This is a genomic window from Streptomyces sp. NPDC059080, assembly GCF_042739975.1.
GTDB lineage: Bacteria > Actinomycetota > Actinomycetes > Streptomycetales > Streptomycetaceae > Streptomyces > Streptomyces benahoarensis.
Window position 1 is genome coordinate 1 of record NZ_JBHYGX010000008.1, and the last position, 57671, is coordinate 57671.

The 57671-nt window shown below is 70.4% G+C and carries 47 protein-coding genes and 7 pseudogenes (1 of these 54 running past the window's edge); 14 read left to right on the plus strand and 40 right to left on the minus strand.

Annotated elements, in window-relative coordinates; translation table 11 throughout:
- Positions 1-585: 585 nt before the first annotated feature.
- The 3 genes from ACFWWQ_RS08530 to ACFWWQ_RS08540 all read left to right on the plus strand — a co-directional run bounded on the left by ACFWWQ_RS08530 (position 586) and on the right by ACFWWQ_RS08540 (position 5128).
- The gene (locus tag ACFWWQ_RS08530) at positions 586-1416 is read left to right on the plus strand and encodes a hypothetical protein (protein WP_384592231.1); all 831 of its coding nucleotides are present in this window, start codon (positions 586-588) and stop codon (positions 1414-1416) included.
- Complete coding sequence (locus ACFWWQ_RS08535; RefSeq protein WP_384592234.1) at positions 1413-1961, plus strand: hypothetical protein; 549 nt, start codon at positions 1413-1415, stop codon at positions 1959-1961. Before ACFWWQ_RS08530 ends, ACFWWQ_RS08535 begins: the two co-directional genes overlap by 4 nt.
- Before the next feature lie 74 nt (positions 1962-2035).
- A complete protein-coding gene (locus ACFWWQ_RS08540; RefSeq protein ID WP_384592807.1) occupies positions 2036-5128 on the plus strand; it encodes a Helicase associated domain protein in 3093 nt (1030 codons plus the stop codon).
- Positions 5129-5402: 274 nt separating this feature from the next.
- Here the strand turns inward: ACFWWQ_RS08540 and ACFWWQ_RS08545 are convergent, their stop codons facing one another.
- The 7 genes from ACFWWQ_RS08545 to ACFWWQ_RS08575 all read right to left on the minus strand — a co-directional run bounded on the left by ACFWWQ_RS08545 (position 5403) and on the right by ACFWWQ_RS08575 (position 12421).
- On the minus strand, positions 5403-5996 hold the full coding sequence (locus tag ACFWWQ_RS08545) for a transcriptional regulator (protein WP_384592237.1): 594 nt from the start codon (positions 5994-5996) through the stop codon (positions 5403-5405).
- Positions 5996-7696, minus strand: coding sequence for a multiprotein-bridging factor 1 family protein (locus tag ACFWWQ_RS08550; RefSeq protein WP_384592240.1), 1701 nt, complete (start codon positions 7694-7696; stop codon positions 5996-5998). Before ACFWWQ_RS08550 ends, ACFWWQ_RS08545 begins: the two co-directional genes overlap by 1 nt.
- 11 nt (positions 7697-7707) lie before the next feature.
- A complete protein-coding gene (locus ACFWWQ_RS08555) occupies positions 7708-8097 on the minus strand; it encodes a hypothetical protein (RefSeq protein ID WP_384592243.1) in 390 nt (129 codons plus the stop codon).
- A gap of 109 nt (positions 8098-8206) precedes the next feature.
- Positions 8207-8668, minus strand: coding sequence for a hypothetical protein (locus ACFWWQ_RS08560; RefSeq protein WP_384592246.1), 462 nt, complete (start codon positions 8666-8668; stop codon positions 8207-8209).
- 203 nt (positions 8669-8871) lie between these two features.
- Complete coding sequence (locus ACFWWQ_RS08565) at positions 8872-9624, minus strand: AAA family ATPase (RefSeq protein WP_384592249.1); 753 nt, start codon at positions 9622-9624, stop codon at positions 8872-8874.
- Positions 9621-11237, minus strand: a complete 1617-nt coding sequence (locus ACFWWQ_RS08570; protein ID WP_384592810.1) for a Mu transposase C-terminal domain-containing protein — start codon at positions 11235-11237, stop codon at positions 9621-9623. Before ACFWWQ_RS08570 ends, ACFWWQ_RS08565 begins: the two co-directional genes overlap by 4 nt.
- A gap of 113 nt (positions 11238-11350) precedes the next feature.
- Positions 11351-12421 (minus strand): AAA family ATPase, encoded by a 1071-nt coding sequence (locus ACFWWQ_RS08575; protein WP_384592252.1) that lies wholly within the window; start codon positions 12419-12421, stop codon positions 11351-11353.
- Positions 12422-12936: 515 nt separating this feature from the next.
- Here ACFWWQ_RS08575 and ACFWWQ_RS08580 point away from each other — a divergent pair.
- On the plus strand, positions 12937-13377 hold the full coding sequence (locus tag ACFWWQ_RS08580; protein WP_384592255.1) for a hypothetical protein: 441 nt from the start codon (positions 12937-12939) through the stop codon (positions 13375-13377).
- 4 nt (positions 13378-13381) lie between these two features.
- Here ACFWWQ_RS08580 and ACFWWQ_RS08585 read toward each other — a convergent pair.
- The 6 genes and pseudogenes from ACFWWQ_RS08585 to ACFWWQ_RS08610 all read right to left on the minus strand — a co-directional run.
- Positions 13382-13579 (minus strand): annotated as a pseudogene (locus ACFWWQ_RS08585) (IS982 family transposase); the annotation flags it as partial.
- A gap of 471 nt (positions 13580-14050) precedes the next feature.
- Positions 14051-15790, minus strand: a pseudogene (locus ACFWWQ_RS08590) (BTAD domain-containing putative transcriptional regulator); the annotation flags it as partial.
- A 423-nt stretch (positions 15791-16213) separates the two neighbouring features.
- Positions 16214-16501: pseudogene (locus ACFWWQ_RS08595) on the minus strand (helix-turn-helix domain-containing protein); the annotation flags it as partial.
- Positions 16435-16698 carry a hypothetical protein gene (locus ACFWWQ_RS08600; protein WP_384592258.1) on the minus strand — a complete coding sequence of 88 codons (264 nt, stop codon included), beginning with the start codon at positions 16696-16698 and terminating at the stop codon, positions 16435-16437. The pseudogene ACFWWQ_RS08595 and the gene ACFWWQ_RS08600, both read right to left, overlap by 67 nt.
- Positions 16699-17521: 823 nt before the next feature.
- Positions 17522-17653, minus strand: a complete 132-nt coding sequence (locus ACFWWQ_RS08605) for a hypothetical protein (protein ID WP_384592260.1) — start codon at positions 17651-17653, stop codon at positions 17522-17524.
- 594 nt (positions 17654-18247) lie between these two features.
- Positions 18248-18559, minus strand: a complete 312-nt coding sequence (locus ACFWWQ_RS08610) for a hypothetical protein (RefSeq protein ID WP_384592263.1) — start codon at positions 18557-18559, stop codon at positions 18248-18250.
- A gap of 211 nt (positions 18560-18770) precedes the next feature.
- Between ACFWWQ_RS08610 and ACFWWQ_RS08615 the strand changes: the two genes are divergently transcribed.
- A complete protein-coding gene (locus ACFWWQ_RS08615) occupies positions 18771-18896 on the plus strand; it encodes a hypothetical protein (protein WP_384592266.1) in 126 nt (41 codons plus the stop codon).
- Positions 18897-19017: 121 nt separating this feature from the next.
- Here ACFWWQ_RS08615 and ACFWWQ_RS08620 read toward each other — a convergent pair whose 3' ends face one another.
- The 5 genes and pseudogenes from ACFWWQ_RS08620 to ACFWWQ_RS08640 all read right to left on the minus strand — a co-directional run bounded on the left by ACFWWQ_RS08620 (position 19018) and on the right by ACFWWQ_RS08640 (position 23984).
- Positions 19018-19449, minus strand: a complete 432-nt coding sequence (locus ACFWWQ_RS08620) for a hypothetical protein (RefSeq protein ID WP_384592269.1) — start codon at positions 19447-19449, stop codon at positions 19018-19020.
- A complete protein-coding gene (locus tag ACFWWQ_RS08625; RefSeq protein WP_384592272.1) occupies positions 19400-21019 on the minus strand; it encodes a hypothetical protein in 1620 nt (539 codons plus the stop codon). The genes ACFWWQ_RS08620 and ACFWWQ_RS08625 overlap by 50 nt, the downstream gene beginning before the upstream one ends.
- A 21-nt stretch (positions 21020-21040) precedes the next feature.
- Positions 21041-22840 carry a septum formation family protein gene (locus ACFWWQ_RS08630; RefSeq protein WP_384592275.1) on the minus strand — a complete coding sequence of 600 codons (1800 nt, stop codon included), beginning with the start codon at positions 22838-22840 and terminating at the stop codon, positions 21041-21043.
- A gap of 348 nt (positions 22841-23188) precedes the next feature.
- Positions 23189-23715 (minus strand): annotated as a pseudogene (locus ACFWWQ_RS08635) (MBL fold metallo-hydrolase); the annotation flags it as partial.
- Positions 23694-23984 (minus strand): hypothetical protein, encoded by a 291-nt coding sequence (locus ACFWWQ_RS08640; protein WP_384592278.1) that lies wholly within the window; start codon positions 23982-23984, stop codon positions 23694-23696. The gene ACFWWQ_RS08640 and the pseudogene ACFWWQ_RS08635, both read right to left, overlap by 22 nt.
- Positions 23985-24182: 198 nt before the next feature.
- Here ACFWWQ_RS08640 and ACFWWQ_RS08645 point away from each other — a divergent pair, with 198 nt between their 5' ends.
- Entirely contained in the window at positions 24183-24506 is a 324-nt protein-coding gene (locus ACFWWQ_RS08645; RefSeq protein ID WP_384592281.1) for a hypothetical protein, read from the plus strand.
- An 865-nt stretch (positions 24507-25371) separates the two neighbouring features.
- On the opposite strand, the gene ACFWWQ_RS08650 is transcribed toward ACFWWQ_RS08645, so the two are convergent.
- From ACFWWQ_RS08650 to ACFWWQ_RS08685, 8 genes and pseudogenes are all read right to left on the minus strand, one after another.
- The gene (locus tag ACFWWQ_RS08650; RefSeq protein WP_384592284.1) at positions 25372-25782 is read right to left on the minus strand and encodes a RidA family protein; all 411 of its coding nucleotides are present in this window, start codon (positions 25780-25782) and stop codon (positions 25372-25374) included.
- A 484-nt stretch (positions 25783-26266) separates the two neighbouring features.
- Positions 26267-28324: a phosphocholine-specific phospholipase C gene (locus ACFWWQ_RS08655; protein ID WP_384592287.1), complete on the minus strand. Its 2058-nt coding sequence runs from the start codon at positions 28322-28324 to the stop codon at positions 26267-26269.
- Between the two features lie 242 nt (positions 28325-28566).
- Positions 28567-29001, minus strand: coding sequence for an SDR family oxidoreductase (locus ACFWWQ_RS08660; protein WP_384592290.1), 435 nt, complete (start codon positions 28999-29001; stop codon positions 28567-28569).
- Positions 29002-29230: 229 nt separating this feature from the next.
- Positions 29231-29539 (minus strand): annotated as a pseudogene (locus ACFWWQ_RS08665) (SDR family NAD(P)-dependent oxidoreductase); the annotation flags it as partial.
- Between the two features lie 118 nt (positions 29540-29657).
- Positions 29658-30374 (minus strand): TetR/AcrR family transcriptional regulator C-terminal domain-containing protein, encoded by a 717-nt coding sequence (locus ACFWWQ_RS08670; protein WP_384592294.1) that lies wholly within the window; start codon positions 30372-30374, stop codon positions 29658-29660.
- Between the two features lie 346 nt (positions 30375-30720).
- A complete protein-coding gene (locus tag ACFWWQ_RS08675; protein ID WP_384592828.1) occupies positions 30721-30876 on the minus strand; it encodes a hypothetical protein in 156 nt (51 codons plus the stop codon).
- 59 nt (positions 30877-30935) lie between these two features.
- Positions 30936-31070, minus strand: a pseudogene (locus tag ACFWWQ_RS08680) (transposase); the annotation flags it as partial.
- A 210-nt stretch (positions 31071-31280) separates the two neighbouring features.
- Positions 31281-32441, minus strand: a complete 1161-nt coding sequence (locus ACFWWQ_RS08685) for an iron-containing alcohol dehydrogenase (RefSeq protein WP_384592297.1) — start codon at positions 32439-32441, stop codon at positions 31281-31283.
- Positions 32442-32571: 130 nt separating this feature from the next.
- On the opposite strand from ACFWWQ_RS08685, the gene ACFWWQ_RS08690 reads away from it, so the two are divergent.
- Positions 32572-33540 carry a LysR family transcriptional regulator gene (locus ACFWWQ_RS08690; RefSeq protein ID WP_384592301.1) on the plus strand — a complete coding sequence of 323 codons (969 nt, stop codon included), beginning with the start codon at positions 32572-32574 and terminating at the stop codon, positions 33538-33540.
- Between the two features lie 274 nt (positions 33541-33814).
- On the opposite strand, the gene ACFWWQ_RS08695 is transcribed toward ACFWWQ_RS08690, so the two are convergent.
- The 7 genes from ACFWWQ_RS08695 to ACFWWQ_RS08725 all read right to left on the minus strand — a co-directional run bounded on the left by ACFWWQ_RS08695 (position 33815) and on the right by ACFWWQ_RS08725 (position 41097).
- Positions 33815-33943: a hypothetical protein gene (locus ACFWWQ_RS08695; protein WP_384592304.1), complete on the minus strand. Its 129-nt coding sequence runs from the start codon at positions 33941-33943 to the stop codon at positions 33815-33817.
- A 469-nt stretch (positions 33944-34412) separates the two neighbouring features.
- A complete protein-coding gene (locus ACFWWQ_RS08700; protein WP_384592308.1) occupies positions 34413-36302 on the minus strand; it encodes a phosphocholine-specific phospholipase C in 1890 nt (629 codons plus the stop codon).
- 4 nt (positions 36303-36306) lie between these two features.
- Positions 36307-36996 carry an HAD family hydrolase gene (locus ACFWWQ_RS08705; protein WP_384592311.1) on the minus strand — a complete coding sequence of 230 codons (690 nt, stop codon included), beginning with the start codon at positions 36994-36996 and terminating at the stop codon, positions 36307-36309.
- A gap of 117 nt (positions 36997-37113) precedes the next feature.
- Positions 37114-38250 (minus strand): ABC transporter ATP-binding protein, encoded by a 1137-nt coding sequence (locus ACFWWQ_RS08710; protein ID WP_384592314.1) that lies wholly within the window; start codon positions 38248-38250, stop codon positions 37114-37116.
- Complete coding sequence (locus ACFWWQ_RS08715) at positions 38247-39077, minus strand: ABC transporter permease (RefSeq protein ID WP_384592318.1); 831 nt, start codon at positions 39075-39077, stop codon at positions 38247-38249. Before ACFWWQ_RS08715 ends, ACFWWQ_RS08710 begins: the two co-directional genes overlap by 4 nt.
- Positions 39065-39991 carry an ABC transporter permease gene (locus ACFWWQ_RS08720; protein WP_384592321.1) on the minus strand — a complete coding sequence of 309 codons (927 nt, stop codon included), beginning with the start codon at positions 39989-39991 and terminating at the stop codon, positions 39065-39067. Before ACFWWQ_RS08720 ends, ACFWWQ_RS08715 begins: the two co-directional genes overlap by 13 nt.
- On the minus strand, positions 39988-41097 hold the full coding sequence (locus ACFWWQ_RS08725) for an ABC transporter substrate-binding protein (RefSeq protein WP_384592813.1): 1110 nt from the start codon (positions 41095-41097) through the stop codon (positions 39988-39990). The genes ACFWWQ_RS08720 and ACFWWQ_RS08725 overlap by 4 nt, the downstream gene beginning before the upstream one ends.
- Before the next feature lie 267 nt (positions 41098-41364).
- Here ACFWWQ_RS08725 and ACFWWQ_RS08730 point away from each other — a divergent pair, with 267 nt between their 5' ends.
- The 6 genes and pseudogenes from ACFWWQ_RS08730 to ACFWWQ_RS08755 all read left to right on the plus strand — a co-directional run.
- Complete coding sequence (locus ACFWWQ_RS08730; RefSeq protein WP_384592324.1) at positions 41365-42123, plus strand: GntR family transcriptional regulator; 759 nt, start codon at positions 41365-41367, stop codon at positions 42121-42123.
- 57 nt (positions 42124-42180) lie between these two features.
- Positions 42181-42597: a hypothetical protein gene (locus ACFWWQ_RS08735; RefSeq protein ID WP_384592816.1), complete on the plus strand. Its 417-nt coding sequence runs from the start codon at positions 42181-42183 to the stop codon at positions 42595-42597.
- Positions 42598-42749: 152 nt separating this feature from the next.
- On the plus strand, positions 42750-44120 hold the full coding sequence (locus tag ACFWWQ_RS08740) for a glutamate decarboxylase (protein WP_384592327.1): 1371 nt from the start codon (positions 42750-42752) through the stop codon (positions 44118-44120).
- Positions 44121-44401: 281 nt separating this feature from the next.
- The gene (locus ACFWWQ_RS08745; RefSeq protein WP_384592330.1) at positions 44402-44995 is read left to right on the plus strand and encodes a snapalysin family zinc-dependent metalloprotease; all 594 of its coding nucleotides are present in this window, start codon (positions 44402-44404) and stop codon (positions 44993-44995) included.
- A 429-nt stretch (positions 44996-45424) separates the two neighbouring features.
- Positions 45425-47107: a CocE/NonD family hydrolase gene (locus tag ACFWWQ_RS08750; protein ID WP_384592333.1), complete on the plus strand. Its 1683-nt coding sequence runs from the start codon at positions 45425-45427 to the stop codon at positions 47105-47107.
- Positions 47108-47165: 58 nt separating this feature from the next.
- A pseudogene (locus ACFWWQ_RS08755) lies at positions 47166-47990 on the plus strand (ATP-binding cassette domain-containing protein); the annotation flags it as partial.
- A 369-nt stretch (positions 47991-48359) separates the two neighbouring features.
- Here the strand turns inward: ACFWWQ_RS08755 and ACFWWQ_RS08760 are convergent.
- Positions 48360-48896, minus strand: coding sequence for a hypothetical protein (locus tag ACFWWQ_RS08760; protein ID WP_384592336.1), 537 nt, complete (start codon positions 48894-48896; stop codon positions 48360-48362).
- Between the two features lie 170 nt (positions 48897-49066).
- On the opposite strand from ACFWWQ_RS08760, the gene ACFWWQ_RS08765 reads away from it, so the two are divergent.
- Positions 49067-49234, plus strand: coding sequence for a hypothetical protein (locus ACFWWQ_RS08765; protein ID WP_384592339.1), 168 nt, complete (start codon positions 49067-49069; stop codon positions 49232-49234).
- A 48-nt stretch (positions 49235-49282) separates the two neighbouring features.
- On the opposite strand, the gene ACFWWQ_RS08770 is transcribed toward ACFWWQ_RS08765, so the two are convergent.
- From ACFWWQ_RS08770 to ACFWWQ_RS08795, 6 genes are all read right to left on the minus strand, one after another.
- Positions 49283-50350 (minus strand): DUF5954 family protein, encoded by a 1068-nt coding sequence (locus ACFWWQ_RS08770; RefSeq protein ID WP_384592342.1) that lies wholly within the window; start codon positions 50348-50350, stop codon positions 49283-49285.
- A gap of 200 nt (positions 50351-50550) precedes the next feature.
- Positions 50551-51537, minus strand: coding sequence for a 2,3-diaminopropionate biosynthesis protein SbnA (sbnA, locus tag ACFWWQ_RS08775; RefSeq protein ID WP_384592345.1), 987 nt, complete (start codon positions 51535-51537; stop codon positions 50551-50553).
- Between the two features lie 36 nt (positions 51538-51573).
- Positions 51574-52617: a 2,3-diaminopropionate biosynthesis protein SbnB gene (sbnB, locus tag ACFWWQ_RS08780; RefSeq protein ID WP_384592347.1), complete on the minus strand. Its 1044-nt coding sequence runs from the start codon at positions 52615-52617 to the stop codon at positions 51574-51576.
- Positions 52614-53618 (minus strand): TauD/TfdA family dioxygenase, encoded by a 1005-nt coding sequence (locus ACFWWQ_RS08785; RefSeq protein WP_384592350.1) that lies wholly within the window; start codon positions 53616-53618, stop codon positions 52614-52616. The genes sbnB and ACFWWQ_RS08785 overlap by 4 nt, the downstream gene beginning before the upstream one ends.
- A gap of 127 nt (positions 53619-53745) precedes the next feature.
- Positions 53746-57177 (minus strand): amino acid adenylation domain-containing protein, encoded by a 3432-nt coding sequence (locus tag ACFWWQ_RS08790; RefSeq protein ID WP_384592353.1) that lies wholly within the window; start codon positions 57175-57177, stop codon positions 53746-53748.
- Positions 57178-57260: 83 nt separating this feature from the next.
- Positions 57261-57671 carry the final stretch of a Pls/PosA family non-ribosomal peptide synthetase gene (locus ACFWWQ_RS08795; protein WP_384592356.1) on the minus strand. It continues 2367 nt past the right edge of the window, so 411 of the gene's 2778 nt are visible here — the last part of the coding sequence; its start codon lies off the right edge, out of view; its stop codon occupies positions 57261-57263.

Genomic DNA, 57671 nt, shown 5'->3' on the forward strand with positions numbered 1-57671 from the left:
CCTCTTTCCACGCACAAGACGGGATACGAGATGATTGGATGTCTGGTGGGCTCGGAGTTGTTTATAAGAGACAGCTCCTCCGGAGGAACGACGCACGACCCTACGGGTCGTAAAGATGCTAACCCCCTCCGGGGGTTAGGCAATTCCTCCGGAATTGCCTTGTGAATTCCTCCGGAATTCATGCGCGTTCGCATTTCAGGAATTGGGGCGAGTTTAGCGAGTTCGGGTAAGTGTTGACGGAGCTTCAAGCGGGCTGGCTACAGGGAGGTGAGGGTGTGTCTGTTTCTGACGGCGACTGGGGCCGAGGTGACGACCTGCCAGGCTCTGAACCTTCCATCACCAGACCTCCAGGGTACCGGCTTGCCGTGGTCTTGCACGCCAGATCCTACCAGGAACCACCCTTCTGGGTCCACTTCAGCCAACCTGCTGCATCACTCCGTGATGCAGGGGTAGAGTTCGTGGAACTACGGCACTACCCCCAGGGGCGGGAAGCCCCCGGAATTTCTCACAGGGAAAGGCTAACCGATGCCGGACGAGAAAGGCGCCGAATCCCCCTCTCAGTCATCCCGAGGCTTGAGCTTCGAAATGCGCTTTGAAGCGCGGGAGGAAATCCACCGTGAGGTTTTCGGGACGACGGCGGAGCAGATCCATGAGCGGATGGTGGCCGCGGGTGGACTGGAGACCGGCGAGGACTCAGTGCGGCCGCTCAGCACGGAGGAGCGGCTGGCGGCGCTCCGGCGGGATGAGCTGCGGCGCATCTGGAGCCTGATGCTCGACGCGGAGTGGCTGACCTACTCCCCCGATGGTGACCCGGCGGTGCACCGCTGGCACCAGGAGCGGCTGGAGCATTGGGCGCGGGAGACCGGTGAAGCGGGGCCGGCCCCGGATCTGATCCGCTACCGGATCGTGGGGCAGCGGACCGATCCGGCGCACCCTGGCGCTGCTGTGACGACCAACTACGCCTACGGGCGGTCGGTCGAGGATGCCGTTGCCAAGGCCCGGCGGGTGCTGGAGCGGCCGAATGGCCTGTACGGGGACCGCGGCATGTACCGGGTGGTGCAGGTGACCGAGGAGAGCCTGTCGGTCGAGATGCGGCAGCAGGAGGACGCTCGCCGGCGGTACCTCACCACCATCCTGGAGGCCGCCATCTCCACCGTGCGCGGCCGCGAGGTCGACGACCCGGACGGGGAACTGCTCGGCAGTCTGGACGACTTCTTCACCCGTGCCGTCGTCTTCCCCGACCCGCACAACGGCGGCGTACGGCCCCGGCCCCACCAGGCCACCTTTGGCTGGACCAGCGAACCGCCCGGGATTCAGCACGCCAGCAACCCCGGCCGGGCCCTGGCCCTGTTCCTCCTGGCCTACCTCGACCACCACGGCCTGGCGGTCACGAACCCGGAGGAGGTCGGCCGGTGATCTGGAGCAGCGAGGACGTCGCCCGGGATGCGGTGCGGCGTCAGGGTGCGGGGATGCCGGCGGCGCGGGTGGCCGAGGCGGTTGCCCAGGCAACGGTGCGGGAGCGAGAGACGGCCGAGGAGTTGCGCTCTCCGGGGCCGGTGGAGCCCGGCGGGCTGGTGGCCTCGCCGGATCCGGCGGAGCTCGCCGAGATGTGGGCGGCGCGGCATGCGGAGTGGCGGCGGGTGCAGGCCCTGATGGAGGCGTCGGACTGGTCGACGTACGGGCCGGAGGGGGACAGCGTCGGCTCGGCGTGGGCGGCGGAGCGAACGGTCCGGCGGGAGCAGGCCCTCGCCGCGCACGCCGCGCACCTGGAGCGGCGCAGGGAGGCCGCGGAGGAGGTGCGGGGCGAGGTGTGGGTGGGCGCCGGGGCGGGTCGGCTGTTGCGGCAGGCCGCGTCCCGGGCGGGGCTGACGCCGCAGGAGGTGCTGGCGCAGCTGGTGGGCCGGGTGGTGGTCGGTGAGGACGGTGCCATGTCCGTCGCGCCGTTTATTCCGTCGCGCTGATTTTTTCGCCGGAATTGCGGATTCGTTGAATTGCTGGATTGTGGAAATGGAGGGGTCAGGGAATGGGAAATAAGATGGGTGAGATTCCGCTTTTCGCGCATCAGGTGGAGTTTGTTGATGCGGTTATCCGGGGTCTTTCGGGGCCGCTGGGCGGGGTGATGCCTGCCCGGGGGCTGCGCGGGACGGTGGTGTCGGCGACAGGTACGGGCAAGACGATCTCTGCGGCGACGGCGGCGTTGCGGATGGTGCCCCGGGGGCTGGTGGGGGTGTTGGTGCCGACGCTTGATCTGCTGACGCAGACGGTGGAGGCGTGGCGGGCGGTGGGGCACAAGGGTCCTGCGGTGGCGGTGTGTTCGTTGGGGGCTGATCCGCTGCTGGAGGCGTTGGATGTGCGGTGCACGACCAATCCGACGCAGTTGGCGCTGTGGGCCGAGAGCGGGCCGATGCTGGTGTTCGCCACCTATGCGTCGCTGGTGTCGCAGGGTCTGGAGGACGACCAGGACGGCGACGGCGAGGGCACGGCCGACGAGGAGCGTGCGGCGGCGCCGGGGGCCCTGGAGCAGGCGCTGCGCGGTTCGTACGGCCAGCGGATGGGCCCGTTCGACTTGCTGGTGGTTGATGAGGCGCACCGGACAAGTGGGGCAATTGGTAAGGCGTGGGCGGCTGTTCACGATCAGGAGCGGATCCCGGCGGCGCGGCGGCTGTATATGACGGCCACCCCGCGGCTGTGGGCCCCCGCGGTGGGCGCCGGGGCGTCGGGCCCGGAGGGCGCTGAGAGCGGCTCTGAGGGCGATTCAGGGGCGTTGGGCGGGCGGTTGGTGGCGTCGATGGATGACGTCGAATTGTACGGGCCCGTGCTGTACGAGCTCGGGCTGATGGAGGCTGTGGAGCGGGGCATCCTTGCTTCGTTCGAGGTGGATGTGCTGGAGATCCGCGATCCCGAGGCCCCGGGCGAGGACGCTGGTCCCGAGGAGGTGCGCGGTCGGCGGCTTGCTGCCCTGCAGGCGGCGTTGCTCAAGCATGCGGATACCACCGGGGCGCGGAATTTGATGACGTTCCACTGGCGCACGATCGAGGCGATGGCGTTCGCGCGGGCGCTGCCGGAGACGGCCGCGGAGCTGCACGAGACGGATGCGGCGGTGTACCCGAAGCGGGTGGGGGCGGAGTGGCTGTGCGGGGAGCACTCGGCAGCCCACCGGCGGGTGGTGCTGGACCGGTACGCGAACGGGCTGGATGCCGAAGGCTGGGTGACCGACCTGGGCATTCTGGCGTCGTGCCAGGTGCTGGGTGAGGGCGTCGACATCCGCGGTAAGCGAGGTGTCGATGGTGTGGTGTTCGCGGACACCCGTAGTTCGCCGGTGCAGATCGTGCAGATCACCGGCCGAGGGCTGCGTCAGGTGCCGGGTGAGGGGAAGGTGGCGCGGTTGGTCGTGCCGGTCTTCCTGCAGGCCGGGGAGGACCCCGAGGACATGATGGCCTCGGCCTCGTACCGGCCCCTTGTGGCGGTGTTGCAGGGGCTTCGGGCCCATGACTCCCGGCTCATCGAGCGCATGGTCCTGCGTACCGCGAGCTCCCGTGGCAAGGCCACCTCGGTGGTGGCCCTCGATCCCGGGCGCGAGGAGGACGAGCACGACGAGGGCAGGGAAGGGCAGTCCGAGGAGGAGCAGCCGGCCTCCGACGGCGGCGCCGGGCAGGGCACGGAGCAGGATGGCCGGGAGCAGGGCGCGGTGGCCGAGGCCGCCGTCGGCGGCGGGGACGAGGGCCAGGAGGACGAGGACGACGGCCGCGGGGGTGTGCCGTTGCTGCGGTTCTCCCTGCCCCGCAACCCCGACGTCATCGCCGCATTCCTGCGCACCCGGGTGCTGCGGCCGGACAGTGAGCTGTGGCTGTCCGGGCTCAACGCCCTGCGCAAATGGGTCGCCTCGCAGGGACATGCCCAGGTGCCGATGGACACCGTCGTGCCGATCGGGGCGACCGAGAGCAACGGCGACGACGGCAACGGCGGAACCTATGCGCTGGGGGCGTGGGTGAGCGAGCAGCGGCGGGCGTTTCGTGCGGGGACGTTGAAGGCGTGGCGGGCTCAGTTGCTGGACGAGTTGGGCATGGTGTGGTCGGTCGCCGATGCCCGCTTCTACAAGAACCTCGCCGCCGCCCGGGAGTACTTCGCCGTGCATCGCACGCTCGCTGCGCCCAAGGAGGCGTCCCTCGACGGGGTGGCGGTCGGCCAATGGCTGGCCAACTGCCGCAAGGCGGGTGGGTTGGGCAAGGACGAGGAACGTGCAGCAGAGCGGCGGCAGGCGCTGGAGCGGATCGACCGGTGCTGGAATCCGCCGTGGCCGCTCCAGTGGCAGCAGCGCTACGCGGAGCTCGCCGCGGTGCTCGCCGACGGGGCCACCCTCGCCGAGATCCTGCCCGGTGTCACCGTAGGCGGTCAAGACATCGGTGCCTGGTTGCACGCGCAGCAGGAGGGGTGGGAGCAGCTGAGCGAGGAGCAGCGCGAACGCCTGGTCGAACTCGGTGTCGGACCGTTGCCGGCCGCCGAGGCGCAGGTTCTGGCCAAGGCGGCGAAGGGTTCGGGTGGCTCTGCGGCCTTCGATCGGGGGGTTGCGGCCTTGGCGCAGTACAAGGCTCGTACGGGCTCTGTGACGGTGCCCAGGGCCCATGTGGAGACCGTTGTGGTCGACGGCCAGGAGCACGCGGTGAAGCTGGGGGTGTTCTTGTCGAACAGCAAAAGCCGCCGCGCGAAACTGCATGCGGACCGGCTCGCCACCCTCGCCGCCCTCGGGCTGGAGTGGGCCGGACCACCACCGAGCTCACCCGGCAGCACGGAGGCGGCCGGCGACAGGCCCGGCCCGCCCGCGCCGTCGGACGCTCGGGTGCCGGCGACCGACGGAGACGGCCGAGGCGGCGCCGGGGCCGAGGAAGAGCCCAGGGCTCGGGCGGCGCAGAGCAACACGCGGGCGCAACGCATGTACGAGCTCATGCGCAAACACACCAAGGCCGAACTGCTGCGCATGGCCTACGCGGGCGGCCTGATGCCCTACAACAACCCCGAGAAGTGGCGCAAGGACGAAATCGCCTCCACCCTCGTAGACCTCGAAACCCGCGCCCTGCACGTTGAGAACCCTGCACCGCTGGCCGAAGACCTCGCCCCCGACAACACCTGACCCCCATGGCTGCGCCGGCCCTGAGGGGACGCCCTGGGGCCGGCAACCTGCCATGACGGGCGTCCCGTCCGGCGCCGCGGCGGGTGATCGCGGTGGCCCACTCCGGCGTCCCGGGACCTGGGCAACGGCCGTAGGTCCCGCCAGCGCCGAATCAAGCCCCGCGTCGCTCCGAGCAGTACCTCGTTGGACAAGCGTGGGCGGGTGTGGGTTTACGGTGGCGGCGAAGGGCCCGGAGTCAATTGGAGTGACTCCGGGCCCTTCGTTCGTGTGTGGGTTAGGCCGCCCAGCCGACGGAGGAGACGTGGGTGTAGGCGTCCCAGTCGGTGCCGAGGCTGGTGCTGATGATCTCGTCCCAGATGGCGTCCAGTTCGTCGGTGTTGCCGTCGATCCAGGCGTCGACGGCGCGGTCCCACACACCGCCGCGGACGTTGATGGAGCGGGTTTGAAGGTCGCGCTGGTGGCGGCGTTCGACCTGGGACTGGTCGACGGGGTCGATCTCGATGCGGGTGCCGCGGCCGCGGTTGTGGAGTCGGCGCTTGAGGTCGGCGACGACGTTGCGGCGGCGCAGTTCCCAGTAGGCGGTGTCCAGGCGGGCGAGGTTGGCTTTGCTGGGGGTTTGCTCTTGGGCGAGCCAGGCGATCAGGGTGCGGGGGCGGACGTGGATGCCCGCGCGGTCCATGGCCTCGTAGCCGGCGTCGGAGGCGGTCAGGTAGCGCAGGCGGGCGGTCAGGCCGCGTTCGGTGTCGACGGGTGACTCGATGCCGGTGACCATGCGGTCGAGGCCCTCGGCCAGGGCGACCCAGCCGGGCAGGCCGCGGGCCCGGTAGGCGCCTAGGTTCCTCCAACGGCCCTCTTCGGTGCCGGCCATCAGCGGGGTGCCTTGCCGAGGGTGTACTCGCCGGAGGCTTTGGCGTCGCTGTGTTTGATCTTCATCTGGGTGACGCCGCGGCCTTCGGTGAAGACCTGGCGCCAGTCGCCGGTGACGTGCAGTTCGTCGGTGCCCATCATGGCGATGATTTCGAGGCCGGCCTGGTGGGCTTTGTATGCCTTGCCCCACAGGTTGGCGTATGCCTGGCTGTGGATGTTGTGCATCCAGTCCGGGCGGATGATGTCGCGGTTGTGGATCGACTCGCCCATGGTGGAAACGAACTTCGAATACATCGCTTTGATGTACTCGGTGGTGATCGTGTCGTCTTCCTCGATCGCTTTTTCTCGTGCGGCGGTGAGGATTTTGCGGAGGGCGTCGAGGAAATTCTCTGTTGCGCCGGACGTCCATGATTCGTGGATTTCGGGTGCGTCGGTAAGGCCGTATTTCGGTCCGGCCAGGCGCGATAGCAGCCTGAGAGTGGCGTCGGTGATCCACAGTGCCCCGTCGGTGTCGCGGTCGCCGAGGGGGTTGGGCAGGTGCGGGTGGTGCCATGGGGCGGGGGTGATCAGGTGGACTCCGGAGCGCTTGGGGTCCACTCCGTCGGCGCCGGTGGTGTGCTCCAGTTTGCCGATGGGGAGCCAGCATTTGAGGGCGGAGAGGTAGGCGGCGTTGGCGTCGAGGGCGGTGACCTGGACGCTGCCGGGGAGCTTGAGGGAGAAGTCGGGGTGGTGGAAGGCGGGGCGGGCCTCCCAGATCTGGTCTGGCTCGCGCTTCGAGGGCTTTTTGAGGATGTCGGGCAGCGCCGGGTAGGCGGTGAACTGGTAGCGGGCGGTGGCCCGGGTCTCTTCGAACATCGTCATGACGTCCGGGATGGCGCGCTTGATCAGCGCTTTCAGTGCGGCCTCGGTGTCGCCTTCGGTGCGTTGCAGTTCCTCGTCGACGGCGTGGGTGATCAGGGTGTGGGTCTCGGCCTGGGCGCGTGCCGCGGACTTCGCGCGGCGTTGCGGCCGCGACGGCACCGGAGCGGGAGTCGGCGACGGCTGTGCAGGCGCGGTCGTCGCCTGCGGGGCCGCGGCAGTGATGCGTGCCGGAGGCGCAGCCGCGTCCGGAGTCAAGGCCAGGGTCGCGTCCGGGGCTGGGGGGGTGGCGTACTGCGGAGGTGTTGTGGGGGGTGTGGCGGTGCGGGGTTGGCACATGGCGCCCGGGTGGAGCGAGCGGCCGTCGGTGGCCTTGAACGGGGTCACCATGCCGCAGCGGATGCAGGGTTGGTGATCGCCTTGTACCACCAGGCCGTCGGGGAGGAATGCGGTCTGTGGCAGCTCGGCGGCTGAGGGCAACTGCTGTGGAGCGACGGGCTCGGGGGCGTTCTGGGTCGGTTCGGGGGCGGCGTCCGGCTGCTGGGGTTTGCCTGCCGGCGTCGCGCTGGAGGTGTCGGCAGGGGCTGGGAAGCGGTGGGTGAGGCCGTCGAGCAGCTTGCGGTACGCCTCCAGTCTCTGCCCCTTGGGCTCAGCGCGCCCTGCCTCCCATGCTTGGATGCTCTGCGTCCGAACCCCCAGGGCCTGGGCTACGGCGGCCTCGGTCAGACCGGCGGCCTCCCGCAGGCGGACCCGTTCGGCCGGGGCGGGCAGCAGCGTGTTGTTGTCGACGGCATCGAGGAGGGAGTCGATGGCGTCGAACAATCCCTGCGACGGGTCAGTCATCTGCTTCTTCCTTACCGGATGCCTTGACGGATCTCTTCGAGGCGGGTTGTCAGCCGCTGGTAGCGCTGGGAGGCGGCCTGGGAGGAGCGGAAACCCTGGTGCTGGGAGATCTGCTTCCAGTCCATCTCGCAACGCCGGGCCTCCACGACCACCCGCGTCTCCAGCTGGTCCAACGCGAGACGCATCTGATCGAACAAGCTCAGCCCCGCGGCCACTTCATCCGCCAAGTCCTCGCATTGGCCGCCGTCTTGTCGACGGCTGGCTGCGGCTGCGGCCGTCAGGAGGCGCCCCAACAGGGCGGCGTCCTTTTCCAAGTGGCGGGCGGGAGTGCATTCGGCGGCGGAATCGTCGGGCAATGCGGCCAGTCGCCGGCGAGCCGCTTCCAAAGAGTCTTCTGCCATACGCCTACCCTACCGCAAAACCCCAACGAAACAACAGAATGTTGTTTCGTTTCACGCGCAGCCGGCCGGATCATCGCGTGCCGGAAGAGCATCACTGACACTCGCCCGGTCAGGAATTCGCAGACGCCGCTGCGGGCGGGTGCAGCTTCTCCATCCCGGCGAAGGTGTCGATGATGCGGTGATCGCAGTGGCGCAGGAGATGCGCGAGGTCGTCCGGTAGTTCGGCGTGGTGGACCAGGACCAGGTTCGCGTGTGTGGTGCGGTGCAGGTGGACCAGGTCCGCCCACAGGCCACTCCCGATCCGGTGGGCTCGCAGGACCGTCAACTGGCATGCAGGAACAGCCTGCAGGGCGGCATGGACCGCACGCTCCTGTTCTTCCCGGGGCGCGCGGGGCGCCCTCGGCCGCGTGGCGGTGCCGCCGAGTGCGTGGAGGATGTCGCGCCACAGATAGCGGCCGGTGGAGGCGAGGGAGGCGACCGTGGGGTGCACCACGACGCGTCCGGCCGCCGGATCATGCGAGGCCAGAGCGGCCCGGGTGAACCGCACATCGTCACCGCGGTCCAGGACCACGGTGCACGGCGGACGCCCCTCGGTGCGCAACGTCTGTGGAGCCGGCAGCCGGGAACAGACGGCCCCGACGCCGCACACCAGGACATCGACACCGATCTCACCGAGGGGATTGATCGGGCCGAACGAACCGATGGTCCCTCACCTCCCCTTACGTCGCGCGGCATGTACGGGGCAGATCCCACGCAGTGCCTGGTGCCGGCCGATCACGCTGCGGTTCCCAGCCGACTGAAGGCCCACCGCAGCACCTCGGTGTCGACCCGGGGCCGGCCTGTGCGGGCCAGGCCGATGCGGACGTGGGCGGTCAGCCGTGCCCAGTTACGGAAGTTGCCGTGCGCGGCGCGGCTGTCGGCGAACGCGATGTCAGCGGGGTCGGCGTCGGCCCAGATCGGATGGAACAGGGGGACGACCTCCAAGACCTCGCTGGGAGTGAGGCGAGTGAAGTGCTGCCAGATGAAGATGCGGGAGGACAGCATCGGTTCACGACGCAGCACGGTGTGGCAGCCTTCGCCGCCGACGAAGACGATCGCGAGGCGGGTTGCGGGGTCGTCCCACAGGTAACGGAAGTACTCGAACGCCTCCCCGTTGAGCCACTGGGCCTCGTCGACGACCAGGGTGCGCGGTTTCTCGGCGAGGGCGGCCTTCAGGAGCCGGTCGAACTCACTGGGGCGCCGGGGCGGTGCACCGGGCAGGCCCAGCGCGGCGAACAGCTCGTAGCGCACCGCGCGGGCGGTAGGCCGGGCCCGGAAGGTGACCCGGCGGACGTCCTCGCCGGGTTCGAGTTCGCGCAGGCAGGTGTTGACAGCGAGGGTCTTGCCGAAGCCGGCGCCACCGTGGATGCACATCATGGCGCGCGCGGCAACGGTGTCGGTGATGTTCTCCCGGGCCCTCAGCAGGGCGCGGGTGGTGACCACGGACGCGTCGGGCAGGTCGACGTACTGGTAGGTGGCCGCGGTCACGGGGCGTCTCCGTCTTCGTCGGTGGTGGGAGGTGCGGCCCGCCCGTCGCGGACGTCCAGGGCGGAAGCGTCATCACGGCCGGACGGGTACGGGACGGGCGGGCCTGGCGTGGTCAGCGCGGCCAGGGAAGCAGGGGTGCGCCAGTCGGCCGGGGGTGCGGCGGGCGGGATGAGGTCCGGCATCGCGAGTTGCGCGAGGTCGGTGTCGGCGGTCTGGGCGAGTTCGGCCTCGGCCTGCGCGGTGGTCAGCGCGCCGAGCCGCTGAGGTGCCTCAGGCTGGTTCACGGCGGCGTAGCGCTCGCGCTGGGAGGCCTCCAGGTCCTTCTTCAGGCGGCGGGCACGGGTGGCCCGCGCCCTTCGTACGGCGCTGATCTGTTCGTCGGTGGCCTGATCGGCCAGGTCCGCGGGACCCAGGTATCGGCCGGTGGCAGCGTGGTAGACCTCGATGCGGTGGTCGTGGTGGGGCATGAAACGGACCCGGACCTGGATCCCGGCCTGACCGGTCATCCACGGGCCCACGTAGTCGCGCCGTTTGAAGCGGATGCCGCGGGTGGTCAGCGTGCGGGTGCCAGCGTCCTCCAGAGTGAACGTCCACAGGTCCGCGGCCGTAACGTCCCGTAGCGGAGTGGGATCGTCCTGCCACGCCTGAAGCGGAGTCTTGCCCCGCAAGGGCGCGGGGCGGTGTTCGGTGTTCCACCACAGCGTCCAATCCAGCAACCGGACGGTGAAGTCCTCGAAACCGAGCAACACCTCGTCCTTCGGGCGGGAGGCGCGTTTGCCGGGGCGCGGCTGGCGGGCATAGCCCGGCAGCGCGGCCAGAAACATGCTCTCCACCGCACGGTTCAGGCCCTCCACGGTGCCCTTGAGGTGAGGGGTGTAGGCGGGCAGGTCCTGAACCGTCACGTCCAGGAGGTCGAACGCTGCGGTGACCGTTCGGGACAGGAAGTCCTTGCCTCGGTCCACCCGCACCTTCTCCGGCAGACCGCCGAACGGACCGTAGGGTTCCTCGCGCAGTGCCGCGGAGCGCAGCGCGGCCAGCACCGACTCCCGCGACGGATGGCCCGGGGTGACGGCAACACCGGTGATCGCGTTGGTGGCACAGTCGGTGAACCAGGTGATCCACGGCCTGCGGGCCGTGCCGTCGACGTCGACCAGCACCGGGGCCTGCATGTGGTCGGTCTCCCAGACCTGGTTGCGCCAGCCGCGCGGCCGGGCCAGGAACACATCGTGTTTCCGTGCGGCCCGTTCCCCTCCCGCGAGCCCGGCCCGCTCCCCCGGCGTCAGATCCCGCTGGATCGCCCGGTGCAAGGTGGGCAGCGACGGCGGCGGAGCCGCGGGCGGGGACTGCCGGGCAGCGCGGGCCGTCAGCTCACGATGCACCGCCGCGACGTTGCCCTTCCACAACGCGAGCAGGCGGCGCACTTCCGGGGTGACAGTGAAGCGGTCCCGACTCTGGGCCCGGGAACCTGGAGCGGCGGCCGCGGTAGCGTCGCGCTCGGCCGCGGCCAGCCACCGCCACACCGTGCGCTCGGTCACTTCCAGGGACTGCGCGATCAGTTGCACATGCCGGGTCGTCAGTTTTCCTTCCTGCCGCAAGGCGAGTAGCCGGCGCACGGCAGGGCCACGCAGCGCCGACAGGGAGGAAGAAGGCAGGCCCCCACGCACGTCCGGCTCATTCCCGTACTCACCGGAGCGGGCACCGTCCACTCCCGTCCCGGCGTCGCTGGTCACAGCGGCCCCATGAGCCGTGCGCAGGCCCGCTCCAGCATCCAGCGGTCCACCACCGCCCGGCTCTTGCCATAGGTCTCGGCGGTCAGGTGCGAGGTCAGCTTTGCCCAGGTCCTGAAATTGCCGTGCCCCACATGCTCGTCCACCCACGCGACATCAGCCTCGGTCGCGCCCTCCCACAGCGGGTGGAAGGCAGCCATCACGGTGGCCACCTCGCGCGGGCCAAGGCGCGGCACCAACTCCCAGGTCAGCACCCGAGAGGCCAGCGCAGGTACCCGGCGCAGCACCCGTTCACTGCCCGCCCCCGCCAGCACGAGTGCCATGTCCGTGTCCGGGTGGTCCCACAGCCCGCGCAGAAACTCCAGCGCCGGCCCCGGCAGGCACTGTGCCTCGTCCAGTACCAGCACGCGGGGCTGTCGTAGCGCGTTCACCAGCATCAGGTCGGCCTCCCCCGCCCCGCGCGGCAGACGCCGACCCAGCTCAAGAGCGTCCGCGAGCACCCGGCGCAGTCCGGGCACCGTCGGATGCACACCGACATGAACCCGTCGGACCCGGGCCGGGTGCGGCACCTGGGACAGGGCGTACTGCAGCGCGACGGTCTTGCCCTGCCCCGCATCGCCGTACAGACACACCACCGCCCCCACCCCGGCCGCGTGCGCGACCGTCCGCAGCACCGACTGCACAGCGGGCGTGTGCACCACCTGCGCGCCCGGGACCAGGACCGGGACCTGCGCTAGATGCTTCTGCTCCCGCAAAAACACCTGCCCGCCCGTGCTTTGGCCGGCCACGACGTTCAAGCCCAGCTCGCTGAGCGGATCGGGCCTGCGTGGCCCGGCCACCACGGGCTCCCGCTCGGCCAACAACGCCTGGCCCGCCCGGCGGTCCCTGCGGATCACCCGGTGCAGTGTCGACGCCGACGGCACCGACGCACCACCAGCCACGGCCAGCCGGCGTCTCAGCTCAGCGACATTCCCTCCGACCTCGCCAAGCAGCGCCCACACCTCGCCTGACACCGCATACCCCTGCCGGACCGGCGCCTCTACCTGCCCGGCCGTCTTGGCCTGCTCCAACCAGCGCCACACCGTACGCTCGGAGACACCCACTGTCTCAGCGACCGCTCGCACATGCCGGGTCGACAGCTCCCCCGCCCGCTGCCGCTCCAGCAGACGACGCACCACCAAACCCCTGGGCAGCACTGCACCCCGGCCGGTCCTTACCTCTTGACCCACCCCACGATCACACCGGCCGGGCCAACCTCAGCACATAAGAACTCTCGAACCTGAGACAACAACAGCCGCCATGCGATAAAGCCCCACGACAGCGATCCCGCCCATCAATCTCTCACTTCATGACAGCGGCCTACCCACTCACAAACAACCGCTGACCAGCCCCGCAACGCCCCACCCAGAACACCACCACTGACTCTCACCACCACCGACACCAAACCGAGAAGCCGCACCCTGTATTGCATCGCTGTTGCACGTAGAACAGCGGCGGGCGCCGATGCGGCATGGCGACGTTGCGGAACTCCGGCCAGCTGTCAGGCTGGGCGAGCCCGGCCCGCAGGGTGATTGGGGGCTCCACCGTGTCCGTCGCGTTCCGCATCAGGTGCTGCCTGTGCCGCAAGAACATCCCGCTCGCCGGGGACGCCATCGCCCTCGATGGCGAGTGGCAGCGCCGCTACCCGGACATGCTCGGCACGCTCGCGTGCGAGCGGTGCGTCATCGATCGCGGCTGGAATTGCTGCACCACAACCCAGGGCGGCTTCGTCGACGGGCACGTCGCCGCGCCCGAGGATCAGGTCGATGTCGACTCCTGGAGTCACCACCTGGAGCGCGGCATCCACCGCGCCATGGTGGTGGCCTACCCTCACTCGGGCCTGCTCCAGGGAGCGGAGCCGTATCTGCGCTGGCTTGCCGGGGACAGGTACACCCTGCCCGAGGTCGCCGCCCGCCTGGGCGCGGCGCTGGGCGAGTTCGATGCCCAGCACAGCGGCACCCGGACTCCGCAGCCGGCCACCGCCTGATCCGGCTCCTCATGACCGGCTGCCCAGTGCGGTTGTTGTGCCAGATCGCGGCGGTTAGCGCGAGGATCCGCTGAAGGGCGCGGGCCATCACGCCGTCGGGTGTGCGGCCTCGGTGTCGTTAGAGGTCGAGCTGCCCCTTGAACGTCTCGTTGATCGACTCGATGACCTGCCGCAGCGGCTTGATCAGTGCCGATCCGGCACGCCCGTCTCGTCAGGCTTCTCCCCGACGAACTCGGCATGGCCTGGCCAGCCCGAGCTCGGCGGCCATGCCTGAGAGTTGAACCCGTCCACGACCATGATCTGGGCAGCCGCAGCCACGCCCACACAATGGCGCGGAGAAGAGTGCACGCCATTTGACTCCCGCCGCCTGACGCCTGATGACGCGGAAAGTCATCCGTGTCATTGGGGGTTTGTTTTGCATAGCGTTGAAGAGCTGGTGCAGCTTCTGCACATGAATGAGGCGCAGCAGCAGGGACTGCGTAACGTGCACGCGGAACTCACACGGCAGCTCGTCAGGAAGGCGGGCGGTGTCCAACAGGCCGCGGAGCACGGACTCCGAAACGGGCCGGACGATGCACTACGCAGGTCTGAGCGGAGCATGCGGCGCGGATGTGGAAGAACTTGTCGCACCGGTTCATGTATGGACACAGTGCCGCCCCTACAAGATGGCTGTCCTGGCGTAGAGCCACGCGAGGTCGTGCAGTCGGTAGCGTCCGGGCGCCGGTGAGGTGAGCAGCCCGGCGTCCACCAGGTCTTCCAGGAGTTCCTCCGCTTCATCGGTACCGCAGCCGAACATGCTGCCTGCGGCGTCCAGGGAGATGAACGGGCTGGTGTGCGCGCCGAGCATGCGGAAGGTGCGGGCCTGTTCCGGCTTCAGCTGGCGGTAGCTCAGGTCGAGGGTGGCTCGCACGGCCAGGTCTCCGGCTTGGAGCTCGTCTAACCGGCTTCGTTCGTCGGCGAGTTTGGCGGCCAAGGCCGCCACCGTCCAGGTGCGCCGGGCGGCGAGGCGGGACGCCGCGATGCGGATCGCCAGGGGCAGGAAACCGCACGCCTCGACCACGTCGAAGGCCTGGACCCACTCCCCCGCCACCCGCTCCTCCCCCACGATGCGTGTGAAGAGCTGCAGGGCTTCCTCCGGTGACATCACATCCAGGTCCACCGAGTGCGCTCCGGCCAGGTCCGGCATCCGGACCCGGCTCGTCACCAGGGCCGCGCAGTCCTCCGTCCCGGGCAGCAGTGGGCGGACCTGCGCCGCGTCTCTCGCGTTGTCCAGCAGAACCAGCAGACGGCTTCCGCGGAGCGCCGATCGGTACAGCGCCGCCCGTTCGTCCACCGTGTCGGGGATCGCCGAGTCGCTCGTACCCAAGGCGCGCAGGAACGTGCCCAGGACCGCCTTCGGTTCTGCCGACCGGGCCGCCGTGCCTTGCAGGTCGGCGTACAACTGGCCGTCGGGGTAGCGGGCGTGGGCCAGGTGCGCCATCTGCACCGCGAGCGTCGTCTTGCCCACGCCGCCGATACCGGCGAGCAGGCAGACGGCCATCACCCGGCCCTCGGCTGCGGATAGGGTCGCGCCGAGCTCCTCGACGTGGGACGCGCGGCCGGTGAAATCGGCTACCGCTGACGGGAGCTGGAAGGGGCGCACCGGTGTCGGGAGCCCGGGCTTTACGGGGGGCGGTTCCGTCAGGGCCGGGTCCGCCCGCAGGATGCGCTGCTGGAGTTGTGACAGGCCGGGGCGCGGGTCCACGCCCAGTTCCTCTGCGAGCAACCTCCGTGTATCCGCGTATACGGCAAGTGCTTCCGCTTGGCGTCCCGAGCGGTACAGCGCCACCATCAGGAGTTCGCGCAGGCGTTCGCGCAGGGGGTGCGTCGCGGTCAATGTGGTGAGTTCCGAGACGACCTCCGCGTGGCAGCCCCGCTCCAGATCCATGTGCAGGCGGGACTCGATCATCTGGAGGCGCCACTCCTCCAGACGGGTGCGCTGGTTCTCCGCGTACGGGCCCGGGATGCCCGCCAGAGGCTCGCCGTCCCAGAGGTCGAGCGCTTCGTTGATCAGGGCTCGGGCCCTGTCGAGGTCGTCGGCGTGGTGGGCCTTCTCGGCAGTCGCGTACAGTTCTTCGGCGACCTTCGCGTCCAGGGACCCCGGCGACAGGTTCATCGTGTAGCCGCCTGATCCGCTGTCGAGGACGCCGGGGCCGAGGATCTTGCGGAGCCGGGACGCATACGTGCGCATCGCCGCGAGCGCCGCCGTCGGGGGTTGTTCGCCCCAGATCGCGTCGACCAACTCGGCTGTCGTCACGGTGCGGCCCGCGCGCAGCAGGAGGGCTGCGAGCAGTGCGCGCTGTTGCGGGGAGCCGGTGTTCAGCGGCTCCCCGTCGCGCCAGGCGCGCACGGGGCCGAGCACGCTGAAGTGCAGGTTCGATGACTGGTCCCGGGCCGGGGGCTCCGGGGGCTCGGCTTGCTCGACGGGGGGCGTCGCCTCTTGCGGAGCGTGCCCGCTGACGCGTCTCCATGCGTCAGCCCATAGGAAGTGTTCCGATTCGGCGACCCCGCAGGCGATGAGGAATCCCTTCAGCTGACGCTGGTCGCGCGGCGTCGTCCGGCCCTGCACGATGCGGTGAGCGGTGCTGTGTGGCAGCCTTCCCCAGTCGCCCGCCCGCCGCTCCATCTCCCGCACCGGAGGCCGGCCGGCCTTCGCGTAGAGCATTTGCAAGGCGGCCTTGAACTTGCCGATTCCGTCGACATAGATCGGACTCGATGCCGGCCGGGTGTCAGCCGTCCCGTAGTGCTCGCCGCTGCGCGCCTTTCTCCACAGGTCCATCGCCACGTCCGCCGAGGCGTCGCAGGCCCGTGCATATGCCTGGACGGTCCGCGCACTGGGCACGCTGTTGCCCGACGCCGCGCGTTGCAGCGTGGTGGCATGGCATCCGGCGCGATCCGCCAGCTGGGCGTACGACCATGCCCCGGCCGCGCGCTGGGCGCGCAGCCAGCGGGCCAACTTGGCCAGCGCCTCGTTGGACGTGATGATCGGTTTCTCCCTGCGCCCCACGGCCGGAGAACCTACGACGCGGGGATCGCGTGCGCGACACGCATGAGCAGTGACACCAGGCGGTGCCCGTCGCCGCACAGGACGCGCAGTGTGCCTGCCGCAACCAGACCGGCAGCGCCCAGCACCGCCAGGATCGACGGCGCTTCCAGGCCACGGCCCGACAGCACACAGGCCAGGACCGTGATGACGACGATGACCACGGCATCGGGTGCCGAGGCCCTGTTGCGGGGTGCGCCGGGTACGACGCACCCCATCGTGCGAGCGGTGTGGAGCATGTTCTGTCTCCTGATGTCGACGCCCGCGCGCAGGGCGCGCCGGCGTGTTGCGGGCTCCGGAAATGTCACCAACTGGCGTTTGCCGACGCCGAGATGGGGTGTGCATCGTGGCATCGCCACCTCGTGCCGGGCGAGCCCTCGGCAATTATTGATGCGCTGGTGTCCACCGTGGCCCGCAGTGGCATCAATCGCGGGTGAGGGCGGCCATGGCCGTGATCTGGCGCTCCGCTTCGCAGCGTCCCGTGGCGCCGCCTCTGTCAGGTGATAGATGCGGTGCCATCCCAATCGGACTCCGCCGGCTCTCACCGCCACTGTGTATCGGCTCCGGGCCCGATACGGGGACCACCATGGCACTGACCTGGTGTTTCGTACCGTGCAGGGTTCGTTGTCGGCAGGAGAGGTGGCGGCGGGTTCGCAGGTTCATCGAATGTTTGCGGCGTCACGAGAAGCTCACTGCGTCGGAATTCTCCGACCGCTCCTGAGAGTTGCGGGCTCCACCCATGCGATCAGGAACCCAGCGGATTCACGTTGCCGCGTGAACCGCCCAAGGTCGGCGCTCTGCACCCGGAGCGCCGGCCTTGCATGCCATCTGCTTCCCCGCGCACCCGGCCGTACCCAACGCGATCCGTCAAGCGGCCCGTTACGGCACCGGGCGCGGCGGAGCCGCTCGCGAAGGCGCCCGATCGGCAACGGCCGGGCACTCCACTCATGGCAGAGCGTTCGGAGGCGAATCTGATGGGTGCGGGCCGAGGTGTTGGCTCCGCCGGCTGTTCGGTGTTGGGGTGGGCGGCGGTTTGGCAGGTATTTCGCCGCGGAGTTCCTGTCAGTCCATGCTCTGCTCGGCCGGGTCGGGTACGCAGCGATTTTGGTTGTGGCCGAGAGAGTGAGGACGTTGCTGGGGCTCGGCGTCATCCTGGTTGTGGTGGGTGTGGGTGATGCCTTCGGTGACCCTCACGGCGAGATCGAGATACGCCTTGCGTACCTTGGGTCACATTCTGTCGAGATGAGGGTCGCCCCCGGTTGTCATCCGCAGTCTGTATGCGATGCCGCCCTCCTGTGTCCGGCGAGGCAGAGACCGCTTTGCCCGGGCGCAGGGGCATCTCGACGTGGGCATCCGCACAGCTCGGTGGCTGATGTCTCGTGAACGCAGGCTGCGCCGGCCCTGCGGGCGGCTTTCACCGTTGGCGGGCGGACCTGACGGATATCTTGGCATGTCAGGCGTGAGCAACCTGGACAGAAGGCGAGCATGCGAGCAAGGCGTGACGGTGCGCCCGGCCGAAGGCCCGCCCCCTATTCAACGCCCCGCATCGGACCGGTTCCGGTCGCGTGGCAGTCAATGACATATACACGACACTATCCACACATCCGCCACCGCCACCGCCAATGATTTACCGACGAAGATGCAACATCTCCCATGAGGACTAACGCATACCAGCTCAGAAGCATGATCAAGATAGAGACAACTACATAGCCCCAGTTCAGAGACCCTCTCGATTCCCACCCATAGATCTGCAGCACACCTGGTCAGAAACTCGCAGATGTTGCAACTTCACAGGTAACTGACAGCGTGGGCTGCGGCAGGCAGGGTGCCGACCCCGCGCAACGCCGTGCGGATCTGCTCCTGCGAGATGTGCGTGTTTCCCTTTCCGAGGTACTTGAGGACGTAGACCGCGAGGTAGTCCAGGTCCCCGGCGCGGCCCTCGCCGGTGAGGATGAGCTGGAGCCGGTAGGCGAACTTGCTTCCGATGCTGTGCGGGCCGGTGCCCCAGAAGGAGGTCGCCTCCGGGCCCCTCAACATGTCGAGCAGGTCGACGAGGTGGGCGAGGTCGGGGTCGTCGGCGAGGGTGATGGGTTCGGTCACGGGCAGCTGCCTCCCGAAGTTGCGAATTGGGCCAGACCGGCGCGCCGATTCTCACGTTGCTGGGTCAGGAATCCAGGCTACGTTGCACCGTTGGGCGACCGACGATCCTGATCGCCGGTTTGATGATCTTCACAACCTCGTCTCCGACCCCGCCTTCCCTCTGGTGGCATGGGATCGGGTGCGGCATAACAAGGGTGCGAAGACGGCTGGGGTGGATGGGCACAGCGCCTACTCCGTCGAGGCCAATCCGGGGGTCGAGGTGTTCCTCGACCAGCTGCGATCTGAAGTGACCGTGCTCACCGCAGGGGCCGCCCTCTCCGCCCTGAGCGGCGGCTGAGGCAGGACCGGCCCGGAGCCGGTGCCCCGGACACCGCCGTCACCTGCGCGGACGTCCGGGAGCCGGCCCTTCGGGGAGCGCGCGGGGCCGTCCCGGGAAAGCGCCGCTCCCCCGGCTCGGTTCAGCTCAGGAGGCCGACGACCGTCTGGGCCAGCGTGGCCAGCGACGCCCCTCCGGCGCCGGCGGTGGCGACCAGTTCGAGGCGCTCCCGCAGGAGTTGGCGCCGGGTGGGGGCGAGCGTGCCGGAGCTGCGGATCTCCTCCTGGGCGCTCGCGACATCGGCACCGAGCACCACGGCGCCGATGTCGGAGCCCGCGGTGTCCGGCTGGAGGGCGGCGCGCAGCGCGGTCAGCGCCGGCAGTAGCCGTTCCAGGTCGAGCGGTTGCGGCGCCCGGTAGTCGATCCGGGCGTCCGCGCCGGTGCTGAGCACCCCGCCGGAGACGGACCCTCCGACGCTGATGTCACCGCCCCGCCGACCCTGCGGACCCGCGGCCCCGGCGTTGTCATCGGGGCTGTGGTGGTGCGGTTCGCCGTTCGCCGCTGTGTGTGCCATGGCGGTTTCCGTCTCCCGATGTGTAGTGGATCTCCGTACGTTCTCCGGTGGCGGCGACACCGCCGCTCATCCGGCCGACGTAGATCGCGCCCCGGCCGATGTTGACGGTCTGCTGCTCGAACTCCTGGGTGTCGTACCCCTTCGCCCGCAGCGCCTCCAGCACACCGTTCTTGACCCGGTCCTGCACGGTCTTCACATAGCGGCTGATGTCCATCTCCTGGAAGAACGTCACCTGCTCCGCGGCGGCCCCCAGCTCCCGTACCGCGAGCTGGGGGCCGCCGGGCCGGGAGCTGGGCGAGTGGCGCAGCCAGGTCCGGGACACGGCGACGGCCGTACGCAGCAGTGAGACGACGGCCGCGGTGGAGGCGGCCGGACTGGCGAAAAGCGCCCGCAGGGTGTTGCGCAGCATCAGCCGGTCGTGCTCGGACGCCACGTCGGCGGCCACCGCGAAGTCGTCACGGACCGGCGGCAGGACGTGCGGGGACACCTCCAGCACCAGCATTCCGCCCTGGGTGTGCACCCGGACCAGGACGGTCACCACCAACTGCCCGCCCCAGGCGGTGATCCGCACCCGCAGGAAGTGCCGGCTCTGCTCACCGTCGCCGTCCACGGCCTCCCGCAGGCTCTCCCGCAGCCGGTCCGTCGCGTAGGGCAGTTCCCGGCGCGGTCCGTCCACCGGACGGCAGACACACTCGTCGACCTTCAGCTGCCGGAGCCGGTCGCGGGCGGTGCCCTGGCCGGACAGCCGCAGCGACGCGACCTGCGGGCGGATCAGGTCGAGGACGTCGCGGTTGGTCAGCCGGCCACCGCCCGCCGCGACGTCCGCCACCGGCCGCAGCTCCAGCGCGAACGACCAGGCGTCGTAGGGCATTCCGAAGCCGATCAGCGGCCGGACGGGCGGGTACGGGGCGAGGGGGGAGAACTGCTCGCGGGTGATTGCCTCGCCGATGCGGCGGTAGCGGCCGGAGCCCGGCGGCCGCAGCGGCGGCCCGGCCGCGAAGCCCTCCCGGCTCAGTTCCCGCCGCATCAGCACCACCTGCCGCGTCCGGTGCACCCATACGGGCACGGCCAGCAGTAGTGGGAAGAGCACCCAGTGCCAGACCGGCATACGGTCCAGCCCCGCCCAGTGCACGAGGAAGTGGACGATGGCGCCGAGCGCGCCCGTGAGGAACAGCGCCCCGAACGCGATGGCCTGCAGGGGAAGTTCCTTGCTCTCCGCCCGTACGGGGTCGAAGACGTTCGGTGTGCGGCGGTTCCACAGCAGGCGCGCGCCCCACAGCAGCACCCACGCCGCTGCGAACGGCACCGCTTCCAGGCCGCCGACCACCGCGAAGGCCGTCCACACCAGCAGTACGGCCACCCCGGTGACGGCCTCCCAGCGGCGGGCCCGCAGTGCGTGCGCCAGGACCGGCAGCACATCGCAGCCGAGCGAGGGCGCCACCGGCCGCTCGTCGTGTTCCACCAGTTCCTCGATGACCCGGCGCCGGAACTGGTAGTCCGCGTACACCCCGGCGCACAGCAGCCGGGTCGCCTCCTGGTCGCCGGGTTCCGCCGTGGCGCGTCCGCTCATGTCCGCTCCTTCCGCGTGCCGTCAGGAGCCCTGGGAGGGCTGGTGGTCGGTGGTGACGGGTGTGCCGTCGCTCGGCCCGATCGTGCAGATCACTTTCCGGAAGCCTTTGTTCCAGGCATCTTCCCCGGTGGCGTAGCCGAACATCGCCGTATCGTCATCGGACACCCAGACACGGCCGAACGTGTTCTCGCACAGTTTGTCGCCCTGGTCCTGAGCTGTGCCGGAACTCATGCCCGGCGGCGCGGTCACGAAGCCCACCACCTGGTCGGTGTGCGACTCGGCGCACGAGGAGACCAGCAACGCCTTGTACGCCCCCGCCGTGTCCTCGTACGTCCAGCAGTCCCCGATCGCCATCTGCTGGAGGTTGAGGTCGATACCGGTCTCGCGGAAGTCGCCCACCTCACCGTCGAAGGAGATGTGCCGCGAGACGACCAGGCACGCCGCGCGCCGGCCCGCCTTGGCGAAGCCCTCGGCCGTGGGCACCAGGGCGTAGGTCCCGGCGTCCGCCATCCCTTCCGCGGTCTTCCCGGCCTGCCGCGCGCACCGCCCGGCGGCCTGGGCACGCGCCGCCTTGATGTCAGGGAAGTCCATGACCGCGACGGTCTGCGCGTCGGTGCCGTCCCCGCAGTCGATCACGCCGAGATTCGGGGTGCCCCGCAGCGGCTGTCGCGGCCAGACCGCCTGTACGCAATCGCCCGCGTCGAGGGGCTTGGTGAGTCCGGCCAGTTGTCCGTAGGGGAAGCGTGTGCTGTGGCCAGGCGCGGTGTTCCCCTTGCCCTTCGCGTCCTCCGACGTGTTCCCGCCGGTGGTCAGCATCAGAGTGGCGCCGACGGCCACCGCCGCCGCGAGGGCCATGGCCGCGGTCGCCTTCAGGGGCTCCCGCCACCGGAACTCCCCGCGGCGCGGCGCCTCGTCCGGCCGGCTGGTCCCGTCCGGTGGTACGGCGCCGCCGTCGCCCCGCCCGTCCGGCTCCTCCTGCCGTTCGTCCTCCCGGGCCACCCGCTCCAGGGCCGCGCGCACCGTGTCGGCCGACGGCCGCTCGCCCGGCGGCCCGGACAGCATCCCCAAGATGATCTCCGTCAGCTCCCCGGCGCGCTCCGGGGCGGCGGGCCGTACCGGCCGTTCACCGGCGGTGAACGGCGCGCGGCCCTCGACCGCCGCGTACAGCGTCGCGCCCAGTGCGTAGAGGTCGGCCGCCGGTGTCGCGGGGGCGCCCGGATCCTGTGCCTGCTCCGGCGCGAGGTACTCCGCCGCCGTGGGGACGCCGGATTCGCCGAGTCCGTAGTCGCTCAGCAGCACCCGGGGCGGCGCGGCGGCGTCCCCTTCCTCCGGCTCCTCCGGCACCAGCAGGATGGCGGACGGGGAGACCCTGCCGTGCGTCACACCCAGGAAGTGGCCGGCGGTGAGCGTGTCGAGCACGGCGAGTCCGATGCCCGCCGCCTCGCTCACGGGGACCGGGGCGCCCGCCGCGACGCGGGAGGCGAGGACGGTCGCCTCCGGGTGGTACCCGGAGACGATCCAGGGGTTGCCCGCGTGCTCCACCACGTCGTACACGCCGACCGTCCGTGCACGCGGGCCCAGTTGCCGCACCCCCTCGACGCGCTCGCGCACCCGGCGGAGCCGGGCCGCCGCGTCCTCGCCGGGCACCAGCGGCAGCTCTGTGAGGACGACGTCCGCCCCCAGATCCTCGTCCTGGGCGAGCCAGCGCGCACTGCCCGATGTCTCCTGCCCCGTCCGCCGGACCAGCCGGTACCGGCCGCCGACCATCTCCCGCTCGCTCAGCCTGAACACCCCCGTACGCCGCATTTGCCGTCCAGGCATCAACTCGCCACAGTAACGCGGGAGTTGTCTGCCCGTCGTAGGTACCGGAACCTTACTGTGCCCGCCGGGAAGGCATTGCCCCTCCCGCCGGCCGGTGCGCCGGGACCGGCCACCCGGGCCCTGGCACCCGCTCCCCTCATGCCCCGGGTCCGGACCGCCGAACTTCCCTCCCTCGTAAGGGAGTCCGACAGGGGCGGGGAGAACTCTCGGCGGCCGGAGGCGGAATCCACGGTGCGCGCCGCCGGGAAGGCGGGGACGCCGGGTGTGCACTCCAAGGGGGGGGAACCCCGCACGCTCCGGCGCGCCCGTGAACGGCCCCGCGGCCGCTCCGCGCCGGAACGGCCGGTGTCAGCGCTCGCCCGCGACGTCCAGATCACCGTGGCGGGCCCGGGAGCGGCGCCACGGGCGGTCCACCGGCTGGGACACCGCCCGCCACCACGGCTCCTCGGGAAGCTTCCCCCGGCTCGAACGGCTCGCCGGGACGCGGGAACGCGACCGTCTGACCGGCCTCCTCCGCCCCGTCCTTCGTCCACTCCGCCGGCTCGGCCCACGGGTGCGGAGCGAGGTTGAAGCTGCCCCAGTGGATCTGCAGCAGCACACCGTACGAGGCATCACCCGCTGGAGATCACGGTGGGCCCGGACGCCCTCCTCGGGCGTCATGTGGATGTCCGGCCAGAACTCGCTGTATGCACCGATCTGGATCATGGTCACGTTAAACGGACCGTGGCGCTCGCCGATCTCTGCGAAGCCGGGGAAGTAGCCGGTGTCGCCGCTGTGGTGGATACGGTGCTCCGGCCCGGCGACGACCAGGAGGCCCACAGGGTGTGCTGGGGCCCGCGCAGCCCCAGGACTGCTAGAGGTCGATCTGGATGTGCTCGATGTCGGTGAACTCGACGCCCAGGCCGTGCGCGCGGGTGTTGTTCGCGCGGAAGTACATCTGCGCGAGGCCCTCGGCCGCGACCTGCTGGAATGCCGCACCTGCCGCGAGCGGCGGACCCTGCCGCCCCGCTACCAGGCTCCTCTCATCCTCCGGCATCTGGCGAAGACCGAGCGGCACGATGCGTGCCACCGACGCCCGGGCGCCCGGGAAGTCGAGACGGGCGAGGACGCGGCTCGGTACGAGCTGGCATGCAGCGCGCGGCACGCACCCGTCACCTGGATCAGGCCCCTCACCGCCGCCGAAAAGGCCGCCGTGGTGGCGGCCTTCGTCGCTTGGGCTCTCGCCGGTGCCCGGTGACGGGGATCGCCTTCGCGGCAGCATGGCGGCGGGAGCGCCTCCAAGGAGCCGGATGGCCCGGCCGCTGGCCACGGGCGGGACGTCCGCTCCCCTATCGTGGGCGGCATGACATCACGGCTCGACGATGTCCTCGGCGCGCTCTCGCGGGAGGAACGGTTGGAGCTCGTCCGGCGGGTCCGGGTCGGCTTCCTGACCCTGCGGGACGGCGACCGCGTGCGGGCCGAGTTGCGCCTGGCCGAGGGCGATGTCGTCCGCACCGACGAGCAGCCCTCCGAGTACGAGCGCGAGCAGGACGAGACGCTCTGGCACATCCCGGACGGCGAGATCCTGCGGAGCCGCTGCGGCCGGTGGATCGACCGGGTCGGCCGGCCCTGCCCGCAGCTCTCGAACCACGAGGAACCGTGCGGCCTCCCGCAGCGGCGACGATGAGACCGTGACTTCCGACATGCTGGTCGAAGTGGTCCCACACCCGGTCCAGCAGGGAGGTGGAGCAGCCGATCGTCGTCGGAGTGAAGCTCGTACCGCCCAGGTGTTCGCGAAAGCCTGCGTGCGACCAGTCTGGAAAGCCCACACATCCGGCGCCCGTCCGACATCAAGAGCCGGGCCGGTGAGCCCACCCTCGACCAGCCGCAGAAACGGTCTCTGCCCCTACCGACACCGTCATCTCGTCACGACCCTGTCAGGCAGCCTGGACAAGGCGAGCGCTACCGGAGTCATCGACGAGACGTGAAGAGAAGCAACTCCCGCCTTACGAGCAACCCCGCAACCACACGGGTGCCGGGCGGCCGCCTGACGGCAGCGGGACGCAATCAGCTCGGCCCATTCCCCACAGTGTCCGAACGGCCGGGGGCTTCGTGCGTCTGGAGGAGTTCGCCGTGCCTGCGTACGAGGCCCTGCCCGCTTCAGCGCCGACCACCATCGCCTCACCCCGAACGGCGCCGCCGCTTCCGCCGAGCCGTCACCGCCTTCGTCGACGACCTGCGCGCCGGGACGTTCCGCGCCGGGACTTTCCGCGCCGGCCAGTCACACGCGTGCAGCGTGCCACGGGCATCCACGAGCTCACCTGGTCCATGGGAGCCGGGCCCGCAGGACGTGTCACATGGTCGTACGGGCCCGGGCAACACTCCGGCGAACAGCACACCATCTGGCGCCGCATCGGCACCCCCACACCATCCTCACCGGCCCGTGAACCGCTACGCCTGGTGAACAAGGGCAGCCGGGTACCGAGTGTCCGCTGTCATCGAACCCAGTCGGCGCTGATCCTTGCCATCCCACACCCAGCGTGTCAGTGGGCTCAAGAATCGAGCACGGCGGCGACGGCCTCGATCTCGACGAGCTGGTCCTTGTAGCCGAGCACGGTGACGCCCATCAAGGTGCTGGGGACGTCATGGTCAGCGAACGAGTCCCGGACTACTTCCCAGGCAGCCACCAGGTCCTCTCGCCGTGCCGACGCGACGAGAACCCTTGTACTGATGACGTCCTGGAGCGACGCGCCTGAGGCGGCGAGGGCAGCCTTCATGTTCTCGACGGTCTTCATGGCCTGACCCGCGTAGTCACCGATCGCTGCCGTGGAGCCGTCCTCGTTCAGTGGACACGCCCCGGCGAGGAAGATCAGGCGTGACTCGGCGGGCGCCGTGGCCGCGTAGGCATACTCGGCGACGCCGGACAGGGAGGCAGAGCGGATCAAAGTGATGGCACGCGCCATAGCCGTCGGGTCCTTTCCCCTCGGGTGTTGAGCTTGGACATCCTGCCAACGCCCCGTCGGTTCCGCCTTCCATTTCTTCGCCGCCCCCACGCACAGCGCCGTCGCTTCTGCTCGATGATCACGAGCTGAGTGATCACCGACTGACTCCGGAACAGTCGGCAAACGCTGTTCGCAGAGATCGACGAAGCCACGGTGGGCGACGGCCGAGCGGGCGATGGGTGGTGGGTGGGGAGGAGGCCCACCAGGCGGCGGGCACCGTCACGGAGCGCCGGACGTCGTCCATCGCCTCGCGCAGCCCGGCCGTCATCTCCCGGGCCTGCTCCGCCCCCCTGCGGTGCCGGTGACACAACCGGGGTGGAGCCTGCTCAATCGGGTGAGATGCCGCGGGAGGGGGCGGGCGCGGACGTGGTCGGTCCGGGCGCTGTGCACGGCTCAGCTCCGGGACGGTCTTTGGTCCCGTCCGCGGCGCCCCGCTCCCCGCCGGTCAAGCGGTGGTGATCGCCGGATCGCTGACGCCTGGCTCGCCGTTTTCCACATGGCCGGCGAGGCGGCGCAGGAACGAGGTGTCGGAGTCGGAGACGAGGGACAGGTCGTACCAGCGCTTTCCGGCGCGCAGGTCCGCCGTGTGCTGGACGCTGCCGCCGGCGGGGACCGTGAGGGTTGCGGTGGTGTCGTCGTAGGCGTTGGTGAGGGTGAGGTGGCAGTCGGTGCTGCCGGGGTTGGTGAGGGTCAGAATGAGGTTCCCGGTGGACGCGTCGTGCCGGGCGGTGACTTCGGGTCCGGTGGCGGCGGCGGAGCCCTTGAAGGTGCGCAGGAAGCCGTTGGGGCCGAAGACCGAGAGGTCGTAGACGCCGTGGGAGTAGGCGGTGTTCCAGGTGTCGGAGAGTTGCTTGCCGGCGTGGGCGGTGTAGGTCCACGGCCCGTCGGTGCGGTTGCCCGCGGTGACGGTGAAGCACGCTCCGGCGTGGTCACCGGCGCTGAACGTGAGGGTGTACTTGCCGGTGTCGGGAGCGGCGGCGCCGTCCACCAGCGGGGCGTAGGGCAGCGGACGGGCCGGGCGGGAGCCGGGCTCCTGCTTGGGGAGGGCGGGGGTGGCGGGCGGGCGGGGGACGTAGCTGTCGTGACGGTCCTTGTCCGGCGGCTCGTACGCGCCGGTGCCGGGCAGGGCGGCGGGGGCGGTGTCCTGGAGGGTGAAGTCGAAGGCGGAGGTCAGGTCGCCGCAGATGGCGCGCCGCCAAGGTGAGATGTTCGGTTCCTCGACGCCGAAGCGGCGTTCCATGAAGCGGATGACGGAGGTGTGGTCGAAGACCTCGGAGCAGACGTAACCCCCTGTGCTCCAAGGGGAGATGACGAGCATGGGGACACGCTGGCCCAGACCGTAGGGGCCGGCGGCGTAGGCAATGTTGCCGGGGAAGTGGTCGAGGGCGGTGTCGACGGTCGAGTTGCCCTGGTCGGCGGAGGCCGGCGGGAAGGGCGGCAGGACGTGGTCGAAGTAGCCGTCGTTCTCGTCGTAGGTCAGGAACAGTGCTGTTCTGCTCCACACCTCGGGGTTGGAGGTGAGGGCGTCGAGGACCTGCGAGACGTACCAGGCGCCGTAGTTGGCGGGCCAGTTGGGGTGTTCGCAGAACGCTTCGGGGGCGGCGATCCAGGAGACCTGCGGCAGCGTTCCGGCCTGGACGTCGGCCTTGAGGTGGTCGAAGTAGCCGTCGCCGTGCTGGGCGTTCGTGCCGGTGCGGGCCTTGTCGTGGAGTGGGTCGCCCGGCTGGGCGTTGCGGTATTGGGTGAAGTAGAGGAGGGAGTTGTCGCCGTAGTTGCCGCGGTAGGCGTCGTCGGTCCAGCCCCATCCGCCGTCGGTGTTCAGGCCGTCGCCGATGTCCTGGTAGACCTTCCAGGAGATTCCGGCCTGCTCCAGGCGCTCCGGGTAGGTCGTCCAGCCGTATCCGGCTTCCTCGTTGCCGAGGACCGGGCCGCCGCCCTTGCCGTCGTTTCCGGCGTGGCCGGAGAAGAGGTAGTAGCGGTTGGGGTCGGTGGCTCCGATCATCGAGCAGTGGTAGGAGTCGCAGATGGTGAAGGCGTCGGCGAGGGCGTAGTGGAAGGGGATGTCCTTCCGGGTGAGGTGGGCCATCGTTCCGGTGCCCTTGGCGGCGATCCACCGGTCGTACCTGCCGTCGTGCCAGGCATGGTGGCCGCCCGCCCAGTCGTGGTTGAGGCCCTCGATGAATTGCATCCCGAGGTTCTCGGCGTCCGGGTGGTAGGGCAGCAGGTCGGTGGTGCCGTCGGGCTGGTGCCAGACGGGCTTGCCGCTGGGCAGCGTCACCGGGCGCGGATCGCCGAAGCCGCGTACGCCCTTCAGTGCGCCGAAGTAGTGGTCGAAGGACCTGTTCTCCTGCATCAGCACGACGATGTGCTCGACGTCCTTGAGGGTGCCGGTGCTGCGGCGGGCCGGTAGGGAAGCGGCGTGGGCGATGCTTTTCGACAGGGCGGACAGTGCCGCGGTCGCGCCGGCTATCTGAAGGAACCTGCGGCGGTTGAGTTCTGGCATGGGCCTGTACCTCTTGGTGTGTGGGGTGCCGTGGTCAGGCGGCGTGGTGGCAGGCGGTGCGGGTGGGGCGGAGAGTGGAGTGTTCCAAGTGGAACGGGTATCGGGAAGAGGGCGGATGCCCGCGCGGCGCCCAGGGCGGCAGGTCCGAGGGCGGGGTCCGGAAGCCGGCCGTCGATGCCTGGCCGTAACGTCGTCCCTACGGCGCGGCGCTGGCCGGGGTGAACGGCCCCGGTCCGGTGACCTCAGTCCCCGTCCTGGACGGTGACCTCAGTCCCCGTCCTGGACGGTGGGACGCAGTGGGCGTCAGAAGCCGGTGTGGAGATGTCCGCGGATCCCGCGTCGCCGCGTGGCGTGAGGCGGAAGTCGAAGGCGAGCGTTCCAGGGTCGAGGACCGCCGCCCCGCCGTCGACGGTGAGCACCGCGCCATTGACGAAGGACGCCGCCGGAGAAAGCAGCCGGCACATCGCTTCCGCGACTTCGCCCGGCTCGCCCGGCCGTCCCATGGGAAGGGTCCTGGTCGCCTCGTCGTACGCCGACTCAATGCTGTGGTCGGCGAGTTCCGCCTCTGCGGCGAAGCGGGTCATGCGCCGGTCGGCCATCTCGGTCCGTACCCCACTGGGGCAGACCGTGTTGGCGCGCAGCCCCTGGCCTTCGTAGTCGACGGTGAGGGACGGCACAGCTGGAGCAGGGCCGCCTTGGAGGGGCGTACACCGCGTCGCCCGGGCCGTTGCGGAGTGCAGACACCGACGCCACGGCGACCACCGCTCCGCGCGCCCGCAGCAGGTGCGGGATCGCGGCGCGCAGGAGGTGCGGGATCGCGGCGCGCAGGAGGTGCGGGAGCGCGGCGCGCAGGAGGTGCGGGATCGCGGCGCGCAGGAGCAGGAAGGGGCCGGTGACGTTCGTTCGCATCACCTCGTCCCGGTCCTCGGGTGGCAGGTCCCCGACTGCCCCGCTCCGCCCGATACCTGCGTTGAGTACGACTGCGTCGAGTCGTTTGTAAGCGGCCGGCGCGGCGTGGACCAGGCGTCGGCGACTTCCGGGTCGCCCGCTCGGAGGGATGCGCCGGCGCACCGGTCTCCTGTTCCAGGCGGCGGAGGGTTCGCCACGCCGTCCCGAGATGACCACGTGATGTCTCTCGGCTCGGAGCAACCGGGTGGTGGCCGCGCCGATGCCCGTCTCCCCGCCCGTCACGATGACCACTCGTCTCTGCGTCATTCCCTTTCCCCCTTCTGCTCCTGCGGCCGCCGGCGCCCGAGCGTAGAGGGGCCCACGAGCTCGGCAGTGCGTCGGCGGCGATGTGGAGACAGCGGACGATCCCGGCGAACGGGTCGGATCAGCCGGCGTCCAGCCCGTCGAGCAGACGTCCCAGGAACCGGCTGAACGTGGCTTCGGCGTCAAGGGGGCGCCCCGGGGTGGACAGTGCTTCGGCGAGTTCCGGGTGGTGGCCGTCGGCGGCGACGGCGGCGAGGTAACGGGACTCGGCCGCGGCCCGGTCCGGGGAGTGCGAGAGGGCTGCCTGGGCGATCTCGTAGGTGACGTGGCCGGCCACGAATGCGGTGAGCTGCGCAAAAACCTCCAGCTTCGCCGCGCCGTCCAGGCCGGTCGGCCGTAGGGCTGTGAGTGCGTGTTCCAGGAAGACCAGGGTGTGGGGGCCCGGGGTTCGGCGGGTGGTCAGGGTGGCGGGCAGCCAGGGGTGGCGGAGCATGTGGGTGCGTTGCAGGTGGGCGAGGGTTCTCAGGTCGGCGCGCCAGTCGCCGGTGGGCGGGGCCGTGACGGTGAGTTCGCCGGCGGCGTGGTCGACCATCAGCTCCAGCAGCGTCTCCTTGTCGGGGGCGTAGCTGTAGAGCGACATGACGCCCGCTCCGACCTCGGCGGCCACCCGGCGCATCGTGACCGCATCCAGCCCCTCCGCGTCCGCCAGGGCCACGGCCGCCGCGGTGATCGTCTCCCGGCTGAAGGAGGGCCTGCGGCCGCGGCGGGGTTCGGCGGGGCGTAGCCAGAGCTGTTCGGGGTCGGTGCCCGCGGGGCCGGGCGGTGCGCCGTGGGGCACGGTGTCGTCTTCCTTGCCTGGTGGTCCGAGGTGGCTCTTGTGGACGCCATCCAAACATCCCCCATTCTCGTACAACGTACGGAATGAAGAATGAACGGAGGGGAGACGATGTCGTCACGCATGCACGGCGCCGTGGACGGAACGGCCGGGCTGCCGCCTGCCGGGAAGCCTCCACTGTCGCCCAGCACATGGCCGGGCCGCGCCCGGGGCCGGCCGACACCGATCCGGGGCGCCCGGATCGCCTCCATCACGGTGGTGAACTGCGTGCAGTCGTTGGTGTTCTGGCCCGTGACGGTGAAGGCAAGCGGCCGCCCGACAGCATCGCAGGCCAGATGGATCTGGCTGGTCAACCCACCCCGGGAGCGTCCGAGACCGGGGTTGCACAGCCCCCTTTTCGGGCTCCGGCGGCGTGCTGGTGGACGCGGACGACGGTGGAGTCGACCGAGACCAGCCAGTCGATGTCGCCGACCGCGTCCGCCTTCGCCTGCGCGGCCTTGAGCATCCACTCGAACGTGCCGTCCAGAGCCCAGCGACAAAAGCGAGTGTGCAGTGTCTGCCACGGGCCGAACCGCTCGGGACATCACGCCAGGCAGTACCCGTGCGGAACTTCCACACGATCCCGTTGAGCACCCTTCGATCATCCAACCGCTTCCGCCCCGCAACGAAGCGGGCAGCAGCGGCCGGACGAACTCCCACTCCGCATCGGACAGTTCATGACGACGTATCACCCGACCGTGATCCACCACTCAAGAACAATGGAAGACACCCCTAGCGGGGCCCGAACATCGGAATCCGCCGTAGCTCATCGGCTGCACTCGCCGACTGGATTGCGTACGACGCCGGGTTCGCGTGCCTCGGCGGCACGCCTCCCGGTGTGGAGAATCCTGCAACTGTGCTGGCGGGAAGTCAGCCGTAGATCTGGAGGTAGAGGTCCTGGATCTGGTCTGTGGTGGGCACGACGGGGTTGTGGGCCGGGGAGCCGGAGGCGAGGGCCTGCTCGGCCATCAAAGGCGTCAGGCGGGCCCAGGCGTCCTGGTCGATGCCGTAGGCGCGGGGTGTGGGAACTTCCAGGTCACGGCACAGGCAGCACAATGCGTCGACGAGCTTGCCGGCAGCCGCCGCGTCGGTGTCCGAGAGGGGCGCGGCGCCCAGGGCGCGGGCGCAGTCGGCGTAGCGACCGGGCGCCGCATGCACGGAGAAAGCGGTCACAGCGGGGAACAACATGGCGTTCGACAGGCCGTGGGCGACGCGGAAGTGGGCCCCGATGGGGCGGCTCATGCCGTGCACGAGGGCCACGCTGGAGTTCGAGAACGCGATGCCGGCCTGGGTCGCGGCGAGCATCATCGCCTCGCGGGCCGGTGCGTCCGCGCCATCGGCGTACGCGCGGCGCAGATGGCGGCCGATGGTGGTGATCGCGGTGAGGGCGAGGCTGTCGGAGAAGGGGTTGGCCTTGCGGCTCACGTACGCCTCGACGGCGTGGGTGAGGGCGTCGAGGCCGGTGTCGGCGGTCAGCCGGGGCGGCATCGACATGGTCAGTTCGACGTCGATGACGGCGGCGAGCGGCAGGAACGCCGGGCCCAGGCAGAGCATCTTCTCGTCCGTGACGCTGTCGGTGATGACAGTGAACTGGGTGGCTTCCGATCCGCTGCCGGCGGTGGTGGGGACGGCGATCACCGGGAGCGCGGGGCCGAGGTTGACGCGCGGAGCCTTGTAGTCGCGCATGTGGCCGCCCTGGACGCCGAGGAGCCCGAGGGCCTTGGCCGTGTCCATCGGGCTGCCGCCGCCGAAGCCGATCACCGCATCCGCCTCGTGAGCGCGCAACGCTGTCAGGCCCGGTGCCAGGGAATCGGTCGTCGGGTCGGGCACGGTGTCGGAGAACAGCCGCGGGTGCAGCCCGGCGCCCTTCAACCCGGCCAGCAGGCGTTCCGCCGCACCCGAGCCGGCCAGGAACCCATCTGTCACCAGGAGGGGACGGCTCAGCCCCAGTTGGGTGAGGACCGCGCCCAACTCGTCGGCTGCGCCGCGGCCGACGCGCATGATCCGTGGCAGGGACAGACTGGCAACCATGGAGAACCTCTCAACTGTCCAGGGGATGAGTGCTCCGGCCGGGGCAGTTCGACTGTGCCGCCCGCGCGCGTGTGCATTCAAGCGCCAATGACGCAGATCCGGTCTGCACAAATGCAGATAGGGTCACTTCGTGCATCCAGGACCCCGCCCAGCAACCGAGCATCTGGCCCCGCTCGTGGAGAACAGCCGCGGCACGGTCGATCCACGTCGGCTTCGCGCGGACGACCTGCGCTTTCTGCTCGCGGTCGCGCGTACGGGCCGGCTGGTGGCCGCGGCCGATGCCCTCGGCGTCGACCACACCACCGTGTCCCGCCGTATCGCCGCTCTGGAGAAGGGCCTCGGCACCCGGCTGATCGAACGCGGCTCAGAGGGCTGGGCCCTGACGGACGCCGGAAAGGCCGTCTCGCAGAACGCCCGCACGATCGAGGACGCCTTGGCCCGCGCCGTCGAAGCCGTGGCCGGCCAGGGCTCGCCCTCCCTGCACGGCACCGTGCGGGTGAGCGCCCCCGACGGGTTCGGTACCGTCTTCGCCACACCCGCACTGGCCCGGGTACGCCGTCAGCATCCCCGGCTCCAAGCCGAACTCGTCACGGCGACCCGACAGCTGACCCTGCACGCCTCAGGTTTCGATCTCGCCCTGGCCATCGGCAGGCCGACGGGACACCGGCTGGTGACCGAACACCTCACCGACTACGCGCTGGGGCTGTACGCCAGTGACGAGTACCTCGCCCGGTGTGGGTCCCCCGAGGCACTCACCGACCTGCGAGAGCACGCACTGGTCTTCTACATCGAGTCGATGCTCCAGGTCGGCGACCTCGACATCGAACGTCATCTGCCGAGCACCACCCCCGCGTTCTCCTCCACGAACGTCTTCGCCCAGGTCGAAGCCACCTGCCTGGGGGCCGGGATCGGCGTACTACCGACCTTCTTGGCCCACCGGGCCCAGCTGCGACGGCTGCTGGCCGACCAAGTCGACATCAGGCTGCCGATCACCCTGGCGGTCCGGCGAGAAGCGGTCACACACCCTGCCGTACGGGCCGTACGCGACGCCCTGCACCACGAGGTCGCCGAACGCACCGCCGAACTGCTCCCGGAATAAATCTGCTCTCGCTCAAGATGAACCGTCGTCCCGCGGGATACAGAACGCGCGCGCTGGACGGGCACGGCTTCTGGGCAGCGACAGTGGGCACCCCAGACATCCGAGCCCACAGCCCGGAGCCGTCGCCCGCGGAGGTGAACACGGACGCAGGCAGCAGCCGCTTCAGCATCACGCCGCATCACCGTCGACGGCGTCACCTCTCGACGGCGTCACCTCTCGACGGAGAGCCCGAGGCGACCGACTGACGACCAGGGCTGGTCCGGAGTCCACTGGCCTACGCCGTCGAGCAGGCCGAGATGCCAGGCACCACCCCGCTGATCACCGCCCTGGTGGTCACCACCCTGGTGATCACCACCAGCCAGAGTTGCTGCCGGATGGCGGCGCCGATCGGGATTCCGACCATATCAAGGAGTGCTGACAGGCGGTTGGGGGGCCGAGCAGTTCGCCCAGGGCGAGGCGAGCCCGGTGATCGCCAGAGACCTGCGCACCCGTGTCCGCTCAGTGCAGCGAAGCCGACAGGCACGGGAGGAAGCCGGTCCTCAGCAACCAGGATCAGGGGACGCACGTTCCTCCCTCAGCCCCGGGGCCGAGATCGTACCTGCCAACGGCTCGGGCAGCCACCGGGCACGGCCCACCGGCACACCCCGGTCAGCCTCCGCCGGTACTGCCGCGCGCAGGAGTTTTTCGAGACCTTGCCGTCCGGCGGAAGCCCTGATCAAGACCGGTCTGTGGCCGGCTTCTGCCGTCACCAGTGCGGCGATGTCCAGCGGTGTGCCGACGGGAAGGCCCCTGTCGGCACACCGTCTACCTCAGTCGCCGCAGGAAAGCAGCAGGAAAGCGGACAAAGGCGACCGCCGCCTGAGCCCAGCGGCTCAGGTGGCAGTGGCCGCACTCGCGTCCGGTGCCGCGTGTACTGTCCCCGCGTATCGCCGGGCGAAGCCCGTGTCGCCGTCAGCGGTGATGGTGATGTCGTACCGCCCGTCATCCGTGGGCCACGTCAAGGTGACCTGCTCGCGCGGGCCGACCAGCTGAGTGCGTGCCGTACCGCCGAAGTCGTTCGGGGCGAGCGTGAAGCACACGGCGGTCCCGCCGTCATTGCCCAGTCGCAACCTGAGCGACGCGTTGTCCCGGTCGCGGCTCTCCAAGACCGCCGCCACCCGAGGGACGGCGGTGTCGTCCTGGTCGGCCCTCGCCACTGTCCCCGCGAAGCGGCAGACGAATCCGTCGGCGCCGTGGACGGTGAAGTCGTAGCGTCCGCCGGTGCGTACGGCGTCCCATACGTAGGCGGCGGTACTGTGCTGTGCGACGGTGAACGGCGTTCCGGCGAACGGCCGGGCAATGTTCGGGAACACCGTGAAGTGGAAGGCCGCCGTTCCCTCGTTGGCGAGGGTGCAGGTGACCTTGCCAGTGGCACGGTCCACGGCAACGTCGGCCCAGGGGCGGTACGGCAGCGGCCGGTGCGGGCGCGTGCCCCCCGGCTCCTGGGTGGGCATGACCTGTGCGCCCGGCGCCGGGAGCGCCACCGCCGGCAGCTCCCTCGCCGCATCGGCGTGCTCCACCAGTTCTCGGGTGTCCGGCAGCACGGGGATCGAGAAGTCGGGCCGGGTGAAGTCGAAGCAGCTCGTCAGGTCACCGCAGACGGCCCTGCGCCACTGCGAGATGTTGGGCTCCCGCACGCCGGTGACACGTTCCAGGAACCGCAGCACGGAGGTGTGGTCAAAGACCTGGGAGTTGACCCAGCCGCCGCGCGACCACGGCGATATCACCCACAGCGGGACGCGGTTGCCCAGCCCGATCGGCTGCCCGTCCACGAACTCCTCAGGGGTCCCCGCGGACGGGAACGGCGGCACCACATGGTCGAAGTAGCCGTCGTTCTCGTCGTACATCACGAGGAACACCGTGTGCCGCCACACCTCCGGGTTCGCGAACAGCGACTGAAGAGCGGTGTTCACCCACTGCGCGCCATAGGCGGGACTGGCGGCCGGATGCTCGCAGAACAGGTAGGGCGAGACCAGCCAGGACACCGTCGGCAAGGTGCCGTCCTTGCAGTGCGCGTCGAACGCCGACAGGTCCCACTTCGTCATCGCGTTGACGAAACGCGGGTCGTCCTTGTCGAAGGTATGGAACTGGCCGAAGTACTCAAGGGCGTTGTCCTCATAGTTGCCATGACGCTCGTCCAGACCAGGCGTGTGGTAGACACGCCAGCTGACGTCAGCGGCCGACAAGCGCTCTGCGTAGGTGGTCCAGTCGCAGACCGGGCTTTCGGGCAGCGGGGTGTTGTCGATCCACGGGCCCGTCGTACCGTCGCGGCCCGGGCCGGCCGTGCCGGTCCACAAGTAGAGGCGGTTGGGGCTGGTGGGCCCGGCCAGTGAGCAGAAGTACGCGTCGCACAGCGTGAAGGCGTCAGCCAGCGCGTACTGGTAGGGAATGTCGTCACGGGTGAGGTAGCCCATGCTCTGCTCGCCCTTGGCAGACGTCCAACGGTTCATCGCACCGTTGTTGATGGCCTCGTGACCGCTCTCCCAGTCGTGCGGCAGGCCGTCGGCGTTTTGCGCGTCGAACTTCGTGGAGTCCATACGGTAAGGCAGCAGATAACCGCCGTCGGGCCGGGCCAGGGCAGGCTGGCGAAAGACACTGTCGCCGTTCGGAAACGTCAGGGCCTGGCGGTCGTCGAAACCGCGCACGCCGTTCAGCGTGCCGAAGTAGTGATCGAAGCTGCGGTTCTCCTGCATCAGGATCACGACGTGCCGGATGTCGTCCATGGCGTTAGTTCCTTTCCGCTGGCGTGAGGAGGGAGGCGAGCAGGGCCAGGTCGGCACGTTCCAGGGAGTCGAGGACGGTCCGGTTGGCCGCAGGCTGGATCGGTACGGTGGAGGGCACAGCCAGCACCACGCACCCGGCGGCCTCGGCCGCGGCGACCCCCGTGGGCGTGTCCTCGACGACCACGCACGCATGCGGTTCGACGCCCAGGGCGGCGGCCGCGGCGAGGTAGGGGTCGGGCGCGGGCTTCGTGCGGGCGGTGTCCTCAACTGCGACAGTCAGAGCAAACCGGCCTTCACCCAGCGCCGTACGTACCAGATCGACGACATGGCGCGGCGAAGCGGAAACGATCGCCGCGGACACGCCTGCCACGGCCAGTTCGTTCAGCAGGCGCAGAACGCCCGGGCGCGGGACGATCTCGCGGGCGACACGGGCGGCGAAGACCGCATCCAGCTCGGCGGCGAGCGAGGCGAGGCCAGGGGTCGCCGGGCCGCCGGTGCGGTGCAGGTAGGCGGCGGTGTACGCGGCCGGGCGGCCCAACACATGAGGCATGTCCGCGTCAGTCAACGACCGCCCAATCCCATCCGCGACCTGTTCGACTGCGGCCCACCACAGCCGTTCGGTGTCGACGAGCGTGCCGTCCATGTCGAACAGGACAGCAGCGGGAAGGCTGGGCGCTGCGATGCGAGGGTTCACGTGAATTTCTCCGGTGTGTAGCGAACGGGCAAGGCACGGGCTCTGCGTGTCGGCTGCCGGGCATCAGGGGGTCGGTCCGAATCGACGGCGTCGCTGGCCGGACGCCGACGGCAACCGTCATCTCCCGTCACGGCCACTGTCTCCTCGACGGTGGCGGTCCACGAGCACGGGGCGGTCCGGCAGCGTCAGCGTCACCGCCGCACCGACCGGGAGCGTGGCCACGGCGTAGGCCGGCACATCGGCCATCACCTCACCGCCACCGGTCAGCCGCACGGTCAGCCGCGTCGTCGCACCCAGGAACGCCGCCCCCACGATGCGGGACGTGCCCGTGCCGTCCGCCGCGACCTCGATAGCCTCCGGCCGTACCAGGACGTCCACTTCACCCGTTCCACCCACGGCCTCGGCAGCGGCCGGGAGCCTCCCGTGGACGGGCAGCGTGCGACCGAGCACCTCCACGGTCCCCTCGTCCGCCCCGGCCCGGGCCGGGATCCGGCTCATCACCCCCACGAACTCGGCAACGAACGCAGTCGCAGGACGTTCGTACAGTTCCGCCGGAGGTGCGCACTGCTCCAGCCTTCCGGCACGCATCACCGCGACCCGATCGGCCATGGACAACGCCTCCTCCTGATCATGTGTCACGAACAGGGTGGTGATGCCCAGTTTCTGCTGGAGACGGCGGATCTCCTCACGGAGCGTCAGACGCACCTGTGCATCGAGCGCCGACAACGGCTCGTCGAGCAGCAGCACCCGTGGCCGCAACGCCAGAGCCCGCGCCAGAGCAATCCGCTGCTGCTGACCTCCCGACAGTTGATGCGGGAAGCGACCGGCGCACTGCGGCAGACCGACCAGCTCCAGAAGTTCAGCTGAGCGAGCCCGCCGCACGGCTTTGCCCACACCACTCATCCGCAACCCGAAAGCGACGTTGTCCATGGCAGTCAGATGCGGAAAGAGACTGTAGGACTGGAACACCATCCCCACGTCACGGCGGTGGGCAGGGACACCCGAAATGTCCTCGCCGTCCACGAACAACATGCCCGAGTCGGGCCGCTCGAATCCGGCGAGGGCCCGCAGTGCAGTGGTCTTGCCGCAACCGGACGGGCCCAGCAGTGCCACCAACTCGCCCGGCTCGACCCTCAGGTCCAGACCGTCCAACGCCGTCGTGGCACCAAATGAGCGTTCCAGCCCACAGAACTCGACGGTCGCACCGGTCCGCGTCCCACTGATGGTTCGGAGATCGTTTGTCAGGTCAGTCATGAAGTCTCCTTGAGACGGCGAGCACGTCCGGCTGAGGCGACGACCAGCAGCAGCAGCATCCAGGTGACGAGCAGACCCATCACCGACACAGCCACCGACATCTGAGCCTGCGAACCACTGATAGCGAGGATCCACACAGCGAAAGGCTGGTAGCCGAGGATCGCGGCGACGGTGTACTCGCCGAGCACCAGTGCCAGGGTCAGGAACGCCGTGTTGAGCAGCGCCCCGCGCAGGTTGGGCAGTACCACATGCAGGAGGGTGCGCGGCCACGGCGCCCGGCAGGCCCGGGCGGCCTCGACGAGCATGCGCAGGTCGATGGCTGCGAGCCCGGTGTCGAGCGTGCGGTACGCCAACGGCAGCGCCATCAGTGTGTACGCGAGAACCAGGACGAGGGGGAAGTTCGGATTCTGGAGCGCGACCAGAGCTTGGAAGAGCGGCGTACCGGCGGCATGGTCCGATCCCCAGCTCAGCACCGCGCTGAATCCGGCGACCAGGGCGACAGCGGGTACGACCAGCGGCAGCAGGCACGCGATCTCGACGAGTGTGCGCAGGCGTGGCGCGGCCAGCCGTACCGTGACCAGAGCGGGCACGAGCAGAGCCAGGACGAGCACGATGGTGGCGGTGGCCAGCTTCAGAGTCAGAGCGAGACTGTCGGTGAAGCCGTTGGCGGCGAAGATGCCGGTGTATGCCTCGAAACCGATGTGCTGGCCTGGGACGCCGACGCCGGTGCTGAAGGCGACGGAGCATACGAGCGGAACGAGGAAGTACGCACCGGTGAGCAACAACACGGCGGTGCGCCCGTATCGGAGCGTGGTCAGGCGAGCCATCGCGCGCTCCTACGTTGCAGCGGCAGCTGAATGGCCACGATGAGCCCGGCGACCAGCACCATGTCGACACCGAGCGCGAGTGCGACGTTGCCCTGGCCGACCAGGACGTTCCCGGACAGCGCGTCCGCGATCTGCATGGTGACCAGCGGTACCGAGCTGCCGACCATCGCTGCGGCGGTCGCGTAGGCGCTGAACGCGCTGCCGAACAGCAGCACATAGCCGCCGAGCAGCGAGGGCATGAGGATCGGCAGCGCGACATGCATCCAGTACTGGAAGGCGTTCGCGCCGTTGTTGCGGGCGGCTTCCCGCCACTGCCGCCGCAACCCCTCCAGAGCCGGGGTGAGCGTGAGCACCATGAGCGGAATCAGGAAGTAAAGGTAGACCAAGGTCAAACCCCAGAAGCTGTAGAGGTTCCAGCCGTGGCCGAGCAGGTGGAATCGGCTCGTCAGAACGCCGGCGTTGCCGAGCGTGGCCACGAAGGCGAACGCGAGCGGCACACCGCCGAAGTTCGCCAGTACGCCCGATGCGGACAGGACCGCCTCGCGCAGGGTTCGGAAGCGCGAGGTCACGACCACGTGAGCGATCGGCAGACCGACCACGGTGGCGATCAACGCGGAGATGGCGGAGAGCTTGACGCTGCCGATCAACGCGGTCAGGTAGGGGCCGTGCAGCGAGGCGCTCATGTTCGCGCCGGTGAGGCGGGCCCCTCCCGGCGCGGAATCCGGCGTCGTGAAGGCGCCGGCCACCATCGTCCCGAGAACCAGGCCGAACACTACGGTGGCGAAGACGAGCAGCGGCGCGGCACCGAGCCAGCCCGCCACGCGCGGGACGCGCCGCCGGGGCGGCCCGAGGCCGGCCTTGCTGCCGTAGGAGCGGGTCCGGCTGTCGCTCCCGGCCGTCTGGATGGCGCTCATCCGGCGACTGCCTGGGCCCAGCCCTGGACGACGGCCTGCTTGGACTTGCTGATCTGGCCCCCGGTCGGGAAGGCGATCCTGCCCTTGCCGGGTGTCTGCGGGAGTTTGGCGGCGAGGGCCGCGTCGAGAGTCCCGGACCGCTGCATCGCCGGCATCAGCACCGGGCGGGCGTGGCCCTTGAGCCACAGGTTCTGGCCCTCGGGGCTGTACAGGAACTCCTGCCACAGGCGGGCTGCGGCCGGGTGCGGTGCCCACTTCACGATCGCCTGCGAGTAGTACTCGGCGTACGCGCCGTCGGAGGGGACACTGACCTTCCAGTCGACGCCCTTGGCGCGGAGATCGTCCGCGTACCCGGTGTTGAGGTAGTCCCAGGTGATGCTGATCGGCGTCTCGCCCTTCTGAATGGTCGCGGGGCTCGACTCGACGGGGTTGAAGTTGCCGGCCTTCTTCAGGCCGGCGAAGAAGTCCAGGCCGGGCTTGATGTCGTCGAAGGAACCCTTGCGGGCGAGGGCCGAGGCGTACACGGCGCCGAAGGCCGAGCTGGACTTCGTGGGGTTGCCGGTCAGTGCGACCTGGCCCTTGTACTGCGGATCCAGCAGGTCGGAGAAGGTCTTGGGGCACTTCTTGACGCGGTTCGCGTCACAGCCGATCGAGACATAGCCGCCGAAGTCGTTGTACCAGCGGGCCTGCGCGTCTTTCTGTGCCTTCGGGATCTGGTCGAACGCGCTGACCCGGTACGGCGCCAGCACGTTCTGCTCAGCCGCGCTGACGGCGAAGGCGCTGCCCACGTCGATGACATCCGGAGACCGGTCCTGGCCCTTGCGGGAGGTGGCCGCGGTGATCTCGTCCTGGCTGGAGGCGTCGGGGTTCTCGACCTCGACCTTGATCCCGTACTTCTTCTCGAAGGTGTCGATGATCTCGCCGTAGTTCGCCCAGTCACGAGGAAGGGCGATGGCGTTCAACTTGCCCTCCTTCTTCGCAGCAGCGGCGAGGGCGTCCATGCCGCCGAAGTCCTTTGCCGAGGTGGCGGTCGCGGCCTTGCTGCCGCTGCCATTGGTTTCATTTGCGCTGGTCAGGCCGCATGCACTGAGCCCGAGCGTGGCCATGGCAACGGAGCAGGCAAGGCCCGCCGAGCGTACGCGGTGCAGTCTCACAGGGGTCTCCCGAAGGGGCAAAAGTTGGCTGTACAACTTGGCCCATTACGTCGGGAGCCCGTGTATGGAGGGTGAACGCCGAGGAGCGGGCCGATGAGCCTCGCGGGAAGACATTCGCCGGCCGCGCAGCGAGAGCGCCCGGCCGGTGAGCCAGGCCCGGTGAGCGGATAGGGTCACGTGTCAGAGCATCGATGGGCGGCTGAGAGTAAGGAGAACGCCTTGGCGGTCGCGGGGGGCGGCACCACTGGAGCCCGGTACCGACGGTTGGCGGCCGACTTGCGTGAGGCCATAACCGCCGGCACCTTCGGGTCGGACGGCCGGCTGCCCAGCGAGGAACAACTCGCCCAGCAGTACGGCGTGTCACGCGGCACCGTCCGTCAGGCGCTGGCGGTGCTGCGCGCCAACGGCCTGGTCACGTCCAGACGGGGCACGCGGCGCGTCGTGCTCGGCACCGCACGCACCCAGAGCTTCTTCGAACTGCTGAGCTTCACCCGCTGGGCACGCGCGCTCGGAGAGGAACCGGGCGGCCGCACGATCGACATCGAAAGCTGTCCGGCCAGCCCGGCGGAGCGCGAGCAACTCGGCCTCGAACCTGGGGCGCAGATCTACCGGGTGTTGCGGCTACGGACGCTGTCGCGTGTTCCGATCATGATCGAGCGGACCCTCTACCCCGAGCACATCGGTGCCGTGATCGCCCGCCTTGAGCACGATGCGATGTCACACACCGAGTCGCTGACGGAGAAGGGAGTGGTGTTCGCGGACACGGAACACACCATTGACCTCGTCCACGCCGAGGCCGACGATGCGCGCCTGCTCGGCTGCGCTCCCGGCGCGCCACTGATGCGAGAGCGACGGCGGGCCACGGACCAGGCGGGTAGACCGTTGCTGTGGTCGGACGACCGCTTTGTGCCGGGCACGATTGCCTTCACGGTGCACAATTCAGTGGCGACGACGGCTCTGCTGCGCCGACGCGGCTGACCGATCGCCCCAAAGGCGGCGGGTCGGCCGTGACCGAACAAGCCGGGCGATCACTGGATCGCGGGTGGGGCCATGGCGATCTCGGCGCTTGCCGGGTCCAAGCTTCTTGCCTCGGGGGTGTGGCCGGGCGGTGCGGCGACGGCTCTGCGGGCGGCGGACTTCGTCCTGCTCGCGTTCGCCCTGGTCTGGTACGTGGTGCTGCTGTGCGGGGAGGTTGTCCGGCCGCGCCCGGCGTACGACGTACGCCGCTGGTCCACGGTCTTCCCGCTCGCCATGACCGCGGTGGCCGCCCTTTCCACCGCGATGGCGGTGCCGGTCCCGTGGCTGGATGCCCTCGGCCGGGTTCTGCTGTGGATCTCCGTGGTCGCGTGGTTGCCGTCCGCGTACGGTTTGTTCCGCTCCCTTGCCCGGCCGCTGTCGCGCGGCGGGCGGCGTCCCGGAGGCCGTGGGAGCGCAGGGCGGGGCGGGCTGTGAAGGTCACAGGGGCCGGAGTGAACCGGACCGGCCTCCCGCTCGTCCCTCGTGGCAGACAGCGGTCCGGGCGGCTCGTCGTGTCCGGGTCCGGATCCTTGAGGCACGGCGGGCGGGCGGTCCGCCATGCCGAGCCAACCGACGCGGGAGTTCTTGTGGTGCACCGTCATGACAGCAGCGAGTCGCTGGTCGATCCGGCCTACACCGGGCGTCTGGGGAGCGTGCAGGTTCCGAAGAACAGGATGCCCGACCAGGAGGCGGCGCCTGAGGCGGTCTACCGGATGATCCATGACGAGCTGCTGCTGGACGGCAGTTCGCGGTTGAACATGGCGACGTTCGTGACGACGTGGATGGATCCCGAGGCCGAGAAGCTGATGGCCGAGACGTTCGACAAGAACATGATCGACAAGGACGAGTATCCGCAGACCGCGGAGATCGAGCGCCGCTGCGTCAACATCGTCGCGGACCTCTTCCACGCGCCGGTGGAGGGTGACGCGGTCGGCGTCTCGACTCTTGGTTCCTCCGAGGCGGTCATGCTCGGCGGTCTGGCGATGAAGTGGAAGTGGCGCGGGCGTCGTCAGGCGGCCGGTCTTCCCACGGACCGTCCGAACCTGGTGATGGGCTCCAACGTCCAGGTGGTGTGGGAGAAGTTCTGCCGCTACTGGGACATCGAGCCGCGCTATGTTCCGGTGGCCACCGACCGGTTCACCGTGGACGCGGACGAGACCATGACCTATGTGGACGAGAACACCATCGGCGTGGTGCCGATCCTGGGAACCACCCACACCGGCGAGTTCGAGCCCATCAAGGCCATCCACGACAAGGTCGTGGCCTACAACACCGCGCACGGCACCGACATCGCCATCCATGTGGACGCGGCGTCGGGCGGTTTCGTCGCGCCGTTCCTCCACCCCGGCCTGGAGTGGGACTTCCGGCTCCCGCAAGTGAAGTCGATCAACGTCTCCGGCCACAAGTACGGCCTGACCTACCCGGGCATAGGTTTCGTCGTCTGGCGCGCGGCCGAGGACCTGCCCGAGGACCTGGTCTTCCACGTGAACTACCTGGGCGGCGACATGCCCACCTTCACGCTCAACTTCTCCCGTCCCGGAAACCAGGTCGTCGGGCAGTACTACAACTTCGTCCGCCTGGGGCGCGAGGGCTACACCAAGGTCATGACCGGCCTGCGGGACACCGCGCACCACCTCGCCGACGGCATCGCGAAGCTGGGCGTGTTCGACGTGATCAGCGACGGCACGGACATCCCCGTCGTGTCGTTCAAGCTCAGCGATGCGAGCCGGTTCACGGTCTTCCACGTCTCCGACGAACTGCGCCGCCACGGCTGGCAGGTACCCGCCTACACCATGCCGCCGAACGCCGAAGAGGTCGCCGTCCTGCGCATCGTGGTCCGCGAGGGCTTCGGGCGCGACCTCGCGGAATCCCTCCTGGCCGCCCTCGCCGATACGGTCGAACGGCTCACCGCCACCCCGCCGGCCCACGAGGCCGGATCCGGTTTCTCCCACACCTGACCGGCCCGGTTCGCTTCGGGCGGGCCGCTTCGGCAGAGCAAAGGCCCACGCCGGCCGGTGCGTCCGGCCGGCCGGGCCTTTTGCTCTGCGGTGCCTGCTGCCGTTCTGCATCCGGGGCTTCCGGTACGCGAACCTGCCATAGAGCGAAATAGCCGCTGAACTCGCCTGATGCTCAACGGAGTTGAGAGTGCGAGAGCGGCCGGTTGCCGACTTGTGGTGGCCGTTTTCAGCGTGGTGCCCTTATCGCTTGCCAGGCAACCGATGCTTGAGGAGGCGTAGTCATGATCCATCGCATAGTCGCCGCGGCAGCGCTGCTCCCCGCCATGCTGGGCACCACGGCTGGAGGTGTTTCGGCACAGCCTGAGCCGAAGGCGGCCGCAGGGGTCGTCACGCTGACGTACGACGCCAACGGGGCAGGAAAGTGGGCGGACGCGATCAAGCAGGCCGCGCAGAACTGGAACGCCGCCGTGCACAACGTGCAGCTGCAGCCCGCCAGTTCACCCGGTTCGGCGGACTACGTCTACAGAGCAACCGACGGCTGGCCCCAGTCGACGCTGGGCCCGATCCTCCCCGGTGGCCGCAACGGTGAGGTGCAGCTCGGCGAGGAAGCGGTGTCCGAGGGCTACGACCTGGCCCGGGTCGCCACCCACGAAACCGGGCACATCCTCGGCCTGCCCGACGACTACGACGGCCCCTGCTCGGAGATCATGTCCGGCCACGGCCCCGGCCCCTCCTGCACCAATGCCAAACCGGATGCGGCCGAGGCAGCGCAGGTCGACAAGAACTACGCGGGCGGCGCAGCGGCAGCACCTTTGAAGGGCCGGCACGTCGTGATCGACATCTGGCGCACCCCCGCCCTCACCCCCGCACGCTGACCAACTGCGCAGCACATACGCCCCGGACAACGCGCGCGAGCACCGGCGAGCGGACACCGACCCACCGGGGCGAAGCGAAACGTGGGGCATCAGCGCCGCCTGCAGAGGCCGCGGAGGCTTGGCCTCGGTCACCGCTGAGAGCCGTGGGGCCCGGTCATGGACCGGGGCCCCTCCGCGTCCGCCAGGGCCACGGCCGCCGCGATGATCGCCTCCCGGCTGAAGGAGGGCCTGCGGCCGCGGCGGGGCTCGACGGGCCGCCCACCAGAGCTGTTCGGGGTCGATGCCCGCGGGGCCGGGCAGTGCACCGTGGGGCACGGTCTCGTATTCCTTCCCTGGTGGTCCGAGGTGGCTCTTGTGGACGCCATCCAAACATCCCCTATTCTCGTACAGCGTACGGAATAATGCAGTGCAGGATCGAAGGGGGAAACGATGTCGTCACGCATGCACGGTGCCGTGGACGGAGCGGCCTGGGTGCCGCCTGCCGGGAAGCCGCCGTTGTCCTCACGGATGCTCAGGGCCACCTGGCGCGGCCTGCCGACGCGGCGGTTCGAGGCCGGATGGGAGCCGGGGCTGATGGTGCCGGGCGGCGACGGCAGCGCCTTGGTCACCGACCACTACTTCCCGCGGGCGGAGGGCGACTTCCCCACCCTCCTGGTCCGCTCGCCCTACGGCCGCGGCCTGCCGTGGTCCCCTCTGTACGGACTCCTCCTCGCCGAACAGGGCTTCCACGTGGCACTGCAGAGCTGCCGCGGCACCGGCGGTTCGGGCGGCACGTTCGACCTGTGGCGCAACGAGGCCGCCGACGGCCAGGCCACGGTGGACTGGCTGCGCGGGCAACCCTGGTTCAACGGAACGCTGGGGACCATCGGCCCCAGCTACCTCGGCTACGTCCAATGGGCCCTCGCCCTCGACCCGCCACCGGAACTCAAGGCCATGGTGGTACAGGTAGGACTGCACGACCCCCATGCCCTGTTCCACACGGACGGCGCGGTGCATCTGGAGAACGCCCTCGCCGTCGGGGTCGGCATGGCCTACCAGCACCAGGGCACGGCACCGTTCCTGAGAGCCGCACTGCGCCTGCAGCGCCGCCTGCGCGACATCGTCACCGCGCGACCCCTGCGCGGCGCATACACCTCCACCCTCGGCGAACTGCCCTGGCTGGACGCGGCGATGGCCCACCCCGACCCCGAAGACCCCTACTGGTACGGCGCCTCACCGGCGGAACCCGCCCAACGCCTCGACGTCCCCACAGCCCTGATCACCGGATGGCACGACGGACTTGCCGACCAGACCTTCGCCCAGTACGACCGGCTCCGCCGGGCAGGCTGCGACACCGCCCTGCTCGTCGGCCCCTGGACGCACACCTCCGCTCTCCGTCAAGGCTGGCCCACCGTGTTCGCCGCAAGCCTCGCCTGGCTGCGTGCCCACCTGTGCGCCGACCGCGCCGACCTGCGCCCCACCCCGGTACGCGTCCACATCGGCGGCCAGGACGCCTGGCGGGACCTCGCCGACTGGCCACCGCCCGCCTCCCCCACCACATGGCACCCCGCCCCGGGCCAACGCCTCACCCCGCAGGCCGCCGCAGACTCCGCGCCGCTCGCGTCCTTCCGTTACGACCCGGCCGACCCCACCCCGTCCGTCGGCGGCCCGCTGCTCTCCCGCACCGCCGGTCCCCAGGACAACAGCGGCCTGGAGGCCCGGGACGACGTCCTGACGTTCACCGGACCGCCCCTCACCGAACCCGTGGACATCCTCGGCCCGGTCGTCGCGCGGCTGAGCATCTCCACGGACACCGGCTACACGGACGTCTTCACCCGCCTGTGCGACGTCGACCGACAAGGCCGCTCCGTCAACGTCTGCGACGGACTCGGCCGGGTCCGGACCACCGGACACACACCCGCGCACGTCACCGTGCCGATGAGCTCCACCGCCCACCGCTTCGCCGCCGGGCACCGCATCCGCTGGCAGATCAGCGCAGGCGCCCACCCGCGCTACGCCCGCCACCCCGGCACCGGCCACTCCCCACTCGACGCCATCACGTTCACGCCCGTGCACGTCACGCTCCACGCCGACTCGACGCTCACACTCCCCCGTAGCTCCGGGACCCTGTAGGCCGACAGCCCGCCGGAGAGAACCGCAGACGAAACAGGCCAACGGGCCCCCTCGGCCCGGAAATCCCCTGCGGCGGGGCACACACCGCGCCGGGCCGCCCGAGAAGATTGAGATCACGTCGGTCACCCACCACTACGCCGGGAAGGACCGTCCCGCGCTGTCCGACGTCTCCCTCACCCTGCACCGGGGCGAGATCACCGCGCTGGTGGGCTTCAACGGTTCGGGGAAGTCGACGCTGTCGAAGCTGGTCAGCGGCCTGTATCTGCCCAGCTCCGGGCAGGTCCGGTGGGACGGCGTCCCCACCGGCGAAGCCGATCCGCAGACGCTCTGGCAACAGGTCGCCCTCGTACCGCAGGAGTACGCGCGGTGGCCGCTGAGCGCACGCGAGAACGTCACGTTGGGGCAGCCTTCGCCGCGCGGTGACACGGCGGTGCGTGAGGCGTGCGAGGCGGCCGGCGCCGACGAGGTCGTCGAGGCGCTCGGTTCGGGTCTGGACACTCTCCTCGCCCGCGAGTGGCTCAACGGGGAGGAGCTGAGCGGCGGTCAGTGGCAGCGCATCGCCCTCGCGCGGGCCTTCTTCCGGGAAGCGGGACTGCTGGTCCTCGACGAGCCGACGGCCAATCTGGATCCACTGGCCGAATTCCGGGTCTTCCAGCGGCTACGGTCCCTGGCCCGGGACCAGGTGGTGCTGCTGGTGACCCACCGGCTCACCAACCTGGCCGTGGCCGACCGGATCGTCGTCCTCGACGGGGGCAGGGTCATCCAGGAGGGCACGTACCGACAACTCGCCGAGGAGGACGGGCTGTTCCGGGAGCTGTTGGGCTGCCAGATCACTTCCGATACGGCGCGTGGTGACGGTGATCGGCACGGGGCGCCTGCGTAAGCGGTCCCGGGGCGCCGGAGCCCGGCCCGGTCGCGGGTTGCCCGTGGCTCCGCACGCGTCGGCGTCGCTGACGATTCCCCTCGTCGGCGGTCCGCCTCCATGGGCCGCCGATGAAGGGGAAGCCCGGCCCCCGCACCGCCACACGCGGTCATCGACCGGGCCCGGCGCGTCCTGCACCTCCGGTGGTTCACCCCAGAGGTGCTCCACCGGCTGGTGCTGACCGACTCCACGCGCGAGCTGGTGTTCCGGCACACGGCCGGGCCCGGCACCGGCACCCTGGCCAGGTCCGAAGCCGGTGCCGGTGCCGGTGCCGGGGTAGCCGATGCCGTGCCGTCACCCGGTGGCGCCCACTGCATGCCGGCCTACGCGTCAGCCCTCGTCCACACGGGTCAGGGCATCCGTGATGATCCGGGTCGCGAAGTCCCGGTCATCGGTGATGCGGTTGATGTGTTCCGCGAGGAGGAACGCGGTGGCCTCCAAGGGGTTCATCTCTTCCTTGGTCCAGTAGCCGTACTGCTTGCGCCACAGGTTGGGGCTCAGGTCGAGCGCCGCGGCGACGAGCAGGCCGGTCATGGTGGGGATGGTCTCGGGGCGGATGCTCCTGGTCATCACGCGCATCGTCCCCACCAGGTTGGGCACCACGCACTCGATGACGTCCTTGTCGTGCTCTTCGTAGGCCCTGCGCAGCCACTGCATGAACATATAGATGAGCGTGCACGCGCCGTCCAGGACGTCATCGGCGTCGCCGGGCCCCATGGAGGCGATCAACTGGTCGTTCAGCGCCCGCTGTTCGGCGTCGTTCTGTTGGTTGCGGTCGTAGATCGACTTGAGCCGGGAGTCGACCATCATGAGCGCCGTACCCACGTCGCCGACAGCGGCGTGCTCGGGACCACATGGCGAAGACACAGAATTCCTCCCCCGCTGAGCATGGGCAGCGCAGCGTGATGTCACCGTAACTCGCTGATACGGCCTCCTTCGATGTCGATCCCATCGGCCCCCTGCCCACAAGCACATCAAGCCCCGGAAATGTGACGAACCCGTTGGGACACAACTCCGCATGCGCACACACTCGTTCGGTGCGCAGGGGAAACCAGCGCGAGGGGTCGTGGACCACGGCGTGCACCGTTCCTCTCTCCCTGTGGCGCCCGGAGGTGGCGTCGGCCCCGCTCCACGCCGGGGCGGCGGAGGCCGAACTGACCGTCTGGGAACAGCTCATCGTCGGTGGGCTCGCGCGGAAGGCGTGACGCGGGGCGGGGCGGCGCCGGGAGGTGGTGCCGCCCCGCACGCCTCCGTCAGACGTCGTCGGCTCCGTCGCTGTCGTCGCCTTCGTGGTCGAAGTGCACGACGCCGTCCTCGTCGAGGAACGGGTGGAGCGTGTCGGGGAGGTGGCTGTCGGTGTCGGACGGGCGAGGTCCTTCGGGACCGTCCGGGCCCCAGCGGAGCAGGCGGCGGGCCCGGCAGATGCGGTGGACGGTACCCCGCACCTCGATCTGGTTGGCGCGTTCGGTGCGGAGGCGGTCGGCGGCGCGGAGGTACTCGGCGAGTTCACCGGCCGTGGCCTCATCGCTCTCGGCGGCCACCGCGCGGGCGTCGGCGGTCCGGTCGGGCAGGTCCCACGGGATGAGTCCCTGCTGGCGTGGCGCGAACCAGGTCAGTGAGAAGTCCAGGGTCTTGCGGGCCTCGTGCGCGCTGGCGTGCAGACCGCTGCCCGTCTTCCAGCCGATGTCGTCCTTCTCCACGACCCGGAACGCGGGCGGCAGCAGCAGCACGTCGGGATGGCTCTCGCGGATCAGTTCGGAGTCGCGGCACACCTCCTCGGGAAAGCGGGATCCGGCGTAGACGAGCGCGCGCAGGGCCAGGCGTTCGGCGGCCTGGGTAGGGGTGACCGGCTCCTCCGGGTCCAGGAGCAGGTTGTCGTCGATCCGGTCGCGGACGCTGCGCTCCCAGTCGGGGACGGCGGGCTCGGGGTCGGTCGCGCGGGGCTGCTCGATGCCGTCGCGTCCGCTGCCCGCGTACTCCTCGGCGCGTACGACGCGGTAGCGCGTGTCCTGGACGGAGAGTTCGTCGACCGGCTCCTTCTCCAGCCGGGCGACCCCGGCCAGCAGGGCCCGGCGTTCCGCTCTGCTCTGCGCCTCGTCCTTCGCCCGGAACCACAGCCACGAGTTGAGGCTGTCGCGGGCCTCCTGGGGGCTGCTCGCCGTCACCGGGACGACCACCCGCCACCGGGGCGCGTCCTCGGGGCTCTGGGCCGCGACGCCGAACAACGGGCCCCGGACCAGCATCGCGTCGACGTCCGACATCGCGTCGAGCGCGTCGGCCTCCATGACGGCCTCGACGGGGCCGTCCGGGTATCTGATCACGACCGGCCGGCTCCGGCCCGGGCTCACCTCACCATGACTCATGTGCTCATCCTGGCGACCCCGGAGGGAGCCCCACAGGCGTTCCCCGGAACCCCACCCCGCTCTCCCCGACCTCCACTCGGACGAGTGAGCGGGATCAGGACAGGCGGGGCGCCGCCCGGCCCGGGGGCCCGGGCCCGGGCGGTGTCCGTCCAGGGGCGTCAGGCCGATTCGAGGTCCGGGGTGACCGGGTCGGGGCCGAGGACGTCCTCGCCGTAGAGGGCGTGCAGCCAGTTGGTCTGGTAGATGGTGTCCAGATAGCGTTCGCCGAGGTCAGGGGCTATGGCCACGGCGGTGAGGCGGAGGGTGCCATGGCGGGCGAGCCAGGCCGTGGCGCCGCTGACGACGGTGCCGGTGGAGCCGCCGAAGAGGAAGCCGCGGCGGGCCAGGCGGTGGCAGGCGCGGACGGTGTCGGCCTCCTCGACGTGGATCACCTCGTCCACGTAGGACTCGTCGAGCAGGGCCGGGCGGACGCTGGTGCCCAGGCCCGGGATCATGCGGCGGCCCGGTTCGCCGCCGAAGGTCACCGAGCCGACGCTGTCCACCGCGACGACCTTCACCGCCGGGTGGCGTTCGCGGAAGTAGCGGGCGCAGCCCATCAGGGTGCCGGTGGTGCCTGCGCCGACGAACAGGACGTCCAGGTGCGGGAAGTGGTGGGCGATGCCCGGTGCGGTGGTGCGGTAGTGGGCCTTCCAGTTGCCGGCGTTGGTGTACTGGTTGAGCCATACGTACCGGTCGTCGGCGGCGCACAACGCTCTGACGTGGGCTATTCGCGCGCCGAGCAGGCCGCCGGTGGCCGCCGGTTCGGCGATGATGTGCACCCGGCCGCCCATCGCCTCGATGAACCGGCGCGCCGAGAGGTTGCAGCGCGCGTCGGTCACGCACAGGAAGCCGTAGCCCTTGCTGGCGGCGATGATGCTCAGGGCCGCGCCGAGGTTGCCGGACGAGGATTCGACGAGGACGGAGCCCGGTTTGAGGGTGCCGTCGTGTTCGGCCGCCTCGACCATGGCGGCGGCCGCCTTGAGCTTGATGGAACCGGCGAAGTTGAAGCCCTCGCATTTGAGGAAGAGGGAGTGGTCCACTATCGGCCGCAGGTCGACGTAGAGGTCCTCCGCGTTGAACTCCGCGGGCCCGGAGATGATCGTCATGCTGCGTCCCTCCTCGGCGGCAGCGCTCCCGGCCGGTCAGCCATGGCGGCGCAGTTCGTGGAAGAAGTCGTCGACGCGGCGGAGTTCGCCCGCGCGGACCACCTCGTCGTAGACGTACCGGCCGACCGCGAGGTCGAGGACGCCCAGTCCGAAGGGGGAGAAGATCACGGTGCGGTCGGCGGGGACGGTCACCCGGCCCGCCGTGACGTCGTCGAGGGTGCCGGTGAGGAAATCGCGCCTGCCGGTGCGCTGTTCGGCGAGGTGCGGGGAGGTGGCCGCCTTGAGGCAGTGCTCGATGTCGTCGACGATGTTGGCGGCGGCGAGGACGATTTCGGGGGCGAGGTCGCGCAGGGAGATGTGCAGCACCAGCGGGTGGTGGTCGAACCACGAGACGTCGTCGACGTGTGGCTGTCCGGCGACGGTGGCGAAAACGACGAGGTCGCTGGTGCGGATCAGGTCCTCGGCGCCGTGGTGGACGGTGACCGGTCCGGCGCCGGACTGTTCCAGGTAGAGGCGGAATCCGGCCGCGCTGTCCGGGGACAGGTCGTGCACCCCGATGTGGTCGAACTCCCAGCCGGTCTCCGCCAGGTAGGTGTGGATGTAGCGGGCGATCAGGCCGGTGCCGAAGAAGCCGATGCGGCGGGGGCGGGGGCGGCCGCGGCTGAGCCGGTCGGCGGCGAGCGCCGCGGACGCCGCCGTCCTGGTGGCGCTGATGATGGAGCTCTCCAGGCAGGCGAACGGGTAGCCGGTGTCGTGGTCGTTGAGGATCAGCACCGCGGAGGCGCGGGGGATCCCGGCGCCGACGTTGGCGGGGAAGCTGGAGATCCACTTCATGCCGTCCACCGGGGAGCCGCCGCCGAGCGAGGCGGGCAGCGCGATGATGCGGGAGGTGGGGCGGTCCGGGAACTTCAGGAAGTACGAGGGCGGGTTGACCGAGTGCCCGTCGCCGTGCAGGCGGTAGGTGGCTTCGACGAGGTCGACGATCTCCCGGGCCCGTCCGGTCAGGGCGCGCTGGACCTGGTTGCCGGGGATCACCGCGAACGACGGCGTGTGGGCGGTGGGGTGCGGGGTGATGGTCATACGGCGGTCACCTCGATGGTGGGCGAGCAGTCGGTCAGGGATACCCGGTCGGCGAGGGCGACCAGGATTTCGCGGCGGCCGTGGAACGGCTCCCGGCCGTGTGCGGTACGGACGTTGTCGACGAGCAGCAGGTCGCCGGAGCGCCACGGTGTGCGGCGGGTGTGGGTCTGGTAGACGCCGTTGAGCAGCTCGACGGTCTCCGGTTCGAGGGGGTCGCCGTTGCCGTAGCGGGTGTTGAACGGCAGGCCGTCGGGGCCGTAGCTGTCCACCAGGTACTCGCGGATGTCGGGGGCGAGCGTCCATTCGTTCAGGAAGGCAACCTGATTGAACCAGCAGCGTCGGCCGGTGGCCGGGTGGCGGACCACGGCGCTGCGGCGCTGGCGGGTGCAGAGGGTGCCGTCCGGCTGCCAGCGGTAGGCGATGGCGTGGGCGCGGCAGTGGTGTTCGACGGCGGTGCGGTCGTCGGTGCCGAAGGCTTCGCCGACGGAGGCGCCGATCTCGCCGTTGTAGGTACGGGTCAGCAGCCAGCCCTGCCGGGCGAACCGCCGGACCAGCCGTCGGGGCAGCGCGTCGAGGACGGCGGACGCGTCCGCCACCACCGTCGCCCCGCCGTCGTCGGGAGCCGTCAGGCAGGCGAAGAACATCAGGCCGGGGAACTCCATGGCGTAGCTCAGCTCGTGGTGCGGGCACATCTGCTGGTTGGGGGGCCACGGGGTGGTGGTGTACGTGCCGGTGGCGCGGGCCTGGCGGGGCGCGAAGCTCTCGGTCTCGGCCATCAGGTCGTCGGAGAGGCCGGCGAAGACCGCGGCGGTTCCGGCGGCGTCGCGCAGCCCGAGGCCGCGGACGAGGAGGGCGCCGTGTTCGGTGACGAGGGCGCGCAGGGCGTCCCGGTGGCGGGCCGCCCAGCGCGCCGGGTCGCCACCGGGCTCGACGGGGAGAACCGGTGGCCGGTCGGGCTGGAGGAGAGGGACGGGCAGGGGCGGTGAAGGGGGCGATGGCATGGGGCCTCTTTCCGTGACGGGTGACGGGTGACGGACTGCTCGGTGGCGGGGTGGCGCGGTGGCCTGGTGGCGCGGTGTGGGTGGGCGATGCCGATCAGGTGGGTGACGGCTCGGGCGTCGGCCGGGTTCAGGCGGGGGGCGTGGCCACGCCGTCGAGTACGGCCCGGGCGGTCGCGGCGGGGCGGGTGTGGTGGAAGTGGTGGCCGCCGTCGGGCAGCCGGTGGAGGGTGACGTCGGTGGCCAGACGGCGCCATGCGCGGTGCGGCTGACCGGTGGTGCGGGTGAGCGGGTCGTCGTCGGCGAGCACCAGGGTGAGCGGCGCGGTCAGCCGGGCGGGCCGTTCGTCCTGGTCCAGTGCGGCGGCGAGGTAACGGTGGGCTGCCGCGCTGTCGTGCCGGTGGGCGACGGCGCGGGCGGCGTGTACGTCGTCGGGGAGGGCGGGGGCCGTCGTGCCGTCGGTGGCCCGGGCCGTGGCAACGCCGGCCCCGCCACCGGCAGTTCGGACAGCGGCGAGGCCCGTCGGACCGTCGGCGGCCAGGTCGGTGGCAGCCCCTTCGGCCGAGCTTCCGGAGGCCACGCGCCCCTCCGCCGTACCACCGGGGGCCCCGCGCTCCTCCGCCGTACCACCACCGGGGACCCCGCGCTCCTCCGCCGTACCACCACCAGGGGCCCCGCGCCCCTCCGCCGTATCGCCGGGCGCCACCGACCCCTCGCTCGCCTCCGCCAGCAACCGTGCCCCGATGAAGACATGGCGGGCGGGTGCTCCGCGGTCCTGGAGGAGCCGGGCGGTGGCGACGGCGAGCGCCGCACCGGCGGAGTGGCCCCACAGGACGACTCCGGTCATCCCGCGCCGGGTGATCTCGTCGGCGGTTGCCTCGGCCACCCGTTCCAGAGGGGTGAGGGGGGTGCGGTCGGCCGGGTCGTGGCCGGGCAGTTCGACGGCGTGGACGGCGAACCCGGCCGTGCACAGCACCTCGGCGAGCGGGCGGAAGCCGAGGGCGTTGCTGCCCGCGCCGGGGAAGCCCACCAGGTGGCCGCGGGGTGCGTCCGACGGTGCGGCGAGGGTGTGCAGCAGTCCGGGGTCGGGTGCCCGGTCGTCGTCGAGCAGGGCGGCCAGGTCGGCGAGGACGGGGCGGCGGGTGAGGTCCTTGAGGGAGACGGCCCGGTCGAGGGCGATCACGAGTTTCACCGCCGCCAGCGAGGTGCCGCCGCGGTCGAAGAAGTGGTCGTGCCGTCCGACGGTCTCCTCCGGGACGCCCAGGACGTCGGACCAGGCCCGGGCCAGGCGCCGTTCGGCGGGGGTACGCGGCGGACGGTGCCGCTCCTCCGGGGGCGCGGGGTGGGCGGCGAACGCGGCGAGGGCCCGCTTGTCGATCTTGCCGTTGCCGGTGAGCGGCAGCCGGGCGTGCCAGTGGAAGGCGGTCGGCACCATGTACGCGGGCAGCGATTCCCCCAGCCGCGCGCGCAGGACGTCGGTCTCCAGGGGGCGCGGACCGCTGTAGAACGCCACCAGGTGTGTGCCGCGGCCGTCGTCACCGCCCACCACGACGGCTCCGTCGTGCACGCCGTCGACGCGGAGCAGTGCGTTCTCGATCTCGCCGATCTCGATGCGGAACCCGCGGATCTTCACCTGGGCGTCGCGGCGGCCGAGGAATTCCAGCTTGCCGCCCGGCAGCCACCGGCCGAAGTCGCCGCCCTGGTAGAGCCGTTGGCCCGGCCGGTGCGGGTCGTCGCCGAAGGCCAGCCGGGTGCGTTCGGGGTCGTTGACGTAGCCGCGGCCGACGCAGACGCCGGAGAAGACGATCTGGCCGGGGGCGCCGAGCGGTACCGGTTCCAGGTGTTCGTCGGTGACGTAGACGCGGGCGTTGGGGACGCAGGGGCCGAGCGGGATCCGGTCGCCGTCGGGGGCCCGGTCCATGACCTCGTGATTGGTGTCGTCGGAGGTCTCCGTCAGCCCGTAGGCGTTGACGAGCCGGATGCCGGGGCGGGCGGCGAACCAGCGCTGGACCAGTGCCTTCTTCAGCGCCTCCCCGGTGACCGAGACGCATCGCAGGTCCGGGAGCGGGCGGGGGTTCCGCTCCAGGTGGGTGAGGACGGCTTCGAGGTAGGACGGGACGACCTGCAGCACGGTGACGCGGGCGGTGGCGAGGGTGTCGACGAAGCGTTCCACGTCCAGGATCACCCGCTGTTCGACCAGGTGGGTGCGGCCGCCGGCCAGCAGGGCGGCGACCAGTTGCCACAGGGAGATGTCGAAGCACTGGGGTGCGGTCTGCGCGACGGTGTGGCCCTCGGCGATGCCCAGGTCGGCGATCTTGGCGTGGAGATGATTCAGGAACCCTGCGTGTTCGCACATCGCGCCCTTGGGCTCGCCGGTGGAGCCGCTGGTGAAGTAGATGTAGGCGAGTTGGTCGGCGGTGACCCGTACGCCGAGGTCGTCGGTGGGGTGACCGGCGGCAAGGGCGGTGTCGATGCGGAGGGCGCGGACCGCGGGGAGGGCGGCGAGGGCCTGGTCGAGGGTGGTGGTGCTGCCGGGTTCGGTCAGGGCGAGGCCGCATCCGGCGCGGGTGAGCATGGCGGCGATGCGGTCGGGCGGGAAGTGCGGTTCGACGGGGAGGTAGACGCCGCCCGCCTTGAACACGGCCAGGGCGGCGGCCATCCAGTCGAGGGTGCGTTCGGTGACGACGGCGACGACGCCCTCGCGGGTCAGGCCCTGTGCCAGGAGGGCGTGGCCGAGGCGGTTGGCGCGGTCGTTGAGTTCCCGGTAGGTGAGGTGCCGGGCGCCGTGGACGGCGGCGACGGCGTCCGGGTGGGTGCGGACGCGTTCCTCGAAGAGTTCGTGGAAGCGGCGGTCGGGCAGGGCGCGGCGCGGCCCGGCCAGCTCGTCCAGTTGGAAGCGGCGTTCGGTGGCGGAGAGCAGGCTGAGGCGTCCGTAGGGGGCGTCGGGGTCGGCGGCGAAGTGGGTGAGGGCGGTGCGGTGGTATCCGGCGATCCGGGCGGCGCTCGCCGCGTCCAGCGCGTCGGTCCGGTGGCGCGTCCGCATTCGCGTGCCCGCGCCGTGGCGGGTCACCGACAGCCGCAGCACGCTGGTGCCGAGTGGGTCCCCGCCGTGGCCGTACGGGTCGAGTTCGGCTTCGAACAGTACGGTGTCCAGGCCGAGTTCGGCGGCGAGGCGGGGTACCGCGCAGTGGCGGTGGGCGGTGAGGTCGGTGAGGACGCGGGCGGCCTCCTGGGCCAGTTCGCGCCAGGTGACGGGTGTGGCGGAGAGGCGGCAGGGCAGCGCGGGGCCGGTGGCGGCGGTGGTGCAGCCGGTGGTGACCTGCCGTTCCCCGGAGAGAGCGGCGAGCACTCCGGTGTGCGCGGCGAGCAGGATCGCTTCGCCGGGGACGCCGTGCTCGCCGCCCCAGCGGTCGAGCCGGTCCATCAGCTCACCGGGCAGCGGGAGTTCATGGGTGGCGACGCCGGGCACGGGGTGGGGGGCCCACCGTGGGACCGGGGTGAATCCTCCGTCGGTCAGGACGGTGCGCCAGTACTCCCGGTCGTTGTCGGTCGGCTTTGTCATCAGGATGCCTTCCTGCTGGGTGGGCGGGGCGCGGCGGGGCTGCGGCTCGTACGGCGTCGGGTGGTGGTCCGGCTCTCGGCGGGTCAGCTCGGCGCGTGTTCCGGGGCGGTGGCGCCGGGGTCGCGGGGCCGGGGCGGCGTCGGGGACGGCTGGCGGCTGGGGGACGCCGGGGCTGCCGGGTTGCCGGCCCAGTGGGCGTGTGCGGGGACGTCCTCGCCCTTCATCAGGAAGGAGTCGGCGCCGAGCACCGCACCCCGGCCCATCGTCACGCCGTAGTGGACGAGGGCGCCGACGCCGAGCGTGCAGTCGGCGGCGAGGGTGCTGCGGGCGGACTTGAAGGTGCCGTCCTCCTGGGAGTGGCACTGGATCTTGCTTCCGGCGTTCAGGGTGCAGTCGTCGCCGATGGTGGCCAGGGTGCGTTCGGTGAGGAAGCAGCCGTCGTCGAAGACCCGGCGGCCCACCCGGACGCCGAGCAGCCGCCACAGGACGTTCTT

Excerpts from the sequence above, each read along its gene's own strand:
- ACFWWQ_RS08530 (WP_384592231.1), top strand. The coding sequence starts at position 586 with ATGCGCTTTGAAGCGCGGGAGGAAATCCACCGTGAGGTTTTCGGGACG.
- ACFWWQ_RS08540 (WP_384592807.1), top strand. The coding sequence starts at position 2,036 with ATGGGTGAGATTCCGCTTTTCGCGCATCAGGTGGAGTTTGTTGATGCG.
- ACFWWQ_RS08545 (WP_384592237.1), bottom strand. The coding sequence starts at position 5,996 with ATGGCCGGCACCGAAGAGGGCCGTTGGAGGAACCTAGGCGCCTACCGG.
- ACFWWQ_RS08550 (WP_384592240.1), bottom strand. The coding sequence starts at position 7,696 with ATGACTGACCCGTCGCAGGGATTGTTCGACGCCATCGACTCCCTCCTC.
- ACFWWQ_RS08555 (WP_384592243.1), bottom strand. The coding sequence starts at position 8,097 with ATGGCAGAAGACTCTTTGGAAGCGGCTCGCCGGCGACTGGCCGCATTG.
- ACFWWQ_RS08600 (WP_384592258.1), bottom strand. The coding sequence starts at position 16,698 with ATGCTCCACACCGCTCGCACGATGGGGTGCGTCGTACCCGGCGCACCC.
- ACFWWQ_RS08620 (WP_384592269.1), bottom strand. The coding sequence starts at position 19,449 with ATGGCACACACAGCGGCGAACGGCGAACCGCACCACCACAGCCCCGAT.
- ACFWWQ_RS08625 (WP_384592272.1), bottom strand. The coding sequence starts at position 21,019 with ATGAGCGGACGCGCCACGGCGGAACCCGGCGACCAGGAGGCGACCCGG.
- ACFWWQ_RS08630 (WP_384592275.1), bottom strand. The coding sequence starts at position 22,840 with ATGCCTGGACGGCAAATGCGGCGTACGGGGGTGTTCAGGCTGAGCGAG.
- ACFWWQ_RS08645 (WP_384592281.1), top strand. The coding sequence starts at position 24,183 with ATGACATCACGGCTCGACGATGTCCTCGGCGCGCTCTCGCGGGAGGAA.
- ACFWWQ_RS08650 (WP_384592284.1), bottom strand. The coding sequence starts at position 25,782 with ATGGCGCGTGCCATCACTTTGATCCGCTCTGCCTCCCTGTCCGGCGTC.
- ACFWWQ_RS08655 (WP_384592287.1), bottom strand. The coding sequence starts at position 28,324 with ATGCCAGAACTCAACCGCCGCAGGTTCCTTCAGATAGCCGGCGCGACC.
- ACFWWQ_RS08675 (WP_384592828.1), bottom strand. The coding sequence starts at position 30,876 with ATGCTCAAGGCCGCGCAGGCGAAGGCGGACGCGGTCGGCGACATCGAC.
- ACFWWQ_RS08685 (WP_384592297.1), bottom strand. The coding sequence starts at position 32,441 with ATGGTTGCCAGTCTGTCCCTGCCACGGATCATGCGCGTCGGCCGCGGC.
- ACFWWQ_RS08695 (WP_384592304.1), bottom strand. The coding sequence starts at position 33,943 with ATGGTCGGAATCCCGATCGGCGCCGCCATCCGGCAGCAACTCTGGCTG.
- ACFWWQ_RS08700 (WP_384592308.1), bottom strand. The coding sequence starts at position 36,302 with ATGGACGACATCCGGCACGTCGTGATCCTGATGCAGGAGAACCGCAGC.
- ACFWWQ_RS08710 (WP_384592314.1), bottom strand. The coding sequence starts at position 38,250 with ATGACTGACCTGACAAACGATCTCCGAACCATCAGTGGGACGCGGACC.
- ACFWWQ_RS08715 (WP_384592318.1), bottom strand. The coding sequence starts at position 39,077 with ATGGCTCGCCTGACCACGCTCCGATACGGGCGCACCGCCGTGTTGTTG.
- ACFWWQ_RS08720 (WP_384592321.1), bottom strand. The coding sequence starts at position 39,991 with ATGAGCGCCATCCAGACGGCCGGGAGCGACAGCCGGACCCGCTCCTAC.
- ACFWWQ_RS08725 (WP_384592813.1), bottom strand. The coding sequence starts at position 41,097 with ATGGCCACGCTCGGGCTCAGTGCATGCGGCCTGACCAGCGCAAATGAA.
- ACFWWQ_RS08745 (WP_384592330.1), top strand. The coding sequence starts at position 44,402 with ATGATCCATCGCATAGTCGCCGCGGCAGCGCTGCTCCCCGCCATGCTG.
- ACFWWQ_RS08750 (WP_384592333.1), top strand. The coding sequence starts at position 45,425 with ATGTCGTCACGCATGCACGGTGCCGTGGACGGAGCGGCCTGGGTGCCG.
- sbnA (WP_384592345.1), bottom strand. The coding sequence starts at position 51,537 with ATGACGATCATCTCCGGGCCCGCGGAGTTCAACGCGGAGGACCTCTAC.
- sbnB (WP_384592347.1), bottom strand. The coding sequence starts at position 52,617 with ATGACCATCACCCCGCACCCCACCGCCCACACGCCGTCGTTCGCGGTG.
- ACFWWQ_RS08785 (WP_384592350.1), bottom strand. The coding sequence starts at position 53,618 with ATGCCATCGCCCCCTTCACCGCCCCTGCCCGTCCCTCTCCTCCAGCCC.
- ACFWWQ_RS08790 (WP_384592353.1), bottom strand. The coding sequence starts at position 57,177 with ATGACAAAGCCGACCGACAACGACCGGGAGTACTGGCGCACCGTCCTG.